At 60.9% G+C, this 56,991-nt stretch carries 54 protein-coding genes and 1 pseudogene; 31 read left to right on the top strand and 24 right to left on the bottom strand.

Annotated elements, in window-relative coordinates:
* Positions 1–4: 4 nt before the first annotated feature.
* From FHS09_RS20210 to FHS09_RS20185, 6 genes are read right to left on the bottom strand one after another with little or no spacing between them, the layout of a single operon-like run.
* On the bottom strand, positions 5–1,378 hold the full coding sequence (locus FHS09_RS20210) for an alkaline phosphatase family protein (RefSeq protein WP_183463309.1): 1,374 nt from the start codon (positions 1,376–1,378) through the stop codon (positions 5–7).
* Positions 1,375–2,622, bottom strand: a complete 1,248-nt coding sequence (gene eboE / locus FHS09_RS20205; protein ID WP_183463307.1) for a metabolite traffic protein EboE — start codon at positions 2,620–2,622, stop codon at positions 1,375–1,377. Before eboE ends, FHS09_RS20210 begins: the two co-directional genes overlap by 4 nt.
* Positions 2,612–3,775, bottom strand: coding sequence for a 3-dehydroquinate synthase (locus tag FHS09_RS20200; RefSeq protein WP_183463305.1), 1,164 nt, complete (start codon positions 3,773–3,775; stop codon positions 2,612–2,614). Before FHS09_RS20200 ends, eboE begins: the two co-directional genes overlap by 11 nt.
* A 60-nt stretch (positions 3,776–3,835) precedes the next feature.
* The gene (eboC, locus tag FHS09_RS20195) at positions 3,836–4,792 is read right to left on the bottom strand and encodes a UbiA-like protein EboC (protein ID WP_221192158.1); all 957 of its coding nucleotides are present in this window, start codon (positions 4,790–4,792) and stop codon (positions 3,836–3,838) included.
* 1 nt (position 4,793) lies between these two features.
* The gene (locus FHS09_RS20190; RefSeq protein WP_183463303.1) at positions 4,794–5,717 is read right to left on the bottom strand and encodes a TatD family hydrolase; all 924 of its coding nucleotides are present in this window, start codon (positions 5,715–5,717) and stop codon (positions 4,794–4,796) included.
* 57 nt (positions 5,718–5,774) lie between these two features.
* Positions 5,775–6,662, bottom strand: coding sequence for an EboA domain-containing protein (locus FHS09_RS20185; RefSeq protein ID WP_183463302.1), 888 nt, complete (start codon positions 6,660–6,662; stop codon positions 5,775–5,777).
* Between the two features lie 625 nt (positions 6,663–7,287).
* Between FHS09_RS20185 and FHS09_RS20180 the strand changes: the two genes are divergently transcribed.
* Positions 7,288–7,896, top strand: a complete 609-nt coding sequence (locus FHS09_RS20180) for a GyrI-like domain-containing protein (RefSeq protein WP_183463300.1) — start codon at positions 7,288–7,290, stop codon at positions 7,894–7,896.
* Between the two features lie 54 nt (positions 7,897–7,950).
* Here FHS09_RS20180 and FHS09_RS20175 read toward each other — a convergent pair whose 3' ends face one another.
* The 5 genes from FHS09_RS20175 to FHS09_RS20155 all read right to left on the bottom strand — a co-directional run bounded on the left by FHS09_RS20175 (position 7,951) and on the right by FHS09_RS20155 (position 11,435).
* Positions 7,951–8,505 (bottom strand): L,D-transpeptidase, encoded by a 555-nt coding sequence (locus FHS09_RS20175; RefSeq protein WP_183463298.1) that lies wholly within the window; start codon positions 8,503–8,505, stop codon positions 7,951–7,953.
* Between the two features lie 534 nt (positions 8,506–9,039).
* Positions 9,040–9,498 (bottom strand): DoxX family protein, encoded by a 459-nt coding sequence (locus FHS09_RS20170; RefSeq protein ID WP_183463297.1) that lies wholly within the window; start codon positions 9,496–9,498, stop codon positions 9,040–9,042.
* A gap of 6 nt (positions 9,499–9,504) precedes the next feature.
* A complete protein-coding gene (locus FHS09_RS20165) occupies positions 9,505–10,260 on the bottom strand; it encodes an HvfC/BufC family peptide modification chaperone (RefSeq protein WP_183463296.1) in 756 nt (251 codons plus the stop codon).
* 2 nt (positions 10,261–10,262) lie between these two features.
* On the bottom strand, positions 10,263–11,123 hold the full coding sequence (gene bufB / locus FHS09_RS20160) for an MNIO family bufferin maturase (RefSeq protein ID WP_183463295.1): 861 nt from the start codon (positions 11,121–11,123) through the stop codon (positions 10,263–10,265).
* Between the two features lie 6 nt (positions 11,124–11,129).
* Complete coding sequence (locus FHS09_RS20155) at positions 11,130–11,435, bottom strand: BufA1 family periplasmic bufferin-type metallophore (protein WP_183463294.1); 306 nt, start codon at positions 11,433–11,435, stop codon at positions 11,130–11,132.
* A gap of 808 nt (positions 11,436–12,243) precedes the next feature.
* Here FHS09_RS20155 and FHS09_RS20150 point away from each other — a divergent pair.
* The 11 genes from FHS09_RS20150 to FHS09_RS20100 all read left to right on the top strand — a co-directional run bounded on the left by FHS09_RS20150 (position 12,244) and on the right by FHS09_RS20100 (position 22,938).
* A complete protein-coding gene (locus tag FHS09_RS20150; RefSeq protein WP_183463293.1) occupies positions 12,244–12,948 on the top strand; it encodes a hypothetical protein in 705 nt (234 codons plus the stop codon).
* Between the two features lie 14 nt (positions 12,949–12,962).
* Entirely contained in the window at positions 12,963–14,804 is a 1,842-nt protein-coding gene (nqrF, locus tag FHS09_RS20145) for an NADH:ubiquinone reductase (Na(+)-transporting) subunit F (protein ID WP_183463292.1), read from the top strand.
* A 49-nt stretch (positions 14,805–14,853) separates the two neighbouring features.
* On the top strand, positions 14,854–16,383 hold the full coding sequence (locus FHS09_RS20140; protein WP_183463290.1) for a TolC family protein: 1,530 nt from the start codon (positions 14,854–14,856) through the stop codon (positions 16,381–16,383).
* Between the two features lie 24 nt (positions 16,384–16,407).
* Positions 16,408–17,712 (top strand): copper oxidase, encoded by a 1,305-nt coding sequence (locus tag FHS09_RS20135; RefSeq protein WP_183463288.1) that lies wholly within the window; start codon positions 16,408–16,410, stop codon positions 17,710–17,712.
* A 69-nt stretch (positions 17,713–17,781) separates the two neighbouring features.
* A complete protein-coding gene (locus FHS09_RS20130; protein ID WP_183463286.1) occupies positions 17,782–18,162 on the top strand; it encodes a hypothetical protein in 381 nt (126 codons plus the stop codon).
* 103 nt (positions 18,163–18,265) lie between these two features.
* Entirely contained in the window at positions 18,266–18,757 is a 492-nt protein-coding gene (locus tag FHS09_RS20125; protein WP_183463284.1) for a DUF411 domain-containing protein, read from the top strand.
* Between the two features lie 15 nt (positions 18,758–18,772).
* Positions 18,773–20,791: a copper resistance system multicopper oxidase gene (locus FHS09_RS20120; protein WP_183463281.1), complete on the top strand. Its 2,019-nt coding sequence runs from the start codon at positions 18,773–18,775 to the stop codon at positions 20,789–20,791.
* Between the two features lie 13 nt (positions 20,792–20,804).
* Complete coding sequence (locus FHS09_RS20115; protein WP_183463279.1) at positions 20,805–21,545, top strand: copper resistance protein B; 741 nt, start codon at positions 20,805–20,807, stop codon at positions 21,543–21,545.
* 126 nt (positions 21,546–21,671) lie between these two features.
* Complete coding sequence (locus FHS09_RS20110) at positions 21,672–21,896, top strand: hypothetical protein (protein ID WP_183463276.1); 225 nt, start codon at positions 21,672–21,674, stop codon at positions 21,894–21,896.
* A gap of 11 nt (positions 21,897–21,907) precedes the next feature.
* Positions 21,908–22,429 (top strand): c-type cytochrome, encoded by a 522-nt coding sequence (locus tag FHS09_RS20105; protein ID WP_183463275.1) that lies wholly within the window; start codon positions 21,908–21,910, stop codon positions 22,427–22,429.
* Between the two features lie 14 nt (positions 22,430–22,443).
* A complete protein-coding gene (locus FHS09_RS20100) occupies positions 22,444–22,938 on the top strand; it encodes a YybH family protein (RefSeq protein ID WP_183463273.1) in 495 nt (164 codons plus the stop codon).
* Here the strand turns inward: FHS09_RS20100 and FHS09_RS20095 are convergent.
* On the bottom strand, positions 22,914–23,387 hold the full coding sequence (locus FHS09_RS20095; protein ID WP_281383191.1) for a site-specific integrase: 474 nt from the start codon (positions 23,385–23,387) through the stop codon (positions 22,914–22,916). The genes FHS09_RS20100 and FHS09_RS20095 overlap by 25 nt on opposite strands.
* 226 nt (positions 23,388–23,613) lie before the next feature.
* On the opposite strand from FHS09_RS20095, the gene FHS09_RS20090 reads away from it, so the two are divergent.
* Together FHS09_RS20090 and FHS09_RS23450 are read left to right on the top strand one after the other, a co-directional pair.
* Complete coding sequence (locus FHS09_RS20090; RefSeq protein ID WP_183463327.1) at positions 23,614–23,880, top strand: hypothetical protein; 267 nt, start codon at positions 23,614–23,616, stop codon at positions 23,878–23,880.
* Positions 23,798–24,130, top strand: a complete 333-nt coding sequence (locus tag FHS09_RS23450) for a YceK/YidQ family lipoprotein (protein ID WP_183463269.1) — start codon at positions 23,798–23,800, stop codon at positions 24,128–24,130. Before FHS09_RS20090 ends, FHS09_RS23450 begins: the two co-directional genes overlap by 83 nt.
* Before the next feature lie 37 nt (positions 24,131–24,167).
* Here the strand turns inward: FHS09_RS23450 and FHS09_RS22965 are convergent.
* Positions 24,168–24,352, bottom strand: a pseudogene (locus FHS09_RS22965) (transposase); the annotation flags it as partial.
* Between FHS09_RS22965 and FHS09_RS22960 the strand changes: the two are divergent.
* Positions 24,340–24,699 carry a hypothetical protein gene (locus FHS09_RS22960; protein WP_246395166.1) on the top strand — a complete coding sequence of 120 codons (360 nt, stop codon included), beginning with the start codon at positions 24,340–24,342 and terminating at the stop codon, positions 24,697–24,699. The pseudogene FHS09_RS22965 and the gene FHS09_RS22960 sit on opposite strands and share 13 nt — an antisense overlap.
* 1,283 nt (positions 24,700–25,982) lie before the next feature.
* Here FHS09_RS22960 and FHS09_RS20075 read toward each other — a convergent pair.
* From FHS09_RS20075 to FHS09_RS20065, 3 genes are read right to left on the bottom strand one after another with little or no spacing between them, the layout of a single operon-like run.
* Positions 25,983–26,480, bottom strand: a complete 498-nt coding sequence (locus tag FHS09_RS20075; protein ID WP_183463267.1) for a YHS domain-containing protein — start codon at positions 26,478–26,480, stop codon at positions 25,983–25,985.
* Between the two features lie 23 nt (positions 26,481–26,503).
* Positions 26,504–26,758, bottom strand: a complete 255-nt coding sequence (locus FHS09_RS20070; RefSeq protein ID WP_183463265.1) for a DUF5676 family membrane protein — start codon at positions 26,756–26,758, stop codon at positions 26,504–26,506.
* 46 nt (positions 26,759–26,804) lie between these two features.
* The gene (locus FHS09_RS20065; RefSeq protein ID WP_183463263.1) at positions 26,805–27,263 is read right to left on the bottom strand and encodes an ATPase; all 459 of its coding nucleotides are present in this window, start codon (positions 27,261–27,263) and stop codon (positions 26,805–26,807) included.
* A 148-nt stretch (positions 27,264–27,411) separates the two neighbouring features.
* Between FHS09_RS20065 and FHS09_RS20060 the strand changes: the two genes are divergently transcribed.
* The 7 genes from FHS09_RS20060 (at position 27,412) to FHS09_RS20030 (ending at position 36,708) form a co-directional block, all read left to right on the top strand.
* Positions 27,412–29,691, top strand: a complete 2,280-nt coding sequence (locus FHS09_RS20060; RefSeq protein WP_221192157.1) for a copper-transporting P-type ATPase — start codon at positions 27,412–27,414, stop codon at positions 29,689–29,691.
* A gap of 18 nt (positions 29,692–29,709) precedes the next feature.
* Positions 29,710–30,834: an acetate/propionate family kinase gene (locus FHS09_RS20055; RefSeq protein ID WP_183463261.1), complete on the top strand. Its 1,125-nt coding sequence runs from the start codon at positions 29,710–29,712 to the stop codon at positions 30,832–30,834.
* Complete coding sequence (locus tag FHS09_RS20050) at positions 30,831–33,287, top strand: phosphoketolase family protein (protein WP_343057530.1); 2,457 nt, start codon at positions 30,831–30,833, stop codon at positions 33,285–33,287. The genes FHS09_RS20055 and FHS09_RS20050 overlap by 4 nt, the downstream gene beginning before the upstream one ends.
* 166 nt (positions 33,288–33,453) lie before the next feature.
* Positions 33,454–34,752, top strand: coding sequence for a DnaT-like ssDNA-binding domain-containing protein (locus tag FHS09_RS20045; protein WP_183463259.1), 1,299 nt, complete (start codon positions 33,454–33,456; stop codon positions 34,750–34,752).
* A 22-nt stretch (positions 34,753–34,774) separates the two neighbouring features.
* The gene (locus FHS09_RS20040; RefSeq protein WP_343057529.1) at positions 34,775–35,314 is read left to right on the top strand and encodes a replication protein P; all 540 of its coding nucleotides are present in this window, start codon (positions 34,775–34,777) and stop codon (positions 35,312–35,314) included.
* 132 nt (positions 35,315–35,446) lie between these two features.
* Positions 35,447–36,157 carry an outer membrane beta-barrel protein gene (locus FHS09_RS20035; RefSeq protein WP_183463255.1) on the top strand — a complete coding sequence of 237 codons (711 nt, stop codon included), beginning with the start codon at positions 35,447–35,449 and terminating at the stop codon, positions 36,155–36,157.
* 83 nt (positions 36,158–36,240) lie between these two features.
* Positions 36,241–36,708, top strand: coding sequence for an REP-associated tyrosine transposase (locus FHS09_RS20030; RefSeq protein ID WP_183463253.1), 468 nt, complete (start codon positions 36,241–36,243; stop codon positions 36,706–36,708).
* A 66-nt stretch (positions 36,709–36,774) separates the two neighbouring features.
* On the opposite strand, the gene FHS09_RS20025 is transcribed toward FHS09_RS20030, so the two are convergent.
* Both FHS09_RS20025 and FHS09_RS20020 read right to left on the bottom strand, forming a co-directional pair.
* Positions 36,775–38,709, bottom strand: a complete 1,935-nt coding sequence (locus FHS09_RS20025) for a phytase (protein ID WP_183463250.1) — start codon at positions 38,707–38,709, stop codon at positions 36,775–36,777.
* A 124-nt stretch (positions 38,710–38,833) separates the two neighbouring features.
* A complete protein-coding gene (locus FHS09_RS20020; RefSeq protein WP_183463247.1) occupies positions 38,834–41,014 on the bottom strand; it encodes a TonB-dependent receptor plug domain-containing protein in 2,181 nt (726 codons plus the stop codon).
* Between the two features lie 143 nt (positions 41,015–41,157).
* Here FHS09_RS20020 and FHS09_RS20015 point away from each other — a divergent pair, with 143 nt between their 5' ends.
* Positions 41,158–43,074 (top strand): alkaline phosphatase PhoX, encoded by a 1,917-nt coding sequence (locus FHS09_RS20015; protein WP_183463245.1) that lies wholly within the window; start codon positions 41,158–41,160, stop codon positions 43,072–43,074.
* A 95-nt stretch (positions 43,075–43,169) separates the two neighbouring features.
* Here the strand turns inward: FHS09_RS20015 and FHS09_RS20010 are convergent, their stop codons facing one another.
* Positions 43,170–43,844 (bottom strand): helix-turn-helix domain-containing protein, encoded by a 675-nt coding sequence (locus FHS09_RS20010; protein ID WP_221192156.1) that lies wholly within the window; start codon positions 43,842–43,844, stop codon positions 43,170–43,172.
* A gap of 77 nt (positions 43,845–43,921) precedes the next feature.
* Here FHS09_RS20010 and FHS09_RS20005 point away from each other — a divergent pair, with 77 nt between their 5' ends.
* Positions 43,922–44,266 carry an NIPSNAP family protein gene (locus FHS09_RS20005; RefSeq protein WP_183463244.1) on the top strand — a complete coding sequence of 115 codons (345 nt, stop codon included), beginning with the start codon at positions 43,922–43,924 and terminating at the stop codon, positions 44,264–44,266.
* Complete coding sequence (locus tag FHS09_RS20000) at positions 44,263–44,607, top strand: antibiotic biosynthesis monooxygenase (RefSeq protein WP_183463242.1); 345 nt, start codon at positions 44,263–44,265, stop codon at positions 44,605–44,607. The genes FHS09_RS20005 and FHS09_RS20000 overlap by 4 nt, the downstream gene beginning before the upstream one ends.
* Positions 44,608–44,612: 5 nt before the next feature.
* On the opposite strand, the gene FHS09_RS19995 is transcribed toward FHS09_RS20000, so the two are convergent.
* On the bottom strand, positions 44,613–45,221 hold the full coding sequence (locus FHS09_RS19995; RefSeq protein WP_183463239.1) for a MarC family protein: 609 nt from the start codon (positions 45,219–45,221) through the stop codon (positions 44,613–44,615).
* A 163-nt stretch (positions 45,222–45,384) separates the two neighbouring features.
* Here FHS09_RS19995 and aceK point away from each other — a divergent pair, with 163 nt between their 5' ends.
* The 5 genes from aceK (at position 45,385) to FHS09_RS19970 (ending at position 51,457) form a co-directional block, all read left to right on the top strand.
* On the top strand, positions 45,385–47,139 hold the full coding sequence (gene aceK / locus FHS09_RS19990) for a bifunctional isocitrate dehydrogenase kinase/phosphatase (RefSeq protein WP_183463237.1): 1,755 nt from the start codon (positions 45,385–45,387) through the stop codon (positions 47,137–47,139).
* 62 nt (positions 47,140–47,201) lie between these two features.
* Complete coding sequence (locus FHS09_RS19985) at positions 47,202–47,738, top strand: hypothetical protein (RefSeq protein WP_183463235.1); 537 nt, start codon at positions 47,202–47,204, stop codon at positions 47,736–47,738.
* Between the two features lie 111 nt (positions 47,739–47,849).
* On the top strand, positions 47,850–49,313 hold the full coding sequence (locus FHS09_RS19980) for a Ppx/GppA phosphatase family protein (protein WP_246395165.1): 1,464 nt from the start codon (positions 47,850–47,852) through the stop codon (positions 49,311–49,313).
* A gap of 67 nt (positions 49,314–49,380) precedes the next feature.
* Complete coding sequence (locus tag FHS09_RS19975) at positions 49,381–50,856, top strand: protein adenylyltransferase SelO (RefSeq protein WP_246395164.1); 1,476 nt, start codon at positions 49,381–49,383, stop codon at positions 50,854–50,856.
* Positions 50,857–51,037: 181 nt separating this feature from the next.
* Positions 51,038–51,457, top strand: a complete 420-nt coding sequence (locus FHS09_RS19970) for a DUF2147 domain-containing protein (RefSeq protein WP_183463231.1) — start codon at positions 51,038–51,040, stop codon at positions 51,455–51,457.
* A gap of 38 nt (positions 51,458–51,495) precedes the next feature.
* Here the strand turns inward: FHS09_RS19970 and FHS09_RS19965 are convergent, their stop codons facing one another.
* From FHS09_RS19965 to FHS09_RS19950, 4 genes are all read right to left on the bottom strand, one after another.
* On the bottom strand, positions 51,496–52,569 hold the full coding sequence (locus FHS09_RS19965) for an HlyD family secretion protein (RefSeq protein WP_183463229.1): 1,074 nt from the start codon (positions 52,567–52,569) through the stop codon (positions 51,496–51,498).
* Positions 52,570–52,868: 299 nt separating this feature from the next.
* Positions 52,869–55,118, bottom strand: coding sequence for a DNA topoisomerase IV subunit A (gene parC / locus FHS09_RS19960; RefSeq protein WP_183463227.1), 2,250 nt, complete (start codon positions 55,116–55,118; stop codon positions 52,869–52,871).
* A 182-nt stretch (positions 55,119–55,300) separates the two neighbouring features.
* A complete protein-coding gene (locus FHS09_RS19955; RefSeq protein ID WP_183463225.1) occupies positions 55,301–55,627 on the bottom strand; it encodes a type II toxin-antitoxin system RelE/ParE family toxin in 327 nt (108 codons plus the stop codon).
* Positions 55,615–55,872 (bottom strand): type II toxin-antitoxin system Phd/YefM family antitoxin, encoded by a 258-nt coding sequence (locus FHS09_RS19950; RefSeq protein ID WP_183463223.1) that lies wholly within the window; start codon positions 55,870–55,872, stop codon positions 55,615–55,617. The genes FHS09_RS19955 and FHS09_RS19950 overlap by 13 nt, the downstream gene beginning before the upstream one ends.
* A 522-nt stretch (positions 55,873–56,394) precedes the next feature.
* Between FHS09_RS19950 and FHS09_RS19945 the strand changes: the two genes are divergently transcribed.
* The gene (locus tag FHS09_RS19945) at positions 56,395–56,847 is read left to right on the top strand and encodes a DUF2214 family protein (protein WP_183463221.1); all 453 of its coding nucleotides are present in this window, start codon (positions 56,395–56,397) and stop codon (positions 56,845–56,847) included.
* Positions 56,848–56,991: the final 144 nt, after the last annotated feature.

Below are 56,991 nucleotides of genomic sequence, written 5' to 3'. Positions count from 1 at the left end.
GGATCTATGATTCCAGATGTTTCAAAATCAACCCGAATACATCGGTGGGCTCCAATACGTCCGATTCAAGGAGTTGCTTTTCCTGCGTGACCAACAAGGGGCGGTCCAGGCGGTCTTTACTGATCCGCCCATGTGAGCCTTTCACCAGTGTCGCATCCAGCGGAATGACGTCCATCAAGTAGCGAAAGCCGAGTTTTTTCTTCAACAGCTTGCCCGCCACTTTTAACGGCAGTAACGGGATGTTCGGATCGGCGAATGTTTCCACCGGGTCATAGCCGGGCTTGCGATGGATATCGACGCAACGAGCATAGTCCGGTGCCTTGGCGTCATCCAGCCAGAAGTAGTAGGTGAACCAGGATTGGCTGTCGGCCACGGCCACAAGCTCACCGGCACGTGAATGGTCCAGGTGATATTGCTTTTTACCTTTATCATCGAGTACGTGTTCGATGCCAGGTGTGTGCTCCAATATTTCTTTTACTGCCGGAATATCGCCGGGATTTTGCACATACACATGGGCCAGTTGGTGATCGGCGGTGGCGAAAGCCCGGCTGTCGCCGGCGTCAAGGGTTTCCAGGCCCAACTCGTTTTTCACCTGAATGTAGCCGTTTTCCCGCAGCACGCGGTTGATGTGAACCGGCTGACTGACGTCGGTAATGCCGTATTCAGACAGCAGAATGACATGGGCGCTCTGGTTTTCGTAGTAAGTGATCAGGTCGCGGCAGACATCATCTATTTCGCGCAGTTCATTGCTGATTTTGTCGAAGTTGATACCGCAGCGTTGCAGGTTGTAATCCAGGTGCGGCAGGTAAATCAGGGTCAGGGTTGGATTTTTCCATTGGTCGACTTTTTTGCTGGCATCGGCAATCCAGCGCGTGGAAGTAATGTCGGCCTTGGGCCCCCAGAAGGAAAAAAGCGGGAATTGGCCTAATTCCTTTTGCAATTCATCGCGCAGTTCCATCGGCTGGGTGTGAATGTCCGGCAGTTTTCTGCCGTCGGCCGGGTAAAGAGGGCGCGGCGTAACGGCATAGTCCACCGAGGAATACATGTTGTACCACCAGAACATATTGGCGCAGGTGAAATTCGGGTCGCGTTTGCGTGCTTCCTCCCACACCTTTTCCGCCTGCACCAGTTTGTTGGACTGCTGCCAGAATCTGACTTCGCTCGTGTCGCGAAAATACCAGCCATTGCCGACGATGCCGTGTTCGCTCGGCCATTTGCCGGTGAGATAGGTGGATTGCGCGGAACAGGTGACAGCGGGCAGCACAGGGTTGATGGAGGCTTGTTGGCCCCGCGCGATCCATTCCCGCAGAAAGGGCGTATGTTCGCCGATAAGACGGGGGGATAAAGCGACGACGTTGAGTACGACGGTTTTTTTCATTGGTCACTTTTCAGGTTTTTTTCATGCTTTGGCAGCCGCTGCCGGACCCAATTCAGCTCCCGCACGATGGCGTCTTTTACATTCATCTGCAGGTCTTGCGGCAGTACATTCCAGGTATAAGTTTCCACCTCCAGGTGCCGGCACAGCCGTTTTTCACGGAGGTAATCGAGCGTGTCGATAATATCCTGCTGAGTGGACGCCAGCGATCCATACTCCGCGAGAAACACCGGCACATGGAAATGGGTGCGCCATTCCTCTTCCCGGGCCGGGCCACCGGATTGAAGGGATTCAAGAGCATCGGCCAAATCGGGCCAGGCGGTTTTCGCTCCGGCGGTATCGCGGGCCACCACCTGATGAAGGTAGACGGATTCGGCAAACGGCTGCAGCAGGGTTTTCATCCGTTGGTTCTGTTCGACATCGTTTTCCAGTCGGGCTTTCAACGCGGCGCTGATCTGCACTTTGCCGATGCGAATGCCCGCCTCCTCCAAGCAGCTCAGGGTTTCGCGGGGGGCTTCGTGCACCACGGCGAAATGACAGATGTCATAGCAAAGCCGGATGCGGTCTCGCAGGCATCGCTCAGCCGTCTCCGGTGTCATTTGATACTGAGACTGCAGGTGCCGCCCGCCCACCGGGATAAGCCAATTCCGATAGTAATCAATCACGTCGTAGGTGTTTTCCAGCAAGCCATCCGGTTCGGGCTCGATGTCCAGGTGCAGGTCTTTGCCGCTCTCCCGCCCGAGTTCGTGCAGGTATGCAGCCACTTCCGCCAGTTGCAAGCTTGCCTGCTGCTTGAGTTCGTTCGCCTGGCTTTCGTTATGCCAGTATTTGTAGGAAAGCGGTGAAGTGGAAATACCGCCTTCGGCGCCGTCCGGAAGCAAAGCCGCCAGCAGGGCAAACAGCCTGCGGGTATAGTCGAGCCGTTCTGCGCTGCCCCAGTCAGGCACGTGGACCCGATCTTTTACCGCCTGGTCGTGGAATTCGCCGTAGGGGAAGCCGTTCAACGTGAACACGTAGCAGTCCCGCGCTTGCAGCCAGCGTTGCAGTTCGGCCAGCGCCCCTTCTGTTTCGGCCAGTTCGATGCTTGCCTGGTTTGACAGGCGCAGACCGATGCCGAAGGGTGCCGCCGGTGAAACTTCCTGTTTGATGGCGGGGAGGTAACGCTGGAGGTTGGCGAATACCGCCAGCCAGGTTTCGCCGGGGTGAATATTGGAACAGTAAGTCAGTTCGTAGCCGTTAACTCGCATAGCAGCTGAGCCTCTCGCTGCCAGTTGAGGTTCTCAGCCGGTCTATCGCCTCGGTCACCAGGGCGGTATCCATCTCATGAACTTCGAAGCCGCGGCCGATCTCTTCCTGCAGGGTGATGGTCAGCTTGCCGCCCAGGTGCTCGTGAAATTCCTGCAGGCCGTTGAGTAAGTCAGGCTGTTCCAGCGCCGGCACGTAGGTATCAAAGCCCAGCGCGGTGAGCAAGTTGAGGACCCGGGTTACTCCCTCCGGATGTAAATGGCCCTTGAGGGCGGAGTAAGTGGTATCCAGGGCGATGCCGACGGCTACCGCCTCACCGTGCCGCATTTCGTAGCGGGTCAGGTGCTCCAACTTGTGCGCGGCCCAGTGACCAAAGTCCAGCGGCCGGGACGAGCCCATTTCAAACGGGTCTCCGCCGGCGATGTGTTGCATATGCAGTTCGGCGCAACGGTAAATCAATTCCACCATCGGCTCGAGTTCGCGTGCCGCGAGTCTTTTGGCATTGACCTCCATCCACTGAAAGAAGGCCGCATCCTTGACCAGCGCCACTTTGACGGCTTCGGCCATGCCGGCCCGCCAGTCTCGGTCATCCAGGGTTTGCAGGAAGGTGGTGTCGTTGATCACTGCGTACGGCGGGGCGAAGGTGCCCAGGTAGTTCTTCTTGCCGAAGGCATTTATGCCGTTCTTGACCCCCACGCCTGAATCGTTTTGTGCCAGCACCGTGGTGGGCACCCGGATATGCCGAACGCCGCGGTGGGCGATGGCGGCGGCGTAGCCGGTCATGTCCAGCACCGCCCCTCCGCCGATGCCAATCACATACGAATGCCGGTCAATACCATGAATGTGGGTGGCCTCCAGAATGGCATCGACCCAGGTTTGCTGATTCTTGACCTGTTCGCCGCCCGGAACGAGCAGTGGCGCACAGGGAAGCTTGAACTGGTCGGCGTGCGCCTCGGCATAGGAACGGATTTGCCGAGTGAGTTCGGGGTGGGCGGTCGCGACCCCTTGATCCAGCACGAACAAGGTTTTCGGTTGGGTGGCGCCGCCGCCCAACAAGGAGGCGAACAGGGGGTTGTTCTGGTCGAAGACCTTCTCGGTAAAATGTACTTGGTAACGAAAAGGGACGGAAAAATTCTGCTCTATCGGCTTTTTCATGCTGCGTCGCTTTTTACAGGTATCGTTCTTCGCCCCGAAACCAGGTTCGGAGAAAGCAGGCTATGTTACCGCAAACATTTTGGCAAGCCAGAGTGACAGGGGAAGCAGGGCCAGCACCATAATTCCGTACTGCCAGCCGGCGAAAATACCAGCCAGGGTTGAGTTGAGCACGATCAGCGAGAGAACGCCGGCTTTTACGGCTTTGCCCACCAGGCGCGGCTCCAGGGTATTCCAGGCTCTGGCCAGGGGAGGAAAAATCATCGCGGCCAGCAGCAGCACGAATGGCGCGGCCTGCCAGCCGGTCGGTATTACCACGGCGAGTGTGACAAGCGTGGCCAGAACTGCCAGGTAAAGCGCGGCACCGCTCGCCAGCGCTCGCCGGTTACCGCCGTGCACTTCGCCGCGGCTGACGGTGGTCACTGCCGCGATATAGACAACGGGTACCAGGCCCAGCGGCCAGACATCGGCCAATGCTGCCGGTACGGCACTGGCGCCCAACAATAAATTGCCACCCCGGCACAGGCCCATGTTGACGGGGCCGAACCAGCTCCGGTGCTTGCCCCAGGCATCATAGGTAACGGCCAGTAAAGCCACGGCGGCGGCGATAATGCCGCTGAGCGGCGAGACGATGAACGCGGCTCCGATTCCGGCGGCCAGCAGGAGAATCGCCAGGGTTCCGGCGCTGGCGACCGATGCCAGCCCACTGGGAATAGGCCGCTCCGGCCGTTCACGCGAATCCAGGTCGGCATCGAACACGTCATTGAAAACAATACCGCCGCCGTACAGTCCCACAGTGGACAGGCAGAGCCAGAGCAAGGCGCTGAACGACGGGAAGTTACCGCCCTGCGCGCCCAGTACTACCTGGCCGGCGGCGCCACAAATAGCGAACCCGGCTAAAATATCCGCTACCGCGGTTACGATGTTGGCGGGCCGCATCAGGCGCAGGTGAGCGACGATGCGCGCCTTGCCGTTATCCTCCGGTTCCGTTCGGGTTTTCCGCATGGAGTCGGTGGTCACGCTAGTTCTCCACGATGTCTGATGATTTGTAACCCACTTTGGGAGACTGGCTGCGCAAGACCGAATTGCCCTCGAACAGCTGGCGTTGGTCGACGGGGTCCGCCTCCAGCCAGTCGGCTTCCTTCATTTTTCCGCTCTGGCCGTAGGCCGTGAGGGCGTTCTGGTAGGTGACCAGTTGGATATGCTTGTCCGGAATGCTTTGCTTCTCCATCAATGCGGCGGTTTTGGGTACCGACAGGGGATCGCTGACACCCCAGTCCGCCGAGCTGTCGACAATGAGGCGTTCCGGGCCGTAGCTGCGCACAATTTCCACCATGCGCTCACTGCCCATTTTGGTATGGGGGTAGATGGTGAAAGCAGCCCAGAATCCCCGATCGAGCACTTCTTGCACGGTTTCTTCATTGTTGTGGTCGATCACCACCAGGTTGGGGTCGATACCGTGCTCTTCGCACACATCCATGCTGCGGCTGGTGCCTTTTTTCTTATCGCGGTGGGGGGTGTGGATCATGACCGGCAGTTGGACGGTTTTTGCCAGTTCGAGCTGCGCCCGGAAATATTTATCCTCCGCAGCTGTCTGGTCGTCGTAGCCAATTTCGCCGATGGCCACCACGTTTTCCTTGCCCACGTACAGGGGCAGCAGCTCCATCACCTGTTCTGCAAGGGCTTCGTTGTTGGCTTCCTTGGAGTTGAGGCCCATTGCGCAGTAATGGCGAATGCCGAATTGGCTGGCACGGAACCGTTCCCAGCCCACCAGACTGCTGAAATAGTCCTGGAAGGCACCCACCTGGGTGCGGGGCTGGCCGAGCCAGAAGGCCGGCTCGATAATGGCTACAATACCCGCCTCGCGCATGGCCTGGTAATCGTCAGTAGTGCGCGAAGTGACGTGGATGTGAGGGTCGATAAAACGCTTTTTATTCTCTGTCATGGTACGTCTCAGCTTGATAGTTTCGGATCTGTTTGGCAGCTGCGGTTATAGTACGGCTCAGAACGCAGTGCTGTGACTTTGTTTGCCCACCTTTTCCCAGTTCAGTTCTCCCGATTCGATTTTCGCTTGAATTTCCGGATAGTCTTGCAATAGCTGTCTTGCGGTTGACAAGGAGCTCATATTGCATGCCAAGAGAATCGCCTCCCGTTCGAGCGGGGTTCCCTCTATCAGCACACGCTGTATATCGCCCGAGTGCTTTTCCTGTAAAAACGGACCGACGAAGCGCCACAGCTCGGGAGTGATGGTCCTGCCGGCAGCCCAGCGTTCATGGGTATATTCCACCAGTGCTTGCGCCAGTGTCGGGTTGGCCCGGTGATCCGCCCCCTGGATTTGATACAGAGGACGTTGCAGGAATATGGCTTTGAGCAACAGTTGGTTCCAGGCAGGCTCGTCGAGGTGTTCGGCGGGATAGGAATTATGCAGCGCTACGGCATCGAACACGGTCGTCATATTGGTCCGCAGTCCTTCCGCAGCCCGCAGTTTCAATAAGTCCGGGTTGGGCAGCAGGGGAAGCGCCGCATAGAGCGCTTCCTGCTCGTGCAAGTCGGCAGTTTCGAAAAGTTTGTCGAGAGTGGCGAGCCATTTGTCCGGATTGTCATGCGGATAAAGTAGCAACAGATACGTCCGCGCTGCCTGCAAGTGGTTCCAATGTCCGGGGCTGAAGCCGGGATGCAGTTCACATGCACGTGCCGCGTCTTGCCGGTTGACGTTTAGCGGCGCCTTGTCAAAAAACCGGGATGCGGTACTGAACGCGAGATAGAACCCTGACGGTGAATCGCTGCTGATGCCGGACTGCTGTTGTTCCAGCCATGCGATAGAATCCGCCTTTGATTGCCTGCCAAGCATGGCGTGGAGGTAATTTGCGATTTCGGCTAATTTATCCATATCAAGTAACTTCCGTTACGGTCCTGGTGCCGCTTGACCTGGCAAGATCAGCGGATTGGTAGCAACCCTTTGCGGTCACGGGGCCGATCGTCAGCAAAACCGGTCCTACCCGGAGCAGCTCCCGGGCCATTCTGACTTTGCAATAGCGGCGAGCTTCTGCCGACTGTTTGCTCTGCTCCTGCCACCTTTATGCAAGCGCACAAACTTGCTCAGGGATGCGCTGGAACAGGCTACTGGGAGACTCAGATGCTATAAGGTAACTACTTGAAAATAAAGGAAAAGGTTGACACGAGTGATAGATGTTTGGTGTAAAACGTCCACCCCCACCCTACGCTGCCAACCTTCAGCGGGAATTTTAACCGTCCGGGTGCTCAACAACAACGCTACCTTGGCTCGGGTGTTCATTGGCTGGTTATTTTCTCAGGGCTTGACTGCATGCCCTTGACACACAGCAAGAGCCCGTGCTGAAAATGTTGGTGTCAGCCAAGGCTGTGTGTAAGTCTAAATAAACTGTCTACGTTTTGGCTACTGCTTTGAGGTTAATCCCGTTGTCCCCAGGCTTTATTTACTGGTGGGACGACACCAAAAGACAGCATGCTTACTGTTAATCAGGAGAGTGGGGCAAATGAAGAAGGTCGATCTGAAGAAAGATCTGAAGCAGTTCTACAAAGCGTCCGCTAAGAATGTTGTGCAGGTTGATATCCCTACGTTCAGATTTCTTATGATTGACGGAAAAGGAGATCCGAACACTTCCCAGGAGTATGCGCAGGCTGTAGAGGCATTGTTTTCTGTGTCCTACACGGCCAAGTTTATGGTCAAGAAAGGTCCACAAAATCTCGACTATTCAGTCATGCCACTCGAAGGGCTATGGTGGGCGGACGACATGTCGGCCTTCGTCGCCAACGACAGAGAAGACTGGAAGTGGACGATGATGATTATGCAGCCCGATTTCGTTGCAGATGAAGTTCTCGAAGCGGCTATTACTGCGGTCCGCATTAAAAAACAGCTTCCCGCCATCGACCAGCTGCGTCTGGAGGAATTTTCTGAAGGCCGTTGTGCTCAAGTGCTGCACGTTGGCCCATTCTCAGAAGAGGGGCCAACGATTGAGAACCTGCATGCGTTCATCGATTCCCGATCAGGCCTCACCGGAAAACACCATGAGATTTACTTGAGTGATATACGGCGTGCAGATCCGAGTAAGTGGAAAACGATCATTCGCCAGCCGATGCAATGACAGTTAACCAGCCGCTGAACTGGCGACAGCGACGTGCCCACCTTCGGGCCTCTTTCATTGCGTGACAATCACCGGCGTCCCCACCGGCGCATATCGGAAAAACTTGGTCGCCATCCCCGGAGGCATGCGCACGCAGCCGTGGGAAGCGGGATGGCCGGGCACATCCCCGGAAGCGTGGAAGCCGATGCCGCCGTTGAAGCGAATAAAGTAGTTCATCTTGGCGCCTCTGTAGTAGGTGCCCGGCGGGCGGCGGTGTCGCCTGGTGTCCACGTCGGAGCGCACCACCTGGTGGGTGTTCCTGTCCACATAGCTGCCGTAAAGGGTGGACCGGTGACGAAGCTTCTTTCCCAGCACCCGGAAGTGGCCAGTCGGTGTTCGATAGCCTGGTCTGCCAGAAGAGACACGCGATACCCCCACCAACTCGTTTCCCTTGTAGAAATAGGCCCGCTGCTCGCCCAAGTCGACCCGGATCGTCGGCGCCCCTGGCGCGCTGGCGGCCGCCTGTTCGTCGAACCAACTGGCCGTGGCATCGGCAGGGAGCGGTGTCAGGCTGAAAAAACACAGGACCAAGCCGGACAGAAACAGGGCGTATCCTCTTTTCTCGCGCATAGTTCCACCTCTGCCATCGAGCGTAAGATGGTGTCGCGCGTATGATTAGATGAAATGCTTCTTTCCGCGGCAGGTTTTATGGGGAATCGGCCTTGGAATCATTTTTCCCAACGCAACCGGTGGAAATCGAATTCCCTGCTCAGGGCTAGGCTTGATCATGGAAAAGTAGGGTGAGACATCGAAATCCCGCGGCGCGAACAGGCTGTGGTGGCGCAGTCGCAGGAGTTCCTCCGGCAGATCCGCGTGTGCAGCCCGTTGAAAGCCTGCAGGCCAATGCTGCGCACACCGTCCACGGTGTCCGCCTCCACGAAACAACTCTCTTCCGGCCCGCCAACAAACAGTACGGCCAGGTGGACTGGGTCAAATATTTGATCGCAGTGCTGATACGCGAATTGCCCTCAACCAGCACCACGTCCGCCGGTTGCAGGCAGCCGCGCAGCAGGTCCAGCGGCATGGCGCCGGCCACGCTGTGCATATGGCGCGGCTGACTGAGGTAGCGCGCCAGGCCCGTGCCCAGCCGCTGCAACAGCGCATTCATTTACGCCTGAAAAGCCAGTGATCCAGTGAGACCACGCCAGCCCCGCGGGCCATCAGGTAGATTAGTACCGTGGCCCAGACACCATGGGTGGGATAGGCGTCCGGAAAAACGAAAATCTCGATAACCGCGGTCATTACCAGCAGCGCCAGCGCGGCGAAGCGCGTACCCAGGCCGAGCAGCAACATCACGGGGAAGATATGCTCTGCGGTGGCAGCCATCACCGCGGCGGTCTCCGGGGGAATCAGCGGTAGTTGGTATTCGTTGCGGAACAGGTCCACCGCCGAATCGGAGAGTTTCGGCCAGCCCAGCTTGAACACGCCGTGCACGATATCGATGTCGAGTCCCGTCACCTTGGTCTGCCCGGACAGCCAGAAGACCGCGGAGATGGAGAAGCGCCCCAGCAGGGCGATAAAACTGTGCGGAATCCGCTCGCACCACTCAATCAGTTTTTTCATTGCTGTTCACTTTATGCCGTTCACTGAAGTCACCATCCCCCACCGCAACAGCGTCGCCAGGCAGCGGCCCAGATCGAATTCGCGGTCTCCCGCGGCGGCTTCCGCCGCCTCGCCAAAGCTGTTGCCGCGGGCAAGTGCCTCGACAAAATCGCAGTCCCCCGCGCACATGGGCAGCAGCCGCACTTCCAGACCGCTGCGCAGTATCCAACCGCACTCGGCGGCAAGAGGGTTCACCTGAGAGATCTCCAGTTCGCCCCGGTGCGCGTCCCACAGGGAAAAAACCGCGAATTCCGAGCGCAGACAGCGCAGCGAGGGGTGCAGCCGCAGGCGCAGCGCGGGCAGGCACTCCGGTTCCCGCAATGCCGCCTCCAGCACCTGCGGCGCCGCCGGGTCGGCATCGGCGGCGTGCAGCGCGGCCAGGCAGTGCATTTCCAGGCGCGCCATATCCGCCAAGTAGGGGACGCTCGCGGCGGGCGGAAAACCGTCCACGAATTCCGCAAATCCCTCCCCGTAGCGCGCCAGCAGTGTCGAGCGCGGCGGCCGCGCACGCACGAACTCGCGGCCCATGGCGCGGAAGAACTCCTCGCCCACCAGTTCACATGTGACCGGGAAGGTCTGCGCCAGGGATTCCACCAGCGACACCACGACGTTGTTGCGGTAGACGGCGAAGCGCTGCCCCGGGTCGGAGCCGTTCCAACTGGTCAGGTCCGGGGGCGTCGGCGCTTCCGGGTCCAGCAGTGCGACTGCCCAGCGCTCCTCCACGGTCAGGCCTCCCGCACCGCGCAGGCGCTCAGATAACCCTGCGCCCGCGCCGCCTCCGCGCACAGGGTCTCGAATGGCGGAATATCGTTGTCCCACTCGATCAGCGTGGACAGCGGGCCGGTCCGCTCCAGCACCGATTCGTAGGCTTGCCACACCGCCCGGTCCACGGCGCTGCCGTGGCTGTCGATCAGCAGCGGCGCACCCAGGCTGTCGCGGTCACGGTGAAATCCCGCCAGGTGAATCTCGCCCACCGCATGCAGTGGCAGCGCGGCGATAAATTCATCCAGGTCGCGGCCGTGATTGATGCAGGAGATATAGGCATTGTTCACGTCCAGCAGCAGGCCGCAGCCGCTGCGCTTTACCAGTTCGCCGATAAACTCCGCCTCGCTGTAGCTGGACCCGGAGAACTCCACATAAGTGGAGGGGTTCTCCAGCAAAATCCGCCGGCCGAGCGCATCCTGCACCTGTTCGATATGCTCGCACAGGCGCTCCAGGGTGCGCCGGGTGTAAGGCAGCGGCAGCAGGTCGTTGAAAAAGATTCCGCCGTGGGAGGACCAGGCCAGGTGCTCGGAAAAAACCGCGGGCTGGTAGCGGTCGAGCAACCCGCGCAGGGCCTGCAGGTGCCCGCGGTCCAGGGGCTCCTCGCCGCCAATGGACAGGCCCACGCCGTGCACCGACAGCGGGTAGCGCGCGCACACCCGCTCCAGGTAGTGGTGCATGGGGCCGCCCGCCACCAGGTAGTTTTCCGCGTGGATTTCAACGAACCCCAGCGCCGGCGCTTTCCCGATCACCTGCTCGAAGTGCTCCGGCTTGAGACCGACACCGGCCGCCACTGGCAGGCCGGTCTCTCCGCTCGCAACCATCAGTGGTCAACCCTTCTCCTGGAACGGCTGCAACTGGCCCTTACCGGTGGGGGAGGTGGGCGACGGGATTTCCTTGCAGGTACCCTTGGGCACATACTTCCAGGCATTGCCCTGGTAGTCCCTATTGGAGCTGCCCGAGCAGGTGGTACCGGGACCGGCCTTGCAATCATTCTTGCCGGCCAGGGCCACGCCGTAGCACTTCTCCTTGTCGCCTTTGTCCTTGTCACCGGCCGCCAGCGCCGGGGAAGCCGCCAGGGTTACCGCGGTACTGAAGGCAAGCGCCAGTGCGGCCGGGGTCACTTTGCGATTCATATTCGTCTCCAGTGTCGGGAGTAAAGTCGATCGGTGCCTTAGCGAGTGGCCTTTCCCTCTATCGCCGCCACTGCGGTGATTTCACCCATGCGGCTCCCTGCAGAACAACCCGCCCCAAGAAGTATAGCCAGCCACTTTTGTAATACTGGACATTTATAGGGCAAGTCATAGGAACTGTATTGCGAAGGCGAACACCGGCTTATACACTGGGCCATTCGTCCCAATTATCAGAATAATTCCATGTGCCGAGGACTCGCCCGGACACTACTATGGCTCTCGTTGTTGGCCGCCACCGGGCAGGCAGCGGCTGCTCCCTGTGCTTCGGAAATATTCCTTGACCTGCCCACCCAAGGCGAAACGGACAGCGGCCATCCAGACCACTGCTCCGCCCAGGCAGACACACACCACTGCAATAAAGGGCAACTGCGAACAGGACTGCAATTGCTGCCTCGGTCACTGCACCGGTGCCATACCCGCCAGCGACGACAAAGTCTCTTTTCCGGCACAGAATGCGCAAACCAGCAATCACTCCGAAATCAATTCCTCCCCCCTGCCCAAAACGACCCTGCGCCCACCCATTTCCCGCTGACACGGGATCAGTGCGCCCGCAATCAATCGCCCTGCTTCCTTAGCAAGACCAGAAAAGCTTTTTTTTGTGGCTGAATGCGGCTGGGGTTCTAAACCGCTCAAATAACGCATGTAAATATAAAAGGAAATCCTCATGAAGGTTTCTCCAGAGCTGTTCATCTCCGCACAGGGAACCAGCTCCTTGAACCAAGCCGATAGAATGGCAATCGAGGGAAAATAAATGAAAGTGGCATCCCTCGCTCGAAAAATCCACAAGTGGATATTCCTGTTTATCGGCATACAAGCACTGCTATGGGTAATGAGCGGCTTTTATATGGTGGTGGTCAATCTCGACTTTATTCATGGGGACCACTTGGTCAAAAACCAGAATGAGCCGATCTCCATCCTGCCCGCACAACTGTACCCGACCGAAAAGCTGTTGCAGCGCTTCGGCACGGTGGAATCCATCGCCCTGAAATCCATCCAGCAACGACCCCATTATGTGGTTCACGAGGCCAATGGTGCACACCTTGTCGACGCCATCAGCGGCACGGAAATACCGCCGGTCGACAGGGCCACGGCCATCTCCCTGGCCGAGTACTACTTTTCCGGAAACCAACCCGCCGCGTCCGCACAGCTGATAGAGGAAAACCCACCTTCAGAAATTCAGTCCCGCCCACTGCCTCTGTGGCGCATCGACTTTGACGACCGCTTTGGCACCAGCTTTTATATCGATCCTCAAACCGCACAACTGGTGACGCGCCGGCACGATTATTGGCGGGCGTTCGATTTCTTCTGGATGCTGCACATCATGGATTACGAAGCGCGCGAGGATGTGAACAACTGGCTGCTGCGCAGCGTCACCCTGTTCAGCCTGACCAGTGTTCTGGCCGGATTTCTGTTGCTGTTTTACAGCTTCGGCAGGCGCGCCGGGCAGAAAATTTGAGAGGTAACGGGCTAATGCTCTTTATCAAGACCGCACACAAATGGCTCAGCCTGATCATCGGTATCCAGCTTGCACTGTGGCTCGCCAGTGGACTGGTGTTCAACCTGCTGGACCCGCGCGAGGTCAGCGGCAGAAACCTCGCCGCCAGCCAACAAAAGCAGTATCTGTCGCCGGGTGAAAACCTACTGAGCCACGGGCAGATCGCCGAGCTCTACGATTCCGGCACGATTGGGGAAATCACACTGATCCATCGCTTCGGCCGCAATCTCTACCGAGTGGCAACAGGTGATGACATCGAGCTGAGGGACGCCGCGAGCGGACAACCTTTCGTTATCGACCGGGCACTGGCGCGACAGATCGCCGAAGCGGATTACACCGGTGACGACCGGAAGATTTCCGGCATCGAGAAAATCCGCGCGCCTGCCATGGAAGTGCGCAGGCACAGGGGTGAGGTTTGGAAAATTTCCATCGCCGACGACGCCGATACCACCCTGTACATCTCCGCCAGCGACGGCCGCGTTCTGGAGCGCCGCAACGATACCTGGCGGCTGTTCGACTTCTTCTGGATGCTGCACATCATGGATTACGGGGCGCGGGAGAATTTCAACAACCCAATCATCATCTCAGTGGCTTTCGGCACGCTCTGGCTGGCGATCTCCGGCTGTATCCTGCTGTTCGGCAGCTTTTCCCGGCGGGACTTCAACCTGCTGGCCAAGCTGCGCGGAAGCCGGGTGCCGGTGCGCCTGTACAACAGCGCCGCGACATTGATTGACGAATTCAGGCTCAAAGCCGGCGTCAATCTGTACGACGGTCTGGCCAGCGAGGGAATCAATCTGCCGTCCAACTGTGGCGGCGGCGGCAGTTGCGGCCTGTGTGAGGTGCGCCTTGATCCCGGGGCGCCAGCCAGCACCAGCGAAAAGGCCCTTATCCCGGCCGGTCGGCTCGCCGAGGGCTACCGCCTGGCCTGCCAGCAGCGCGTCGACGAAACCACCACCCTGGTGCTGGACGACACTGCGCTGCACGCCGGGCGATTTGAAGCCGAAGTCACCGGGAGTTATTTCCTGACCCCGTTTATCAAGGAAATACACCTGCGCCCGGTGAACGGCGGGACCTTCGAATTTGCTGCCGGCAGCTTTGTGCAGGTGGAAGTGCCGGTGCACCGGCTGCACCTGGCGGAAATCCCGATCGACCCGGCCTACCACGCCGACTGGGAGAAATGGCAGACCGCCGCCAACGCGGATCACCGCGAGTCCTGCAGCCGTTCCTATTCAATGGCCAACGGCCCGCATGAGCAGGGTTCGCCGCTGGTGCTCAACGTGCGTATCCAGCCACCACCGGAACATTCCCTGCCGGCGGGGCGGGGCTCCAGTTATATGTTCAACCTCAAAGCCGGGGACCGGGTCAAAGTGTCCGGGCCTTTCGGCAACTTCCGCGTCAAGGAGTCCCGGCGGGAAATGGTGTTTATCGGCGGCGGCGCCGGCATGGCGCCGCTGCGCTCGATGATTGTCGATCAATTGCAGGCCTGTAATACCGACCGCAAAATCAGCTTCTGGTACGGCGCCAGAAGTCTGCGCGAGGTCTTTTACCGGGAACTGTTCGATCGCCTCCAAACCGAGCACAATAATTTCACCTGGCACCTGGGCCTGTCCGAACCGCTGCCCGAAGACAATTGGCAGGACCCGCGCGGATTTATCAGCGATATAGCGCTGAAGAATTACTTGTGCGGCCACTGCGAGCTCGGCAACTGCGAGTTCTACCTGTGCGGACCTCCGGCCATGCTGAAGGCGACGATCTCGATGCTGACGGCTCTGGGTGTGGGTCGGGGCATGATCGCGTTTGACGACTTCGGCAGCTGAGCGGCGTCTACTACACTAACTGCCGGGAAATGAATTCAGGGAAGAAACAGTGGCCCATCGGCGAAAGGGAACTCGCGCGCCGCACCTGTTCCTGGCCGTAGCGCTCGGGGTGGCGGCCTGCACGCCGCTGCCCGCAGACCTGGGACGGAGCCAGGTGATCGATCAGGTGCGGGCGCGGGGCCGGCCGGCAGAGGCTGTGGATCCAGAGCTGGTCCCCACGCTGGTATCCGAACTCAGCGCCGCGCCGCTCACCGCAGACCGCGCCATGCAAATCGCGCTGATCAATAACCCGGAAATTCGCGCCCACTACGCCAAACTGGGCATCGCCGCAGCCGACGTGTATCGCGCCGGGCGCATCCGCAATCCGGTCTTTTCCGCCGCGGTGCTGGATTCCAATCGCGCCGGCGACGTGAGCCAAAACACCTACAGCCTGGTCGTCTCCCTTTCCGATCTGATTACCCTCCCCGCCCGCAGACGCCTGGCAGAGGCGGAATTCGCCATAGTGCAGCGGGAAATCGGCGCCGAGCTTCTGCAACTGGCGGCGAAGGCGGAGGAAGCCTTCTACCATTTTGTCACCGCGAAACAAGTGGCCGCCATGCGCGGACAAGTAGCCAGGGCCGCTGACCTTTCTCGGCAGCTGGCGGAGCGCTATTTCCAAGCCGGCAACCTGACCCAGCGCCAGCTGGCGCTGGAAAATGCAGCGGCCGCGGAGGCGCAGATAAACTCACTAGAGGCGGAGAACGCCGCCTTCGCCGCGCGCACCAAACTGGCGGCAATTCTCGGACTTTCCGTTGCTGGCGACTGGGATGCGCCGGCGCAGCTGGCACTGCCGGTGGCGCGGGAGGACGAACTGCGGCAGCTGTTGCTGTTGGCGCGGGAAAACCGCCTGGACTTGGCCGCCGCCATCGCGCGGACCGATCGGCTGGCGGACAAGCTCTGCTATAACAACTGGCGACGCTGGCTGGGCGAACTGGATATCGGCGTAGAGTACGAACGCGAGACCGACGGCGCGCGTCTGCTGGGTCCCACCCTCGAGTGGGAGATCCCCATTTTTAACCAGCGCGGCGACCGACTGCTGGAGGTGGATGCCGAACTGCAGAAGGCCATCAGCGAAGTCGCGCGGCTGATGCTGAACACCGATAACGGCGTGCGCCTAGCCTACGTCGGCACACAGAATGCCCGCGCGCGGGTGGAGGTGTACAGGACCCGTCTGGTTCCTGCGCGTATGGAGGCTGTGGCCCAGGCGCAGTTGGAGGAGAACTTTATGCTGATCGGCACCTTTGAACTGCTGCTCAGCAAGCAGCGGGAATACGACGCCTTCCAGGGATACCTGCAGGCGCTGGGTGATTACTGGGTGGCTCGCGCTGCGCTGGCGGAAGCCGTGGGCCGGCGCCTGCCCAGTAGCGACAGCATCGCCCTCGGAGCCGTGGATCCCCACGAATACCTGCACCCGGCGGCCGGCGGAATGCGCGGGATGGACAGCGCCATGCCCGGCGCGCGGAAAGAGGCGGGAAAGCTCCCGCCCCACCATGCAGAGGATGCACAGGAGGCGCCGGAAGATGCACATCGTCACCACTGAGCGGCGCAGCAGCGGAGGCTCAATATGATTTCGCGGCGGAGATTTTTGCAGGCCGGCGGCCTGGGTTCACTGGGGGCGGCGCTCGCCGCACAGGCAATAGAAGATGGCACCTATCCGCCGGCCGCGGCGCAACCGAAAGCCGCAAGAGTGCCCGTTCATGCGCCGGTGCGCACCCTCAACGGCTGGACTCTGCCCTATGTAATGAAGGACGGGGTCAAGGAATTCCATCTGGTGGCGGAGGAGTTCGAACACGAGTTCGCCCCCGGCACCGTGGCCAAATGCTGGGGCTACAACGGCACCACCCCCGGGCCCACTATCGAGGCGGTGGAGGGCGACCGGGTGCGCATACTGGTGACCAACCGCCTCGGGGAGCACACCACCATCCACTGGCACGGCATCATCCTTCCCAGCGGCATGGACGGTGTGGGCGGCGTGTCGCAGCCACATATCCAACCCGGCGAGACCTTCGCCTACGAGTTCACCCTCAAACAGCACGGTACCCATATGTACCACCCCCACGCGGATGAGATGGTGCAGATGGCGGCGGGCATGATGGGAATGTTCATCATCCACCCGCGGGAACCGGAACCGGTACCGGTGGACCGCGACTACTGCCTGCTCCTGCACAACTGGATGGTTCACCCCGGCACCTACCGGCCCGACCCATCGGTGATGGTGGAATTCGACCTGTGGACCTTCAACAGCAAGGTGTTCCCGGCCATCGATCCCATAGTGGCGCGCACCGGCGAGCGGGTGCGGGTACGCATGGCCAATCTGTCCATGTGGAACCATCCCATCCACCTGCACGGGGCCCAGTTCTATGTCACCGGCTCCGACGGCGGCCGCTGGCCCCGTTCCCAGTGGCGCAGCGAGGCCACCGAAATCGTCGCCGTGGGCCAGACCCGCGATATCGAGTTCACCGCTGTCCCCGGCGACTGGGCCTTCCACTGCCATATGGCCCACCACACCATGAACGCCATGGGCCATGAGATCCCCAACCCCTTGGGCGTGGATCAGAGCGGCGTTGCGGACGAAATAAAAAAGATGTTGCCGGGCTTTATGCCCATGGGCCGCTACGGCATGGCGGAACACCAGGAGCACACAGAGATGGGCCTCCCGGGACCGGAAAACACCCTGCCGATGTTGGTGGGGGTGGGCCCCTACGGCAATATCGAGATGGGCGGCATGTTCACCCTGGTCAAAGTGCGCGATGACCTGGAGCCGGGGGACTACCGCGACCCCGGCTGGTACAAAGCGCCTCCCGGCACCGTGGCCTGGCGCGTGAGTCGCGATCCCGATTTCGGCGAGCCGCCGCGCCGGTCCGGATGAGAACCCCGCCTTGCCAAGACGGTTGCGGGCATCTAGGATAACGCAGGCTTCGACCTATCGGTTTTCCCTATGCGCACGCCGGCTGCCATGACACTGCTGCTGTTGCTGCTCCTGGCCATCGCTGGCCGGGCGCTGGCGGCGCCCTGTGCCGAAATGGATAGTCACGACGAGGCAGTACAGGCCCCCGCCGAGTCTATGCTCGGGATGGACCACAAGATGCACTGCGACGAAGCAACGGCGACCAGTCACTGCAGTGAGACCACTGCGGCCAGTGAGAACCCGGACTGCGACCAGACCTGCGGCTGCTGCCCCGGCCACTGCGCCGGCGCCCTGCCCGCCGGCGACTTCCAGGCCGCCGCGCCGCTGCGCACCACCCAGGCCACCGCCTACGCGGAAATCAATTCCTCCCCCGAGCCCGAAACGGCCATTCGCCCACCCATCCACCCCTGACACGGGGTTGGTGCGCCCATCGCTGGCACCTTTCTTTATTCCCTGATTCCCGCGCGCCCGGAAAGCGGTGCGCCTGTCCAATGACCTGAAATGAGGCCATTCCATGAACCGTAAACTGTTCGCCGCCTGCCTGGGCGGCCTTACTCTGCTGGCACTCTCCGCCTGCGCTAAAGACAACTCCGCCGACAACACTGCCGCTGTCGAATTGACCACCTACAAAAGCGCCACCTGCGGCTGCTGCAAGCTCTGGGTAAAGCACGCCGAAGACCTCGGCTTTGCCGTCACCGCCCGCGATGTCGACGACCTGGGCGCAGTGAAAAACCGTCACGGTATAGATCCCCAATTCCAATCCTGCCATACCAGCGTGACCGGCGACGGCTACGTTTTCGAGGGGCATATCCCGGCAAAACTGATCCGCCGCTTCCTGCAGAACCCACCCGTCGGCGCTCGCGGCCTCGCGGTGCCGGCCATGCCCCTGGGCAGCCCGGGCATGGAGTACAAAGACAAATTCACCCCTTACCAGGTATGGCAGCTCAACCGGGACGGCAGCCGGGAGGTCTACACCGAAATCACCACCGCCGCGGAACAGTTCTGAGGTCAATAAATAAAAATGAAAAAACCGAATAACGGCAGAATCCAATTGCCACAACTGTCCCGGCGTACTTTTGTTACCGGCCTCGCCGCAGGCGCTGTTACTGGCGCCGCCGCCAGCGCCCTGGCCCTGCCGAGCGGCCTGCGCGCCGCTTCCCCGCGACCGGAACCCCGCCAGGTGGTGCAGACACTGCGCGGCAATCACTTCGACCTGGGCATCGACTACACCAGGGTAAACTTCACCGGCCGCGAGCGGCAGGCCACCACGGTCAACGGCAGCTTGCCGGCGCCGATCCTGCGCTGGAAAGAGGGGCAGAAGGTCACCCTGAACGTCACCAACAACCTGGCCCACGACAGCTCCATCCACTGGCACGGCCTTATCCTACCAACCAATATGGACGGCGTACCCGGGCTCAGCTTCAACGGTATCCCGCCGGGGGAAACCTATCGCTACGAGTTCGAAGTCCAGCAGAGCGGCACCTACTGGTACCACAGCCACTCCGGCTTCCAGGAACAGACCGGCCTCTACGGCGCCATCGTAATCGACCCGGCAGAGCCGGACCCGGTGGCCTACGACCGCGAATATGTCGTACTGCTATCCGACTGGAGCGACGAGTCGCCGCTGGAGATCTACGGCCATCTGAAAAAGGAAAGCCACTACTACAACTTCCGCCGGCGCACCGTGGGCGACCTGTGGAGCGATATCCGCGAAAAGGGCGTGGCTCGCACTTTCCGCGAGCGCGGAATGTGGAACCGGATGCGCATGTCCGATACCGACATCTCCGACGTGACTGGCTACACCTACACCTACCTGATGAACGGCCAGACCCCGGACGATAACTGGACTGCGCTGTTCAAACGCGGGGAGAAAGTGCGCCTGCGCTTTATCAACGCCGCCGCCATGACCATCTTCGATGTGCGCATCCCGGGCCTGAAGATGACCGTGGTGGCCAGCGACGGCCAGAATGTCGAGCCGGTTACCGTGGACGAATTCCGCATCGGCGTGGCCGAAACCTACGATGTGATCGTCGAGCCCGCGGACGACCGCGCCTACACGCTGTTCACCCAGGGCATCGATCGCACCGGCTTCGCCCGCGGCACCCTCACCCCGGACTTGGGCCTGTCTGCGGAGGTGCCCGCGATGGACTACGCACCGGTGTTGACGCACCGCGACATGGGGATGGGACACGGGGACCACGGTTCCCCCCGGGATCGCGGAGCTCCAGCTCCGCATACGGGCCACAGGCCCGCCGCGAGCTCCGGGGAAATGCACGGCGGCATGGATCACAGCCAACACGGCGGCATGGGCAGCATGGATCACAGCCAGCACGGCGACATGGGCAACATGGATCACAGCCAGCATGGCAGCATGAATTCGATGGATCACAGCCAACATAGCCCGGGTTCCGATACCAACTACAGCCCGTACGGCGGCCGCGGCAATCTGGGCGGTATGCAGGGCGTGTGGTTCACGGAAGACCTGGGCCGCGCCGGCCATGGCAGCAACAAACCCATAGTGCACCTGCCCAGCGAGTTCGCCTACACGGTGGACATGCGCGCGGAACAGCCCATGGACGGCCTGAACGATCCGGGCATCGGGCTTCGCGATCACCAACAGCGCCACGGCCGCCGCGTCCTCACCTACGGAGATCTGCGCAACCTCACTCCGACCATCGACAGGCGCGAACCGGAACGGGAACTGCAACTGCACCTCACCGGCAATATGCACCGCTATGTCTGGTCCATGGACGGCATCCAGTTCAATGATGCCGAACCGCTGATGCTCAAGTACGGCGAGCGGATCCGCATCACCCTGGTCAACGACACCATGATGACCCACCCTATCCACCTGCACGGGATGTGGAGCGAACTGGAAACCGGCGATGGGAATCGTATTCCGCGCAAGCACACGATACTGGTGCAGCCGGCCGCCAAGATCAGCTACTTGGTCACCGCGGACGCCTACGGCCGCTGGGCCTACCACTGCCACCTGCTGTTCCACATGCCCGGTATGTTCCGCGAAGTCCGCGTGGTCTGAGGAGATGAAGGCAATGAAAAAAATTATTTTACTGGCCGTGCTGGTCGCATCTGGTGCCAAGGCGCAAACCGCTTATCACCACGACAAGCACGAAGACGCCGATATCCCGGATCATGTGATGGATCACGAGAAGCTGTTCACCATGGGCAAGCTGGACCAGTTGGAAGTGCGCGAAGAGGACAGCGATGCGCTCAAGGGCGACCTCTGGTTCGGCGGCAACCGGGACAAGCTGTGGCTCAAAGGGGAGTGGGAACGGGAGGACGGAGAAACCGAGAATGCGGAACTGCAGGCGCTCTACAGCCGCGCGGTTGCGCCCTTCTGGGACCTGCAAATGGGTCTGCGCCACGACTTCAGGCTGGAAGACGGGCCGAGCAAGAACTGGGCGGCCATCGGCTTCCAGGGGCTGGCGCCTTACTTCTTTGAAGTGGACGCGGCGCTGTTTGTCGGCGAGGGCGGCGACAGCGCCATGCGCCTGGAGGCCGAGTACGAACTGCTGTTTACCCAGCGATTGATTTTGAGCCCGGAAATTGAACTCGATTTCTACGGCCAGAACGACCCGGCCACCAACACCGGCTCCGGCCTCTCGGACATGGAAGCCGGCCTGCGCCTGCGCTACGAAATCACCCGCCAGTTCGCGCCCTATATTGGCGTACACTACGAGAAGAAATTCGGCGAAGCGGCCAGCTTCGCGCGCGCGGATGCAGAAAGCGTCAGCGACACCACGTGGGTTATCGGCCTGCGCGCCTGGTTTTGACGGACTTGACCAACGCACCCTTGTAGGAGCGGCCGTTGGCCGCGATCAGACTTTCCGACCGGCAAGATTGATCGCGGTCAACGGCCGCTCCTACACCCATAACAAATGCTCAGGAGAATATAAATCATGAAAATTTTTACCCCCCTCTTGATAGTCACTTTATTGCTCACCCTAGCGGCCCAGGCCCACGACCCAAGCCAGCACAAAGACAAAGCAGAAAAACCCCAGTGCGCCGCACTCAAAGACATGGATATCAAAAAAATGGACAAACAGGACCCGGTCACCCAGGCACTGATCAAGAAATGCATGAAACAGCTGCACCCGGAAGAAAAACCTGAAACAGAAAAATAAGGGAGCCTACAATGGCGACGATAAAAACCCTGTTGCTCGCCACCATTGCCCTCTGCATCGGGCTGGCGGCATTCATCTACTCCGGTGCCTATCCCGTGGGTGCCGATGTACCGCACACCGCATTTACCAACTGGGTGCTGGAAACCCTGCGCGACAGATCCATTGAGCGCGCATCGAAGGATATACAGGTACCGGACCTGGACGACCCGGAACTGCTGATCGAAGGCGGCCCAGATTACAACGAGATGTGCGTCGGCTGCCATTTAAAACCTGGTGGAAAGGAGAGCGAACTCAGCCAGGGCCTCTACCCGGCGCCACCCGACCTCACCAAGCGCGCCAGCGATCCCCGCCGCCAGTTCTGGGCAATCAAGCACGGTATCAAAGCCTCCGGCATGCCCGCCTGGGGTCCCACCCACGACGACCAGCGCATCTGGGCCATGGTGGCCTTTCTGCAAAAGCTGCCGGAGTTGACGCCGCAGCAATACCAGATACTCACCGCGCGCGACGAAGAGGCCCCCGACCACCACCACTGACCAGGAAAAACACAATGCAAAAACTATTCAAGGCTCTCTGCGCTTCGGGATTTTCAGTTTTACTGGGCGCAATACCTCTCGCCGCCACCGCCCACGGCGACAAACCCCACGGAGAAAAAGATCCGGCGATGTTTTCCGGACTGGAAACCGGTGCGGGAAAAACCGTACAGAAATTCCACCGCGCGTTGCGCGAAGGCGACGAGGAAGCCGTACTGAGTGTACTGGCAGACACAGTGGTTATTTTTGAAGGGGGATCGGTAGAGCGCTCGGCACAGGAATATGCCGGCCACCACCTGCCAGCGGATATCACCTTCCTGAAACAGATGGACGTCTCCCAGCAGGAACTGCAGGTACGGGAGGGAGAGGACCTGGCCTTCTCCTACGGACGCTCACGCCTGAAAGGTGATTCCAACGGAAAGGCCCTGGACCTGCAAAGCATGGAAACCCTGGTGCTCAAACGCAGCGGCGGTGAGTGGAAGATTGTTCACGTGCACTGGTCGAGCAAATAAGCCCGGGAGCGCGGAGCTCCAGCTCCGCTTGCGAGCCGGAGGCTTGCCCAGCAGGACTGATGGTGGGGCCTGGACCCGCAAGCGGAGCTGGAGTTCCGCGTTCCCAGGGTATAGCAACTGGCCTTTTTGTAAATCCGCGCCTCAGCCAGCGCCCGCGCAACCGAACGGCGAACCACCTGGCTGCGCGGGTCCAGCGCGCGATTGGGCGCAGGGAACACATACTGCCACGCCGGGCTTACCGGCGCATTCAGCGCCGTCTTCTGTGTATTGATTGCAACCGATCGATTATTAGTCAGGAGACTCAGCCATGCCTCCACCTCCGCCGCCCCCATCATCTCCGGATGACGCTTGTCGTGAAAGCGGATGAACTCCCGAATCCACCCGCAATAGCTCTTCTCCGTGCGGTAAGCCATATGCCGCGCCCGCATAAACGCCCGCAGCCGGTCCATTAAACGTACGGGCCGGGCAGGTAAAGGGACTGGAACATCAATCATCGGCGACTCCCTGCCTGATGCATGAAGGGAATACTGGTTATATACACAATATTGGCGGCACAAGTGCCAATGGAAAAATGATCACCGAGGCCGATATCTCAGCGCAGAATTCGCAATTTCCAGAAATCACAATAGAAACAAGCGGTTACACTTCCCCTCTGGAAATGGGATAGGACGCACGGTGATCACTTTGCCAAAAGCGGGAGCCATACAAGAATCTTCTACAACCTTGACCTCGCGGGGCTTTGCGGGCATTCTGTGCGAAATTTCACCAAGAGATATCGGCCTGGGGCAAAGTGGCCTTGGAGGCCACTATATAAATGTTATTTGCGTTTTGATGAATTTTTGTAGTAAGCAGGTAAACAATGAACAAAATATGTATGTCGTTAGTGGTAGTAATTTTAAGCGGATGTGGAACTGTAAAATCTCTGCAATCGGAAAACAATGAGATCTCGATGTACCACAAAGCTGTCGTTACAAATTGCACAGAGTTACCGTACGTTTATAGCGGCGTTCTTTATGATGTATGTCTATTGGATTCCAAAAAACGCAGAAAAAGATCTTTTTCTCTCCACTATAATTTTGCTCAGTTAGCGCCATTCGATATTATTCTATCCGGTGCCGCAGATACGTTAATACTTCCGCTAAGGATTTATCAGCAAAGTAAATATGGAAATATGACGGTGAGAGACTACTAAATCGCTTAGTGTCAACTTTGAACCGCGACAAAAATAATTAGACATAATATAGCTCCTCGGGCGACCGATATTGGTGTCGTTTTCTCGGCCTGGAGTTCAGTTCATCAGCAATACGGTCGCACTGTTGTTAGGTTAGATTTTCCATAGAGTGCCTTTGGGAATATATTGGCGAATCAGGCCGTTGGCATTTTCATTGCTTCCTCGCTTCCATGAGTGGTAGGGATATTAATTCGGGCGAACTAACAAGCGCCTCCACACAGACGCCCAAACCTACGCTCTTTTTGTGGGTTTCACTGCGCTCACTTTACCACAAAAAGCTCTCCGGTTTGGGTGCTGGTGAGCCGGGCGTTCAGGCTGAAGAAAAACTGGAGCATGAGAACAATATGGAAGATAATTTAATACAGGTTGGAGGCCAATATTTTGTTGGCTGGGGAACACTGGCACTCATTAACTGTGTGCTTGCGCAAAGCAAAAATAGAAGCGGACTACTCTGGTTTATAATTTCTCTATTTATTGGTCCAATAGCAACCTTTCTGTTGGCAGTTTTAGAAAAGCCAAAAGAAAAATGAGAGGTAAAGATGCAGCTAATAAGAAAATTATGCCGCTGATTCGCAGTGATGGAAAGCTGGATGGAAAGTTTGATCCATCAGCGGGGAAAATCTGTCCGGATTGCGGCCATCAGATAAAGAGATCCCGACCAAACTGCTTTTGGTGTGGTGCCAGTCTCCAAGGTATCGGCTGATCTCTGTTTGTTTACAAGGCACGCAGCCACGTCTTATTTTCTACACGGTCGCTGCGCTCCCTTTTTTGGTGCAAAAAATACCCAAATCAAGCCGTGTCTGATTGCGGTGTTACAGGTCAAATAATAGCCGCAAATGCGGGCGTTGATAATCACTTACAGTCATGAGAAATCTTCTGTTTTCATTAATATTTATCCCGTTAAGCTCTCTAGCCAATGAAATTCGGCCATTCGAATCTGACGGGTGTAGCTCTTTTCCAAATGGTAGCCTTGAACACAATGAATTATGGCTGTCGTGCTGTGTCGTTCATGACTATGCTTACTGGAAAGGCGGCACATACCAAGATCGCCTGGCTGCAGATAAGGCGTTAGAAGCTTGCGTATCTGCTGTAGGAGAGCCAGAAATTGCTCTTCTTATGCTCGCTGGTGTTAGAGTCGGTGGTACTCCATATCTTCCCAGCAGGTTTCGTTGGGGGTATGGCTGGCCTTTTCCAAGGGGTTATAAGATATTAACTGAAGACGAAACAATGCAAATAAAGGTAATGGAAGGTGATCAATAATAAACGAAAGGAGACTCTGAATCACCGACCTGATCCTTACGACCTTCGATTGGGTTCCGAAACACCGCGGGTTATGTGCGTGACATATGTGTGCGTTATGCAGGATCATGGTGAACAGTACGGCAAGCGCTAGGCCATTCTGCTATTGGTTCATTACTTTGAAGAAAATGGCGGCTGTCAACCATGAACAGGTTACTGATATTGTTATTGTTGTTGGGGATCGCAGCATGCAGTAATAGAGCGATATATGACAATATGCGTATCCATCAGCGGAATGAGTGCATCGAGGAACCGCCATCACGCCATGAGGAGTGCATGGAGCATGCAAATAAATCCTATGAGGAATATGAGCGTGAGCGTAGAGAACTGTTAGAAAAATAGACTCTGACGATAAGAAAAAAAAAGATGGGTGGTTTTGGTAGTTGGCGCCAGCGGATCTGCCGAGGCGAAAAAGAATGGAACTCCGTAGTCGTTCGCCAGAGAACAGGCTACTACAAGAACCGGTTAACTAAACAGTACTGGCTCAAGGAGAGGTTTCCAGCTTCACCACCTTTCAGGCGCGGTAGTGACTGGCCAGATGCGCGAGATTGTCCAGCTCGCACTCCTCGCTGTAATGAATCATCGCCCGAAGAATCCTATCCGCCATTCCATCGCTCAAATCGCCAGTTTCCCCGGCAATTACCGCCTCGATATCGCGCAAGGAAACCTGCATCAGGTCGTAGGCCACGGCTATCTCGTCGCCACTGATTTCCACGGATTCGATACCCATCAGAGACTCTATAGCTTCCCTGACCTCGGGCAGCCGCTGCCGGTCAACCGGCTCAACCAGTTTGATCCTGTGGGATTTCCGCACCACCTTGCCCCTCTGCTTTTCCGAGAGACCGTGGGTCGGATCGCCCACATACAGGTGAGGCCATTTTTTGAAGCGCTCCTGGCAGTGCTCCGAGCAGAACGCATAGCGGATGTGGAGGTGGCTCCAGGGGTGGGAATCCTCCGTCACCACCTGTCCGCATACAGGGTCCTGCCGCAGTCTCAGGTTCAGTTCCGCCATTATTATTATCCCGTCGTAAAAAGTCAGATCAATCGGTTGTAAATCCATGCCAGTAGCCAACCAATGAAGCCGGCGGTAATCACCCAGGCGATCAGGCCGACAAAAACCCCCTTGGCAGTGAGATGCCAATCCATATCCGTGATATCCATATGCAGCATATCGCCGGACACACTCATTGCCATGCCGGGGAGAAGCATCACCAACAGGCTGCACAGCAGCCAGGCGATTCCGAAGCTGAGCCCGGAGGCGATACCGAATTTACAGGCGTGCAGTTTCATTGCTGGGCTCCTTTTTCAACAGGTTGAACAGTTCGATCGTTTCCATTTACATCTCCTGCATCCGGTTGGCACCCTGGCTCATCTGCCTGGCCGCCTGCTCCTCCAGCGATTCCAGCTCTTCCATCAGCTCGCGGGTGGCTTCAATGTCCGCCCTGGCGTGGAGGTAGCGGTAGAGGTCGATCACCTGCTCGTGCTGGTCGGTGATAACACCCATGATTTCATCCGGTTGGAGATCCTGGAAAGGCGCGTCGCAGTGCGCGCTGTGCAGAATCGGATGCTTTTCCATGTAGTCGTAGCACCAGGTATTCAGCGCTCTTGTTTCCGCGGTTTCCACGAACCCGGAAACTATCTGCGAAAGCTCCTGCTCGTGCCGCGCCAGATAGTCGAGCAGCATCTTGGCGCGGGAGTTCTCATTGTTGAGCGCGCAATGGTGCAAACAATCGGATAAATTCCTGTGGAACTCCCGGGTCCACACCAACACATCCTTCAGGGTTTCAACTTGCATCACCGCTCTCCAGTGATGATGTGGAATTTGACGCAGAGTTCGGTCGCACAAATGCCGCGCCTTCAACAAATTGTAGCAACCGCAGCGACTAGTCTATTACTCTTCAAACGACCACCACCGTCGGTAAAACGTGCCGGGGAACCCCCTTATGCCGCAACACTCACACTCTTCCGGACAGAATTCCCGCCACCGCTCCGACAGGGAGGACAGCGCCGGCTACACCTGCCCGATGCACCCGGAGGTCGAATCGGAAGGCCCGGACAGCTGCCCCAAATGTGGCATGGCACTGGAGCCAAGGGCTCCCGCCGTCGGGGCGACCGAATGGGTCTGCCCCATGCACCCGGAAATCGTGCGCAGTGAACCCGGCGACTGCCCCATCTGCGGTATGGCGCTGGAACCGCGCAGCGCAACTGCCGAGGAGGAGAACCCGGAACTGAAGGATATGCGCCGGCGCTTCTGGATCAGCGCCCTGCTAACGGTTCCGGTGGTGCTGCTGGCGATGTCCAAATTCATCCCCTTCCTGCCGCTGCACGAGTGGATTCCGCCCAGGGTCGGCGGCTGGTTGGAGATGATCTTCGCAACGCCGGTAGTGCTATGGGGCGGCTGGCCCTTCTTCGTGCGCGGGGTGCGCTCGGTGATCACCCGCCAGCTGAATATGTTCACGCTGATCGGCCTCGGGGTCAGTGTGGCCTATTTCTACAGTGTGATTGCGCTGCTGTTTCCCAACTACTTTCCGCAGTCCTTTCGTGAAGAGGGCGGCATGGTCGGCGTCTATTTCGAGGCTGCCGCAGTGATCGTCACCCTGGTACTGCTCGGCCAGGTGCTGGAACTCAGGGCGCGCAGCGCAACCAACGCCGCCATCCGCGCGTTGCTGGAGCTGGCACCGAAAACCGCACGGCGGATCAATGACGATGGCAGCGAGGAAGACGTTTCCCTGGATCGGGTAAAAGCCGGCGACAAGCTGCGGGTCCGCCCCGGCGAAAAAATACCGATCGACGGCAAAGTGCTGGAGGGACGCTCCAGCGTGGACGAATCGATGATCACCGGCGAGCCGATTCCGGTGGAGAAGACCGAGGGAGAAAAAGTGATCGGCGCCACAGTTAACAGCACCGGCGGCCTGGTGATCGAGACGGAGCGTGTGGGCACTGAGACCCTGCTCGCGCAAATCGTGCAGATGGTCGCAGAGGCGCAGCGTTCCCGCGCGCCCATCCAGAACCTGGCGGATGTGGTAGCCGCGTATTTTGTACCCGCGGTCGTGATCATCGCGCTGATCAGCTTTGCGGTCTGGATCACCATCGGTCCGGAGCCGCGCAGCGCCTATGCAATGATCAACGCGGTGGCGGTGCTGATCATCGCCTGCCCCTGCGCCCTCGGCCTGGCCACCCCCATGTCGATCATGGTGGCCACCGGCAAGGGCGCCGGGCTCGGTGTGCTGTTCAAAAACGCCGAGGCGATCGAGACCCTGCGCCGGGTGGACACCCTGGTGGTGGACAAGACCGGCACCCTGACCCTGGGCAAGCCGCGGCTGGTCGGCGTCGAGCCCGCCGGGAATTTCGACGAGGAGTCGCTATTGCGCATGGCCGCCTCCCTGGAACGCGGCAGCGAACACCCCCTGGCCGCGGCCATAGTGCGCGGCGCCGAGGAAAAAGATATCGAACTGGCGAAGGCCGAGGATTTCGACTCGATCACCGGCAAGGGCGTGCGCGGGCGCGTGAACGGTAAATCCGTGGCGCTCGGCAACAGAGCGCTGATGGAGGACCTGAGGATAAATATCGACGGCCTGTTGGACACCGCCGAATCCCAGCGCGCCGAGGGCCAGACCGCAATGTTCGTCTCGGTGGACGGCGAGCCAGCCGGACTGGTGGGCGTCGCCGACCCGATCAAGGACTCCACCCCGGAAGCCATTGAACTTCTGCACAGCGAGGGAGTGGAAATCGTGATGATCACCGGCGATAGCCGCACAACCGCCGAGGCGGTGGCGCGCAAGCTGGGTATCGACAAAGTATTCGCGGAGGTGCTGCCGAACGAGAAGGCGGAGTCCATCAAACGCCTGCAGGGAGAGGGCCGTATCGTCGCCATGGCCGGCGACGGCATCAACGACGCGCCGGCGCTGGCCCAGGCGCAGGTGGGCATCGCCATGGGTACAGGCACCGATGTGGCCATGGAGAGCGCCGGAGTCACTCTGGTCAAGGGCGACCTGCGCGGCATAGCCCGGGCCAAACGCCTGTCCCACGCGACCATGCGCAATATCAAACAGAACCTGGTGTTCGCCTTTGTCTACAACGCCACCGGCGTGCCCATCGCCGCCGGTGTGCTCTACCCGGCCTTCGGGCTACTGCTGTCGCCGATGATCGCGGCCGCCGCCATGGCCGCAAGCTCGGTGTCGGTAATCGGCAACGCGCTGCGCCTGAACCGCAGCGATGTGTAACGGGACGGGAGAGCCGATATGGCGCACCCTCTTCGCGAACAACAGGCACTCGCGGTCAACCTCGGCAGTTCATCGCTGAAAGTAACCGGCTTTGCCCGCGAGCCAAGCCACTCCTGGGAGCACCTGCTGTATCGCAACTGGCCGCTGTCGGAGGCGGACCCGGAAAAGATCGCAGAACTGCTCGCCGATTCAGGAATTCGCGAAGACCAATTGCTATGCATCGCCCACCGCTATGTGCACGGCGGCGCACTGCTCTCCCGCAGCGCGGTGCTGGACGGTGACTTCCTCGAGCAACTGGAGTCCACCGCGGCACTGGCGCCGCTGCACAACCCCCCGGCGCTGAAATGGATGCGGAAATTCCTGCGCCTGTTTCCCTCGGCAACACAAATTGCCGTTGCCGACAGCGGTTTCTTCGCGGACCTGCCGGAAGCCGCCCGGCGCTACCCGCTGCCCGCGGAGCTGGTCATCGAACACGCGCTGCGCCGCTACGGCTTCCACGGCCTGGCGCACGGCGCCATGTGGCGCCGCTGGTGCGAAATCACTGGGCGCAGCCGCGGGCGGCTGATCACTTTGCAACTGGGCGCGGGCTGTTCCGCGGCGGCGATCAAAGACGGCAAGCCACTGGCCACCTCCATGGGCTTCACCCCGCTGGAGGGCCTGGTGATGGGCCGGCGCGCCGGCGACCTGGACCCGGGGCTGCTGCTCTACCTTCAACAGACAGCCGGGCTCGAAGCCGCAGCACTCGACGAGATGCTGAACCGCCGCGCGGGGCTGATGGCCCTGGCGGGCAGCGACGATATGCGCACACTGCTCGCGCGCGACGACCGCGAGGCAAAACTGGCGGTGGATATTTTCTGCCGCGGGGTACGCAAATATATCGGCGCCTACCTCGCGGAACTGGGCGGCGCCGACGCGCTGATCTTTTCCGGCGGCATCGGCGAGCACCAACCCCAAGTGCGCGCGCAGATACTGGCACCGATGGAACCGCTCGGCTTTCCCCTCGATGCCGCGGGCAATGCGGCGGCGACCTCGGGGGAGGCGGACATCGGCACCGCGGGCGCGGATATCCGCGTGCTGCCCGCAGACGAAGCGCGGGAACTGCTGCTCAGCGCCGAACAACAACTACAGGGAGGAGGCTCGTGAACCCGACACCATCGCGCGAGAATCATCAACGGCACCGGGACGAGCGCCTGGCGCGCAGCTACCGCGGGCACGACCGGGAATTTGCCGCCTGGGCGGAGGGCATCGAACTGATCCGGCATCGCGCCGACACCCAGGTCAGGGTGTTCCGCCTCGCCTGCGACCTGGAACAGCGCGGCGCGGTGGCCGACAGGGCCGAAGTCTTCCGCCTGCTGGCGGCGGCGGACCGGCTGACCCGCGCGGCCATGTGGCTGGTGGTGCACATGACCTACGCGAAACAGGTTTACGCCGACGGCCGTACCCTGGCCCCCGGTGATTTCAAGGCGGACCCCCAGGGCCATACCGGCGGTTCACTGAACATGGTGCCCGCCTACATCGGCTACCTCGCGGCCAATGCACTCTGCGGCATCACCCGCAGTTGGCTGATGGGACAAGGCCACTGCGTTGCGGCAATCGACGCCTGTAACCTGCTGGTGGGCAATATGGAAGAGGCCCACGCCGCCCGCTACGCCTGGACCGATGCCGGACTCACGCAGTTCGTGCGCGATTTCTACGCCTACGCCATCGACGCCCGCGGCCGGCCCGCCTCGCCCCTGGGCAGCCATGTGAACGTAAACACCGCAGGCGGCATTTCCGAGGGCGGCTACCTGGGCTTCGCCGAATTGCAGTATGTGCATATGCCGCTGCCGGGGGAGCGGCTGGTGGCCTTCCTCAGCGACGGCGCCTTCGAGGAACAGCGCGGCAGCGACTGGGCGCCGCGCTGGTGGCGCGCGGAGGATTGCGGACTGGTCACGCCGATCATGATCGCCAACGGACGGCGCATCGAGCAGCGCTCGACCCTGTTCCAGCAGGGCGGCGTGGAGTGGTTCGCGGCGCACCTGCGCCTGAACGGATTCGACCCGCTGCTGATCGATGGCAGGGACCCGGCCGCCTTCGCCTGGGCCATCCTGGAGGCGGAGGAGCGGCTGCTCGGCTGTGCGGATGCCGTGGCCAACGGCTCCGGCGGTTACCCGGTACCGCTGCACTACGTCATCGCCGAGGCGCCGAAAGGCTACGGCTTTCCCGGCGCCGGCACCAACCGCGCCCACGGGCTGCCGCTTCAGGGAAATCCGGCGGAGGACAGCAGCGCCCGCCGGGAATTTACCGACGCCGCCGCCAAACTGTATGTGGAAACGGAGAGCCTGCATCGCTCACTGCCTTATTTCACCGCGCACGCGGCGCAGGGTCGGGCGCTGGAAAAAGACCACCCGCTGCACAGGCGCAGCGTCACCCTGAAGCACGCCCCTGAACCGGACTGGCGGCCCGCCGGCGGCCGCGAGTCGCCGATGGCGGCGCTGGATGGCTATTTCGTCGCACTCGCCGACGCCAATCCCGAGTGGCGGGTGCGCGTGGGCAACCCCGACGAACTGAGCAGCAACCGCTTTTATCGCACCCTGGAGCACTTCCGCCACCGGGTCTTCCAGCCGGAGGCCGGCAGCGACGAGGCCATCGACGGCGCGGTGATCACTGCCCTCAACGAGGAAGCGGTGGCCTGCGCGGCGCTGGGCAACAAGGGCGGCATCAACCTGGTGGTGAGCTACGAGGCCTTCGCGGTGAAAATGCTCGGGATCATGCGCCAGGAGATCATCTTTGCCCGCCACCAGAAAGAGGCCGGAACGCCGCCGCAGTGGCTGTCGATCCCCTTCCTGCTCAGCTCCCACACCTGGGAAAACGGCAAGAACGAACAGTCCCACCAGGACCCCACCCTCTGCGAGGCGCTGCTCGGCGAGATGTCCGACACCGGCGTGGTGCGTTTCCCCGTGGATGCCAACAGCGCCCTGGCCGCGCTGGCGAACTGCTACCGGCGGCACGGCGAACTGCACGCGATGGTGGTGCCGAAACGGAAATTGCCGGTGCTATTGGACGAAGAGCAGGCCCGGCGCCTGGTCCGCGACGGCGCCCTGCGCCTGCTCGGCAACGCGGACGCGCCGGTGCGCCTGGTGGCCGTGGGCGCCTACCAGCTGCAACAGTGCCAACTGGCCTGGCAGCGGCTGTCGGAGTACGGCGTCGATGCCGCGCTGGTCTGCCTGCTGGAACCCGGTCGATTCCGCCGGCATTTCCGCGACGAACTGGAACGGCAGGCGGGCGCGAACGCCCAGCTCGCGGCGGAGCTGTTTCCGGAAAACGCAACCGCCACCCTGGTCGCCAGCCACACCCGCCCCGAGGCCCTCGCCGGGCTGCTGCCGGGCAACGCGTTACTGCTCGGCTACCGCAACCGCGGCGGCACCCTGGATGCCGAGGGCATGCTGTTCGCCAACGGTTGCAGTTGGCTGCACCTGTTGGTCGCGCTGGCCGGCGCGCTGGACGTTCCACTGTCCGAATGGCTGGGCACGAACGAACTGGCGGCTCTCACCGGCAGTGAAGATCCGCGTCCGCTGCTGCGCGTGCGGGAAGTCGCCGCCGGGGGGCGGCTTTGACGTTGCGGAGTTTCCCTTCGCTCCTACCATCCGCATGCGGAGCTGGAACTCCGCGGTCCCGGGGGCCCCGAGCGACTCGCGCCCATTCCTGGCGCCCGTCCTGCGGGCCCCTTCGGCGTCCAAATTCGTTCCCGGCGGATTTGTCCCCAGTGTTATCATCCCGCGCATGAAACACCCCCTGCTCCCGGAAAGACCCCTGTGCATCTCCCCCACCCTGGCCGCCACCCTCGGCCTGGAGGAGGCGGTATTGCTCACCGCCCTGGGGGACCTGCTGCCGTTCCTGCCGGTGGAGCCCCATCCCGGGCGGGACTGGTACACAGCCGAAGGCGAGCAGTTGCAGCAGTTGCTGCCCTTCTGGGAGCCGGCGGATATCCAGCGGGTGGCCACCAGCCTGCGCAACCAGGGTACCCTGCTGCTGGGCGCGGCGCCCTACGGCAGCAGCCACACCCTGAAATTCTCCCTCGGCGGCGGCGATGGGCGCGCGGCCGAGACTCCCGCCCGCCGCAGCGCCAACACCATCTCCCCCAGTTGGCAGCCGGACCGGGAAACCCTGGCGCGCATCGCCCAGTTGGGGGTGCCGGAACACTTCGTGCGCGAGCAGTTGCCGGAGTTCGTCACCTACTGGCGCGAGCGCGGCGAGTCCCGCCACTCCTTCGGCTCCCTGTTCCTGAAACAGGTAAAGAGCAAGTGGGAGGCCTACCGCGCCACCACCCAGCGCAAGCAGCCGCTGCCCCCGGGCTGGCAGCCGGACGGGGAGACCCTGCGAAAACTGGCGGACGAGGGCGTGCCCAGCACCTTTGTGCAGCGCTGCCTGCAGCGCTTCGTGGACTACCACCGCTCCAGCGGCAAGCACTCCATCTCCTGGGAGTTGGAGTTCAACGACTGGGTGCTGGAGGACTGGGAAAAACAGGACACGCCCTTTATCGAAAAGGCCAAGCCGGTGGCCATGAGCCGCGACTGGCAGCCCAGCGAGCACACCTGGGAGCAGCTGCGTCGCCTGGCCATCAACCCCGCTTTCGCCGCCGAGCTGCTGCCGGAATTTATCTACAAATGGCTCGAGCGCGGCGGCCACAGCGCCCGCTGGGGCGAACTGTTTATCGAATACGCGCGCGAGGAATGGGCCTACTACTGCCAGGGGATCGAAAAGAACCCGGTGGCCAAGCCCATTACACGCAACTGGCAACCGGGGGTGGACTGCTTGAGTCACCTGGTGAACCAGTGTGAAATAGACCGCGACTTCGCCCTCTCCCTGGTACCGGAATTCCGCATCTACTGGCGCGACCAGGGCGCCGCGCGCAAGAGCTGGGACGCCGTCTTCGTGCGTCACGCGCGCCACCAGTGGGCGGAGCGCAACAAGCTGGCAATAGGACACGCATATGGCAAGCCACAAAACACCGCTGACTCGACAAACCAGCGCACCCGCGACAGGTCCATCGGCGACATCCTCACAGACACAAACTGGTAGTGAGCTGAACGAGAAAAAGCGCGTGATCAACGAGGTCTTCGCGCTGTTCAAACTGAATTACCACAACCAGTTCAGCGCTGCCTTTCCCGACACCGACACCCTGCACCACGCCAAGCGCCTGTGGCTGGAGGCGCTCTCCGCCTTTGCCCCGGAGCAGATTATGGCCGGCGCCAAGCGCGCCATACTGCAGAGCGAATACCTGCCCACCGTGCACAAAATGCTCACACTCTGCGCGGCGGGTGAAAACGGCCTGCCGGAATCCCGCGCCGCCTACCGCGAGGCCTGCAACGCTCCCAGCCCCAAGGCCAGCCACAACTGGAGCCACCCGGCGGTGTACCACGCTGGGCGCGAGGCCAACTGGTTCTTCCTGGCCAACAACCCGGAATCCGTGGCCTACCCGGTGTTCGCCGAGCACTACCGTAAGATCTGCGCGCGGGTGCTGGAAGGGGAACAACTGGCGCCGCCACGACAGGAGAAACTGGAACAGAATCCAGGGAAACCCCTATCCAAGGCCGAGAATGCGAAAAAGCTCGCGGAATTGCGCGCGGAATTAAAGCTGTAATGATTTGACCTTGTAGGAGCGGCCGTTGGCCGCGATTGGCCTCAGATATTAATCCAATCCGATCGCGGCCAACGGCCGCTCCTACAGCGGAGAAAACAAAGAATAATTCACAACAACCCAGCAGGTAACGCCATGAACAGGCAACTCTTTCTGCTAGTGGTACCCGCCCTGGCGCTCGCCGCGCCGACACAGGCCGATTTTTATTCCCATCGTTACACCGGCGTCAGTTACAGCGACCTGGACATCGAGGGTTTCTGCGAGGCCGGCAACCAGTTTGTGCAGGGCCTGAACAATCCGGAGCGCGCAGCGACCAACGGCGGCTGTAGCCAGGGCGGCAGCGGCTGGAAAATCTACGGCGGCTGGCGCTGGAAACCCGAAGTAGCGGTGGAGCTCAGCTACCAGCAGCTCTCGGACAACCAACTGGATTTCCGTCTGGATTTCCCCACGGGCGAACACCTGGAAATAGGGGACAAGATCGAAACCCAACTGATCAACGCCTTCGCCGTGGGGCACTGGCCCATCGGCGGGGGCTTCAGCCTGTTCGCCAAAGCCGGGGGCGGATTCTGGGCATCGAAACTGTCCGAAAACCAGTCCGGCGAGCTGCTGTTTATCTTCGAAAATGAAGAGGGCGAGATAGAAGAAGAACTGATAGCCGTCAGCGGCAGGGTAGAGGACAGGGACACCGGCTTCCACTGGGGCTACGGTGCCGGTATCAGCTACCGCTACCGGAACAGCTGGACCATACGCGCCGAGTGGGAGAGTTTTTCCGATGTGGGCAGCGGGGATTTTCGGGGGAGCTTTGATGTGGAGACGGCGTCTTTGGGGTGGAGTATGCATTTTTAAGGAAAGCCGATCGCTCCTACAGGGGTGAGAAATACCATGTAGGAGCGGCCGTTGGCCGCGATCTGAATCGGAAAGGATACAGAATGGCTGAATACAAACCTGGCCATCAAGCGCTGCGCAAAGGTCGTTTTTCAGCTTCCAATCAAATTTACCTGGCGACCGCCACAACATACGAACGAAAACCCATCTTCAAAAGCTGGGATTCCGCACGTTTAGCCTGCGCCTGTTTCGAAAATCGATCGATATTGAAAAACTCCGAAATATTGTCCTGGGTGCTGATGCCAGATCATGCACACTGGCTAATTCAATTGGGAGAAAATGCGGATTTAAGTGAACTGATCAAGAAAATGAAATCTGCCAGTGCATTGTTGGTCAATAAATCCACCTCCGCCTCTGGGCCTTTGTGGGACAAAGGTTTCCACGACCGCGCCCTCCGTAAGGAAGAGGATATAGTGGCGGCAGCACGATACCTTGTTGCCAATCCACTGCGCGCCGGTTTGGTCAAAAGAGTAGAGGATTATCCGTACTGGAATGCCATTTGGTTACGCTGATCGCGGCCAACGGCCGCTCCTACAGAGTTGAAACACACCTTGTGGGAGCGGCCGTTGGCCGCGAACTCACTGCAATTCCAACGTCTCAGCAATATCCCCCCAGGAAACCAGCTTGAAGTTCTGCGACGCGCTGGGCATGCGGTTGCGGCCGTCCTGTACCACCAGCAGGCCGGCGGGGTAGTCCGGGCCCAGGGGGGCGCCGGTGACTTCCAGGCCGTCGGTCTCTGAGCTGCCGTCCAGGGTACGGTCCAGGTTGATATCCACGAGGAAGTTGCCGATAAATTCACTGCCGTCGCGACTGAACAGCGCGTAGCTGTTGTTGCCCTGGCTGGAAACCACCAGGTAGCCGCGGTCGCCGCTGCGATAGAGACCGATACCCTCGACATCCGCCACCAGGTGTTTGCCGTCCGCCGCGGCCACCAGTTGCGGCTCGGCACTGCCGGCCAGGAATCCGGCGATATCCAAGCGCCATACGCCGCGGTCCTCTTCGCCGAAAAACAGCGTGCCGCGCTCGTCGTCCACCACGCAGCCTTCCACCTGGCTGCCCACTTTCAACAGGGCGCGGGGCTGCAGTTTCCAGTCGAGGCCGTTTTCACCGAGGAGGATTTCCGCCAGGTGCAGGTCACCGTCCTTGTCGGATATCCACGCCAGCACCTTGTCTCCCTCCCGATACAGGCACAGGCCGTAGGGGTCATCCAGTTCCATCTCGCGCAGACCCAGGCTGTCCACATTTCCCCCCGCGGTAATGCCGAAAAGGCTGATACCCGGGGTGGTGCGGTTGGACGCGGCGGCCAGGGCGGCGTACTTGCCTCCATTTACCGGTCGCAAATCCACATTGTTGACCCGGCCCACCGGAAACTGCTGGAGCAGCTTGCCGGAGAGGTTGTAGATATTCAGGCCGCTCTTCTTGTCCGTGCCCAGGATCAGACTGGCGGCGGCGTCCCGCGGGTTGACCCAGATGGCCGGGTCGTCTGCGGCGTCACCACCGGAGGCCACCGGTTCCGTCTGCGCCCTGGCGGGCACCCGGGGCATTTTCGCCGGCGCGCCCAGCGCCTGGATTTCCGCGGTCGGCTGCGGCAGTTCGACGTCGTAGCGTTGCAGAATGTCGCTCTCCTCTTCCAGCGCCAAGAGCGCGCCGCCCTGCACCGCCACGGATACCGGCTGAATGTTCGCCAGCAGCTTTGAGAAAACCGGTGTTCTCTCCTGTGTACTCAGGTTGTAGGCCAGCGCTCGCCCGCCGGCGGTAAGCCACAGATTGCCGTCGGCGCCCAGCCAGAAGCCGCCGAATGCCTCGCCCAGTTCCGCGGCTGGGGCGAAGACACGACGCTCTTCGTCCTTTTCCGCATCCGCGTTCAGGCTCCAGATTCCCAGCGGCGGCTGCGCCACCAGCAGCAGGCCGCGGCCGTCGTCCACCGCGCAGCTGTTCACCTGCTCGCCGAAATACAGCGGGCGCACCTCAGTAAACAGCCAGGCGCCGTCCCGCGGGTGCACCACATATTCGCGGCCGAGGCCGGTCTCGTCGATGGCGAACAAATGGGTGCGGCCGGCTTGGCGGGAAAAGCACAGTGCCGCCTGCGGTGCACTGCTCCGCTGGGCGCCCAGGTATTTCAGGCCGGGCCGCTGTGTGCCGGCATCCAATGCCAGCTGGCGCAACTGTATTTCGCCGCTGTGGTCGTCGAAGGCCGCCACCAACCAGCTACCGTCGTCCAGGGCCTGCAGGGCAAAACGCTCGACACTGCCGCCGTCCAGTGCCGCGGCCTCACCGCCGTTGCTGTCGATCAGTACCAGGCCGCGCACTTCGCTGGCCAGCAGGAGGTACTCTTTGCCACCCAGCATCAATGGCGCCAGCTGGCTGGAAATCACGCCGGATAGCGGAATTTCCTGCACCGGCTCCAGTGGGCGGGAAGCAATGCCGGCCGCATCGGGCAGCCGGTCGCAGGCACTCAACAGGGTGCCGAGCGCGCACAGCAATACGGTTTTCTTGAAAATTTTTCGCGCCATTTTTTTAATCTTTACGGAATTTGTGATGACAAATTTACGCCATTTTTATGGCAAACAGATGACTGCTTGAAGATAGCAAAAACCCGGCTCCCTTGTGGGAATCGGCCGATGAGCAACCGAAATATTAGTAAGCCGCGCGCCAGGTCACAGTGTAGGTTGGGGTGCTCTCCTCGTACTGGATTTCATTGACCGGTTCACCGTAGTCGCGGATGTACTCGATCTTTTCCTGGTCCAGCAGATTGGTGCCGCTGAAACGCAGCACGGAGTTTCGGTTGATATTCCACTCGACAAAGAGCTCCAGGTTGCCATCGTATTCGGTTACCACATACTCCTCGAACTCGGTGGCCAGGGACTCGCTGCGTTTTTGGTAGGAGATACCGGCGCCGCCGAAGCCCGGGATATCCTGGGTCAGGCTGACGTTGTAGACGGAATCCGGCTGATTGCGGAAAGTGCGCTCCTCCCCGGTAAACGGGTCCTCAATCTCCGAATCCAGATACGCATAATTGGCGTAGAAACCGGTGTTCTCCAGGCCCATGAAAGCGAGTGGCATGGAAATATCAAATTCGACACCGCGGGAGTTGCCGCTGCCGATATTTATCGGGGTAAAGATGGTGCCGCCGCCGTCCGGGTAAGGCACGCCGGTATCCGTCAGCTCAATCACGTCGTCGATATCGCGGTAGAAAAAGTTGACGCCCAGGGTGCCGCGGCCCGGCAGGCGATGCTCAAAGCCCAGGTCGAACCCCCAGGCCAGTTCGGATTCGAGATCCGGATTGCCTACGGTCAGGTCTTCATCGTCCGGTGTTTCATCCTCTTCGAAGGGGGACACCAGGTCGAACTCCGGGCGGCGCAGGGTGCGGGCCACGGAAGCGATAACGCGGCTGTCCCCGGTCGCGTCCCAGCGCAGGCTCAGGGACGGCAGCAATTCATTGCTGTCGTGGGAGGCGCTGCCGTCTTCGTTGGACACATCCCGCTCGTAGATGTCGTAGCGCAGGCCGCCCTCCAGGCTGATGTTGTCCGCCATCTCCAGGGTCAGCTTGGTGTAGGGCGCGATACGTGTCTCTTCGATCTCCGCGTCAACATCGAAGAATCCGGTCTGCAATCCCGAACGCTCGTTGCGGCTGTAGGCGATACCGGATTTCAGTTCGGAATTGCCCAGCTTCACGGTGTAGCTGCCCTCGAGGGAATAGCTGTCGTCCTCGATATCCAGACGCTCGTCGTCGGTCTCCACTCCCTGGGAAACGCCGTCCTCGAATTCCTCCTCGGTCTCGAAGTTGACGGTGCCCTCCTCGAAGTGGGAAAGAGCCGCAGAGAGTTCGAACTCGCCGCCTCCCAGCATGGTGATGTAGATACCGTCCAGCCCCCAACTGGTTTGGTCGATCTGCTCTTCCTGGGTTTCAATCGCCACCAGGTCGCCATCGGCGCGGCTGACCGCGGTACCCTCGTATTCGTCGACGATTTCATTTTCCTGGCGGTCGGTGTAGACGTAGTAGCCGTTGAAACGCAGCTCGGAACCCTGCGGAAGCTGGAAGCCCAGGGAACCGTTCAGGGAGCTGTCGGTACCGTCGCGGATATCCTGCTCAAAGGCATAGCCTTCCAGGGTCCGCTCGTCGTCGAAGTACTCTTCAACCTTCTGCTTGGGATTGCGGCGCTCCTGGACGTTGGCGCCGAGCCAGAAGTCGTAACCGTCGCCGGACTGGGCAATGGCGGCGGCGCCGGTGTAGCGGGATTCCTTGTCGTCATCCGCGTAATAGGTGGTGCCCAAACGGGTGCTGACGCCGTCCATCTGCGCACCATCCTTGAGGATGATGTTCAGGGAGCCGGCCACCCCCTGGGACGTCATATCGGCGGAAGGCGAGCGGATGATCTCGACACGCTCCACCAGTTCGGAAGGAATGCGGTCGACGAAGAAAGTGCGATCTGCTCCCTGGCCGGGAATGGAGCGGCCGTTGATCAGTACTTCGGTATATTCGGCGTTCATACCGCGCAGCTGGACGGCGTCGTATTCCAGCACGTCGGAGGTAAAGGTGACACCCGGGGTGCGCTTCAGCATTTCACCCACGGTCAGCGGCTCGAAGCGCTGGAAAAAATCCAGGTCGAAAGAGAGGGTCGGGTTGATATCGTTGGTTCTGTCCCGGTAGACATTGGTGCCGGTGACGATAATCTCTTCCACATTGCCAGCGGCCTTTTTGACGCCAGCCTCCGCGGCATCTTCAACCTGAGCGGCGGTATTGACGGAGATAACGGCGGCAGCGAGCGCTGTCAACGGCATGGCCAGCCTGCGCGAATTGATCGCTTTATGTTGCATAGAATTCCCATTCTGGCGGTGGTTTTATCGAATGGGGCGCAGGCTAGTGAATAGATATGACTGTTGCATTACGAATTTTTTAAATTTGTAACAGTGAAGCCCTACTATTCTGGAGAACGGAGAAAATACGACCGGAGAAGACCGTGGATAAGACACTGAAAAATCCTGAGCGCCGCGCGTTGCTAAAAACCCTGGGCGCGGCCACCGCCGCCAGTGCCGGCGTCGGACTGCTACCGGGCTGCGGCCGCGGGAAAAATACCGGGGAGGAAAACCTGGCCTTTGCGGAAATTCCCCACGGCCTCGACGGCCGCCACCACCTGCCGGAAGGTTACAGTGCCGATATCCTGCTGCGCTGGGGCGACCCGCTGGCTGCCGGCGCCGGCCCTTTCGATCCCGCTGTGCTAAATGCCGCCGAACAGGAAAGGCGCTTCGGCTACAACAACGACTTTATTGCTTTTATGCCTCTCGACCATGACGCCGGTCCGGGGGGCGTCGATCGGCACAGCGTCAGCCGCAACAGCGAGCGCGGACTGCTGTGCGTAAACCATGAATACACCCAGCCGCACCTGATGTTCTCCGGTTACAGTGGCGAATACAGCGTCAGCGCGGAGCACGTCGCGGTGGAGCAGGCCGCCTGCGGTCACACGGTAGTGGAAATTGAAAAGACCGCGGGCGGCTGGCGCCCGGTGGTCGGCAGCCCCTACAACCGCCGCATCACTCTGAACACAGAGATGGATATCGTCGGCCCCGCCGCCGGCGACTCGCGCCTGCAGACCGCCGCCGACCCCAGTGGCGCGCGGGTTTTCGGTACCGTTGGCAACTGCGCCGGCGGCAAAACGCCCTGGGGGACGGTGCTGATCGCCGAGGAGGGATTCGGCAGTGCCTTTCAAGGCGACCCGGACAGTATCGCCGACCCGGTGGAAGCTCGTAATCACCACACTTTTGGCATAGCGCCGGACAACCGCAACTGGGGCGAGCACGACCGCCGCTTCGATATCGCCGTGGAGCCCAACGAGCCCAACCGCTTCGGCTGGATGGTGGAATTGGCCCCCTACGATCCGGCGAGCAGACCGCGCAAGCTCACCAACCTGGGGCGGTTCGTGCACGAGGGCTTTACCCTGGTGTGCAAGCCGGGCCAGCCCGTCGCCGCCTACGGCGGCGACGACGGCATCGAGAAGTGCGTATACAAGTACGTATCCCGCCGCCCCTACCGGCCCGGTGACTTCGCCCACAATCGCCAGCTGCTGACCGACGGCACTCTGTACGCGGCACGCTTCGACGAAAACGGCAGCGGTCGCTGGCTACCGCTGGTATTCGGCGAGGGACCACTCACGGCGGAAAACGGCTTTCGCAACCAGGCAGATGTGCTGATCGACGCACGACGTGCGGCAAAACTCGCCGGCGCCACCCCCATGGACCGCCCGGAGGATGTGGAGACCAACCCGGTCAACGACTGCACCTACGTGATGCTGACCAAAAACAAAAAACGCGATGCGGACGAGACGGACGCGGCCAACCCCCGCCCGCGCAACACCGCCGGGCACGTGCTGGAAATCGTCCCGCCGGGGGAAAACGGCCGGCGCGACCACACCAGCGACACTTTCCAATGGAACACCTTCCTGCTCGGCGGCAATCCCAATGCGGAAGACCCGCGGGAGCGCGGCGCCTACGGCGAACAGCGGCCAGGCAGTATTTCCGCCCACGGCTGGTTCGCCTGTCCGGACAATGTGGCCTTCGATAGCCGCGGCAATATGTGGATCGCCACCGACGGCTGCGAGCGCTTCGGCTTCCACGACGGCCTCTGGGCCATGGCCACCGAAGGCGAGCGACGCGCACTGCCCAAACATTTCTTCGGCTGCCCCCGCGGCGCGGAACTCTGCGGCCCGGAGTTCACCCCGGACGGAAAGACCCTGTTCGTCTCGGTGCAGCACCCGGCGAGCGACGGCGACTCCACCTTCGACAACCCCCTGCACCGCTGGCCGGATAACGATCCCGCGCTGCCGCCGCGGCCCGCGGTGCTGGCGATCCGGCGCAAAGACGGAAAACTGATAGGGAGCTGACTTCCCCTCTTGTAGGAGCGGCCGTTGGCCGCGATCGAGTTTGCTCCGTAGCAGATACTGATCGCGGCCAGCGGCGGATGGCCGCCCCGCCGCTCCTACAAAGGGAGGTCAAACCAATGCCCGAGGGCTTTACGGCCTTTTCCGGTAAGCACCACCGCCCTCGAATCGGCCTGGCGGCGAATCCAGTCGCTGTCGAGGAAATGGTGCAGCAGCGCCGCACCGAGGGCTCCGGCCAGGTGGTGCCTGCGCTCGCTCCAGTCCAGGCACAACCTGGCATAGTTGCGCCTGCCGCACTGCAGTCCCCGCCAGTCGATCCCGAGTCGCTCAAACAGGTCCTCCCCGGATGACGACAGGGACAACTGCGCGGTGCGGGTCTCCAGGTGCCCTCTTTCACTCAGGCTTTCCAGCAGTTCCACGCCAAGCCGGCCCGCCAGGTGGTCGTAACAGGTGCGCGCACACCGCTCCGGCGAATGCGGTTCCCGCCCTCCCCGCGGAAGCTGGTGCCCCAGGACCATCAGGCTCTCCAGCACCGAAGCCACCTCTTCGCATCGCAACTGGAAATACCGGTGGCGCCCCTGGCGCTCCAGGGACAGGAGGCCGCCATCCGTCAGTTTCGCCAGATGCGCACTGGCGGTCTGGCGGGTAATACCGGCCCGGTCCGCCAGTTCAGAGGCGGTGCGCGCGCGCCCGTCCATCAGCGCACTGAGCATCAGGGCGCGGGCCGGGTCGCCGATCAGCGCGCTTAGTGAAGCAATGGGTGGTGCATCCACAGTTCGTTCCCCGTCGAATTATCGATCCGGCACCATGGTGTACTGTCGGCGGCGTACAGTAAACCTGGAGAACAGCCATGCCCATTACCTGCTTTATCCGCTACGAAATAGATCCCCAGAAAAAATCCGCCTTCGAGCAGTACGCCCGCAACTGGGGCCAGGCGATTCCCCGCTGCGGCGCCGACCTGGTCGGTTATTTCGCGCCGCACGAGGGATCGACCACCACCGCGTACGGGATCTACAACCTGGACAGCCTCGCCGCCTACGAGGCCTATCGCGCGCGCCTGGCGGAGGACCCGCTCGGCAGGGAAAACTACCGCTTTGCCCAGCGGGAGAAATTCCTGCTCAGGGAGGAGAGAATATTCCTGAAGCTGGCTTCAGCGCCCCACGCGGCTTTAGTGAAACCGGGGGTGAAGCCGTGATCGCGGTAATTTTCGAGGTGTGGCCGAAACCGGAGCGCAGACAGGATTACCTGGATATGGCCACCGAACTCCGCCCGCTGCTGGAATCCGTCGAGGGATTTATTTCCATCGAGCGCTTCGAGAGCCTGAATGAGCCGGGCAAGATTCTGTCCCTGAGCTTTTTCGACAGCGATGAGGCCGTCGCCGAGTGGCGTCGGCGTGAGGAGCACCGGAAGGCGCAGATGCTCGGGCGCGGCGGTTACTTTGCCGATTACCGCCTGCGCGTGGCGGCAGTGATACGGGATTACGGGAAGCAACGGCGGGAACAGGTACCGGGGGACAGCCGTGAGATTCACGGCTAGCGGGCTCAGACAACGAAGAACTGCTGTATACCCACCAGCACATTGGTGGTGGCTACCGAGGCCAGGATCAGCCCCATCACCCGGCTGACGATGCTGGCCCCGGCATTGCCGATCCAGCGGAAGATCCAGTTGGCGGTGAGCAGCAGCAACAGCACGATGCCGAGCACCGCCAGCATGGCGGTGGCAATTCTTATCTGATGGACGGGGTCAAAGCGGTAGTTGTCGGTGAGCACCACCGCGGCGAGCATGGCCCCGGGGGAAGCAATGGACGGCACCGCCAGCGGAAAGATGGCGGTTTCGTGGCCCTCTTTCAGGATATCCATTTCCTGCTCCGGCTTACCCTCACCGAAAATCATGGTAAGCGCGAACAGGAACAGCACCACGCCCCCGGCCACCTGGAAGGCGGACAGGGGTACCCCGATGGCCTCCAACAAATACTGGCCGGCAAACAGGAAGAACAGCAGTATGCCGGCGGCCACTGCCACCGCCAGCATTGCGATCTTGCGCTTCTGCCACTCGCTGTGCAGGCTGGTCACGGCGATAAATATCGGCAGGGTGCCCACCGGGTCGATTACCGCGAAGAAAAAGACAAAGCTATTGATCCATTCGCTCAAGAGGCGCTCCCGGCTGCCGTGCTAATATCGCCCTAACCCCTGTAGGAGCGGCGGGGCGGCCATCCGCCGCTGGCCGCGATCGACTTCTCTACGTAGCAGGGGATGCGAATCGCGGCCAGCGGCCGCTCCTACGAAGCTGAGGTCCCAGCTCCTAAAGTTTAGTATGACCAATCACTCCCCCACTGCCCGGCGTATTGCCAAAACGATTCTCAACGGCTTCGACGCCTACTTCGCCGACTTCCAGAACATCACCCTGGGAGCAAAGGCACGCTTTGAACGGGCCGCCTGGCAGGAGGCACACCGGGCTAATAAGGAACGCATCGACATCTACAAGACCAAGGTCAACCAAGTGGTCAAACTGGTGCACTCGGTGACCAGCAAGGACACCAGTATGCTGGAGCTGTGGCACGAGGCGCGCGCCACTTTTGCCCAGCTGGTGGCCAACCACAGCAACTACGAGATTGCCGAGACCTTCTTCAATTCGGTGTTCTGCAGCCAGTTCCACCATGCCCATATTCACGACAGCAACCTGTTCGTCAAACCCTCCCGCCCGCCGGACGACAAGCCGCTGCGCGACTACAGCATCTATATCAGCTACAGCGGCCACGACGGCCTCGAGTACATGATCGAGGACATCCTCGACGACTACGGTTTTTCCATCCCCTGGGAGAACAAAGAGCGGGATATCGCCAATATCTGCGCATCGCTGCGCGCGGCCCCCCTGGCGCACCTGGAGAATGAAAAGGATCTGCGGGTGGATATGCTGGAGTCGGTGTTCTACCGCAACAAGGCGGCCTACCTGGTGGGGCGCATGATGTTCGGCGGTGAAGTGATCCCGCTGATCCTGCCCTGCCTGAACAACGGCCGCGGCGGGATTTTCGTGGATACGGTGATCTACGACCACGACTCCACCAGTATCATTTTCAGTTTCACCCGCTCCTACTTCATGGTGGACGCGCCCATCCCGTCGCGGGTCGTGCGATTCCTCTCCACCATCATGCCGCAGAAAACCCGCTCGGAGCTGTACAACTCCATCGGCTTTCACAAGCACGGCAAGACGGAGTTCTACCGCCACATCCTCGCGCATATGAAGGTAAGCAGCGATAAGTTCGTAATCGCCCCGGGCATCAAGGGCATGGTGATGTGCGTGTTCACCCTGCCCTCCTATCCGGTGGTGTTCAAGGTGATCAAGGACAAATTCGACCGCCCGAAAACCGTTACCGAAGAAATAGTGCGGGAGAAATACAAGTTCGTCTCCCGTTCCGACCGGGTTGGGCGCATGGCGGACACCCAGGAGTACACCAACTTTATCTTTTACCGGAACCGATTCAGCGAAGAGCTGCTGGAGGAGCTGCAGAAACTGGCGCCGTCCAAACTGGAAATGGACGAGAAGTGGGTGATCATCAAGCATCTGTATGTGGAGCGGCGCATGCAGCCGCTGAATCTCTACCTGCAGGATGCCAGCGACCAGGAGACCCGCGCTGCCATGGAGGAGTATGGCAACGCCATCAAACAGCTGGCGGCGGCGAATATCTTCCCCGGCGACATGCTTCTGAAAAACTTCGGCGTCACCCGCCACGGCCGCGTGGTCTTCTACGATTACGACGAGCTCTGTCCGCTCACCGAGTGCAACTTCCGCAAACTCCCCGAGGCCCACACCGTGGAGGATGAATTGTCGGACCAGCCCTGGTACACGGTGGGTGAGGCGGATGTTTTTCCGGAGGAATTCCCTCTGTTTTTCTCCGGTAACCCCATCGCGCGCAAGGCGTTCGAGGACCAGCACAGCGATCTCTACGACTGCCGTTACTGGCAGCGGTTGCAGGACCGGATTCGCGCCGGGCATATCGAGAGTGCCTTTCCCTACCGGCGCAAATGGCGGTTCAAACGACGCCGTGCCGGGGCGCCGCAGAATCCGTGATTTCAGGTTTGCGGCTATAGTGGATAGAGGACTAATGGCGCCCAAAGGGAGAGGAGTAAACGGTGCGATTTGACGGCCTGGCGGCAATACTCGGCGTACTGGCACTGCTTTCAGCCAGCGGCTGCGGCCACCTGCCCAGCGAGCTGGCGCCGCCGAAAAAAAAAGAATCGGAAACGCAAAAAGAAACCGTAACGCAAAAAGCCGCCGCCCACGCAAATCATGCACGCGTAGCCGCCCAGCGCCACACCGTCAGCTGCGACACCCCCGCGAGAGATTTCCGCAAGATCCGCTTCGACGATCTCTACATCACCACCGGAGACCCGGACAAACCCTTTCGCGTTTCCGAGAAAGCTCCGGCTCAGTACGATATCGCCGCTTATGTATGGGGTTACGACAACTGCGTTCAAGCGGGGACCTGCAAGGGCGGCGACCACTACTGGCTGATAGGACGCGGCCCCGGAAACGACTTCCGCACCTGGGTGACCACCCCCCAATACCCGCGCATCACCGTGCAATCGGAATGCCGACAGAGGCTGAAGGTGGGGGAGAAATACCGCTTTTCGTTTAGCCGCGGGAAGCTCGTAGGTTTCAGCCGCTGAATCCAGCGCGGGGCGCCCATCACGTTTCCCGGGGGATGATGGGCACGCTGCGCTTTGCCCATCCTGCGAATCGTAATTCCCCGGGTCCTGCTTTTATTGACAGGAATGTCCATGCCGGAACGCTATGCCGCCCTGGACCTGGGCTCCAACAGTTTCCACCTGCTGCTTGCGGAGTTTCGCGACCAGCGTATGGTGCGCCTGCACACCGATCGCGCCATGGTGCGCCTGGCAGAGGGGTTGGACGAGGAGCGCAACCTGGACCCGGCGGTGGCGGAGCGGGCGCTTGAGGCGCTGCGCCGCTTTCGCCCGGTGCTGGCGAAGCTGCCGTCGGACCATATCCGCTGTGTGGGCACCAACACGTTGCGCGCGGCCGTCAACGCCGACGGCTTTATGGAGGCAGCGGAGGCCATACTCGGCGCGCCCATCGAAATTATCAGTGGCGTCGAGGAGGCGCGGCTCATCTACAGCGGAGTAATCGCCGCCGCCAGTGGGCCGCCGCGGCTGCGCTTTGCCGTCGATATCGGCGGCGGCTCCACCGAGCTGGTGCGCGGGCGCGAGGTACCGCAGCAGTTGCAAAGCCTGTATATGGGCTGTGTGTCCTTCAACCGGCGCTTTTTCCCCGGCGGTGTTATTTCCGATAAAAACACCAACCACTTCGAGCGCGCGTTCCGCGCGGCGCGCGCGGAACTCCAGGAACTGCAACATATGGCGGAAGGCGCCGAAGTGATGGGCGCCTCCGGCACGGTGAAGGCGGTGGCCCGGGTGCTGAACGACGGCGAACTGGGGGATATCGAGCGGGAACCGCTGGAACGCCTGGCGGCGCAGGTGGCGGCGACCGCGCACAGCGACCAGATGCAGCTGCCCGGCCTGGAGGCAGAGCGGCGGCCGGTATTCGCCGCCGGCCTGGCGATTCTGCACGCCATCTTCCGCGAACTGGATATCCAGCGCATGCGGGTGTCTCCCTATGCGATCCGCGAGGGCATGGTGTACGACCTGGCCGGACGCCTGCACGGCGGCGACCGCCGTGCGGATACCGTGGCTGCACTGATGCGCCGCTGGCAGATAGACGACGCCCAGGCCCGACGGGTAGGCGACAGCGCCGGGGAGCTGCTTCGGCAACTGCGCCCGCAAAGTGGCGTCGGACAGCGGCAGCGCCTGCAGTGGGCGGCCCAGTTGCACGAGATTGGCTTGGCCCTGTCCCACAACGATTTCTGCAAACTCGGCGCCTATATGATCGAGCACGCGGACCTGGCGGGTTTCTCCCACAGCGAACAGGAATACCTGGCCCACCTGCTGCGCAACCAGCGCGGACGCATCAAACCGCCGCGGAAACACTACGGCTTCCACCCCAACCCGGATCTGCTGCTGTGCCTGCGCCTGGCCTGCATCCTGCACCGGGACCGCACCGACCGCAGCGCGGACGGCCTGCGGCTCAGCGCGGGACTGGACCGCTACCGCCTGCAGACCACCCGCGACTGGCTCGACGACCACCCGGCAATCGAAGAACTGCTGTACCAGGAAGTGGAACACTGGCAGGATCAACCGCTCACCCTAGAATTATCAGTAAATAGTTAGCAGTAACCCATTAACAACTGCTCGCCAATTTACCCATCACCGCTAACTGCAAACCGATCACGGATAATTGACTATTTTGAAACTCAGCGAAGTCACCCTCAGCCACCACTACGCCGACCTGGGCGACGCCTTCGGCACCCGGATCGCCCCCACGCCACTCGAGAATCCGCACCTGGTGCACGTGAATCCCGCAGTGCTGCAACTGCTGGGTGTCGACGAATCCGAGGCGGACAACCCGGAGTGGACGCAGCTCGGCTGTGGAAAAAAACTCTTTCCCGGCAGCCGCCCCTTCGCGATGAAATACACCGGGCACCAATTTGGCGTCTACAACCCGGACCTGGGCGACGGCCGCGCGCTACTACTGGGAGAGATCGACAACAACGGCGAACCCTGGGAACTGCATTTAAAAGGCGCCGGCAAAACCCCCTACTCCCGTTTCGGCGACGGGCGCGCGGTGCTGCGTTCCACCATCCGCGAATACCTCGCCGGCGAGGCGCTCACCGGCCTGGGCATCGCCAGCACCCGCGCCCTCTGCCTGGTGGGCAGCGGCGAGCCGGTGGTGCGGGAAAAAATCGAGAGCGGCGCCATGCTGATCCGCGTGGCCAGGAGCCATATCCGCTTCGGCCACTTCGAGCACTTTTTCTACACCCACCAGTTGCAGGCGCTACAGCAGTTAATCGAATTCACCTGCGCGCGCTTTTTGCCGGAAGCGCAATCGCTGCCCGCCAGTGAACAGGCGGAGGCGCTGCTGCGCTATACAGTGCGGCAAACCGCAAAACTGGTCGCCGGCTGGCAGTCGGTGGGCTTCGCCCACGGTGTGCTGAACACCGACAATATGTCGATCATCGGCGACACCTTCGATTACGGCCCCTACGGCTTCCTCGACGACTACGAACCCGGCTTTATCTGCAACCATTCCGATTACACCGGCCGCTACGCCTTCGACAAGCAGCCGGGGGTGGCGCTGTGGAACCTGAACGCCCTGGCCCACGCGCTGTCGGCCTTTGTGAGCACCGAGAAGCTGCGCGACTGCCTGGAGGCATTCCAGCCGCGCCTGACCGAAGACTACGCCGCACTGATGCGCGCCAAACTGGGACTGCAACAGGAAGAGGAAAGTGATCAGCAGCTCTGTGCCGACCTGCTGCAGCTCCTGGAGAATTCCGCCGCCGACTACACGCTGTTTTTCCGCGCCCTCAGCCACTACCGCGGCGAGCGCCCCGCGGAGGCTTTGCGCGAACTGACCCCGGTGGGCCAGCACGAGGCCCTGGACCAGTGGCTCGACCACTACGACCATCGCCTGGAGAGAGAGAACAGCGACTGCCAGCAGCGCAACAGCGCCATGCTCACCGCCAATCCCAAGTTCGTGCTGCGCAACTACCTGGCACAAAAGGTTATCGACACCGCCGAGAGCGGCGACTACCGGCCCCTGCGCACCCTGCTGGATCTGCTGCAGAGCCCCTTCGACGAGCACCCGCACTGCGAAACCTGGGCCGCGGCGCCGCCGGAATCCGGCAAGCATATGCCGATCAGTTGCTCTTCTTGATTCGAGTGGCCAGCGCGGGCCAGGGGCCCGCGGGCGGAGCTGGAGCTCCGCGGTCCCGGCGTCGCCACAGATCACTGATCATCAATCACCAGGCTCTTCCACGGCTAAACTGAGAATGGTTTCCGCCCCATCCACATGACTTGGTATAACATTCTGGTCACAACCAGATGAGGGTAACGAGATGCTAAGAAATTTCCTGATTGCCGCCTGCTGCCTGACGTTTGCCCTACAGGCCAGCGCCCAGGACGCCCTGGGCAAATGGCGCACCATCGACGACGAAACCGGCCAGGCGAAATCCATCGTGGAGATCTACCAGATGGGCGGCAAATACTACGGCCGCGTGGTGGACCTGCTGAGGAAGCCGGACGACACCCTGTGCGACAAGTGCCCCGGAGACCTCAAGGGCAAGCCCATCGTGGGCATGGACGTGATCACCGACATGGTGAAAACGGGCAACGAGTACGAGGGTGGCAAGATCCTCGACCCCAATACCGGCAAGATCTACGACTGCAAATTCTGGGTTGAGGGGGAAGACCAGCTGAAAGTGCGCGGCTACCTGGGTTTCTTCTATCGCACCCAGACCTGGTACCGGGTCGAATAAGCCGGGGCCCGGGCCCGCCACTTAAACCGGGGCCTCGCTCATTCCGCCAGTACGACCCGGCCGCCACTGGCGCCGCTGGCCCGTGCGGCCACCAGCTTGCCGTCCTCGGTGGTGTCGATGCTGATCCGGGCGCTCATGCCCGCGCGCAGTGTCGGCGCCTCTTTGGCCGGGTATAGGCGCAGGCGCACCGGTATCCGCTGCACCATCTTTGCCCGGTTGCCGCTGGCATTCTGCGGCGGGATCAGCGTGGACTCGCTGCCACTGGCCGGGCTCAAACTGTCCACCTGCGCCTGCCAGCGGAAATCCGGGTAGGCGTCCAGGATCACCTCAGCCTGCTGGCCGGCGCGCACCCGGGCCAGTTCGGTTTCCTTCAGGTTCGCCTCCACCCACACGGACTCATCGCTCAGCATACTGATCATGCCGATGCCCGCCGGGGCCATCTCGCCCGCCTGGGGGACTTCGTTGGCGATCACGCCGTCCACCGGTGCAACGATTCTGGTTCGGGACAGCCGGTAGCGCGCCTTGTCCAGCTGCGCCTGGGCCACTCTCAAGCCGGCCTGCTCCTCCAGCGGGAGCAGCGGGTCACCACCCAGTTCTGCGCGCAGGCTGGCGAGTTTTTCCGTATTGATCACAATCTGCGCCTGCGCCCGCGCCAACTGCTGGCGCGATTCGTCCAGATGCGCCTCCGACATCGCCACCCGCCCGAGCTTTTCGTTGCGCGCCAGCCGGCGGCCGTAATAATCGGCGTCCTGTTGCGCCTGGCGCAGGGCCGCCTCGGCTTGCGCATAGTCGGCGCGGCGGGCCAGCAGCTGGTTTCTCACCTGCGCCAGGTGCGCCTCCGCCTCATCCACCGCCAGTCGAAGCGACGTGTCGTTCAGGCGCACCAGCAGGTCCCCGCGCCGCACTTCCTGGTTGGCCCCAACCGCCACCTCGGCGATGATGCCACTCACCTCGGGAGCCAGGGAGAGCTTGTCCGCCTTCACGTAAGCATTTTCCGTTTGCACCCTGCCCCAGCCGTCGAACAGGCACCAAACGGTTACCGCGACCGCCGCGGCGATGCCGACAACAAACCCCAGGCGACGCGCGGGCACTTTTCCCAGTTTTTTTACCACCTCAAATGCTCCTCACGAGTTCGCCAGGCTGATGGACGCCACCTCCTTGAGCTCCGCCTGCTTCCGGTCCCTCCCTATGAGGGGCGCTGATTATAAGCATGCCTATACTGTCGCAATGTGAAGCCGCCAGCATTTGTAGGAGCGGCCCATGGCCGCGATCAGGGCTGGAGAAACCCCTGGCGGGCCTGCGTCCGAGCTGGGGCTCGGCGCTCCCGGGGGCCCGGCTCAACATTCCCACCCACAAAAAAAGGGGCGAACACAAAGTTCGCCCCTCCGGATAAGTGCAGTGAGCCTTGCGTTTATTTTTCCACCACTTCCACCTTATCCACCTTCTGGAACCCCCGCGGCAGCTTGTTGCCGCGGCGGCCGCGTTCGCCGAGGTAGTGATCCAGCTCGGAGATTTTGATTTTGGTGTGGCGCTTGCCGGCGTGGATCACCAGTTGGTCATTGCCCTCCAGCACGGCAACACCCACCACGGTTTCCTCGCGGCTGGCGGCGCGCGCCGAGGGGATATTGATGATCTTGTTGCCCTTGCCTTTGACCAATTCCGGCAGTTCGGAGACGGGGAATACCAGCATCCGCCCCTCGCTGGTCACCGCCGCAAGCAGCGCCTCTTCCGGGTTTTCCACCACACGGGGAGGCAGCACCCGGGCGTTTTTCGGCAGGGTGAGCATGGCCTTGCCGGCCTTGTTGCGCGATTGCAGGTCGGCGAACCTGGCCACAAAGCCGTAGCCGGCGTCCGAGGCGAGCAGTACCCGCTGATCGTCCGCGCCCATCAACAGCCCCTCGAAGGTGGCACCGGAGGGCGGGTTGATACGCCCGCTCAGGGGCTCGCCCTGGCCCCGCGCCGAAGGCAGTGTGTGGGTGGCGATGGCATAGCTGCGCCCGGTGCTGTCCAGCAGCAGCGCCGGCTGGTTGCTCTTGCCACGGGCGGCGAACTTGAAACTGTCGCCGGCCTTGTAATTGAGGGAGGTGGGGTCGATATCGTGGCCCTTGGCGGCGCGAATCCAGCCCTTGTCCGAGAGCACCACGGTGATGGGGTCGGAACTGAGCAGTTCCGCCTCGCTGAAGGCTTTGGCCTCCTCGCGGGCGACGATGGGGGAGCGGCGCTCATCGCCGAACTCGTCCGCCGCCTCCAGCAGTTCCTTCTTGATCAGGCTCTTCAGGCGGCGCGCGGAGCCCAGGGTTTTCTCCAGTGTATCGCGCTCCTTTTCCAGCTCCGCCTGCTCGCCGCGGATCTTCATTTCCTCAAGGCGCGCCAGTTGGCGCAGCTTGGTGTCGAGGATGTATTCCGCCTGCACATCGGTGAGTTCGAAGCGGTCCATCAGGGCTCTCTTCGGCTCGTCGTGGGTACGGATAATCTCGATCACCTCGTCGATATTGAGGAAGGCGATCAACAGGCCGGCCAGCAGGTGCAGGCGTTTCTCCACCTTGTCCAGGCGGAACTGCAAGCGCCGGCGGGTGGTGACGGTGCGGAAGCTCAGCCACTCGCCCAGGATCTTGTCCAGGGACTTCACCTGCGGGCGCCCGTCGATACCGATCATATTCATATTGATGCGGTAGCTGCGCTCCAGGTCGGTGGTGGCGAACAGGTGGTTCATTACCGCATCCGCGTCCACACGGTTGGACTTGGGCACTACCACCAGGCGGGTGGGGTTTTCGTGGTCGGATTCGTCGCGCAGGTCCGCCACCATCGGCAGTTTCTTGGCCTGCATCTGCGCGGCGATCTGCTCCAGTACCTTGGCGCCACTGGCCTGGTAGGGCAGCGCGGTGATGACGATATCGCCCTCCTCCCGGCTCCAGAGTGCGCGCATCTTCACCGAGCCGCGACCGGTCTCGTAGACCTTCCGGATATCCTCTCGCGGGGTGATGATCTCCGCTTCGGTGGGCATATCCGGGCCCTGGATGTACTCGCAGAGCTCCGCCACCGTGGCCTTGGGGTTCTCCAGCAGCGCCACGGTGGCATCCACCACCTCGCGCAGGTTGTGCGGGGGAATGTCCGTGGCCATACCCACGGCGATGCCGGTGGTGCCGTTCAGCAGGATATTCGGCACCCGCGCCGGCAGCACCGCCGGTTCGTCCATGGTGCCGTCGAAGTTGGGCTGCCAGTCCACGGTGCCCTGGCCCAGTTCCGACAGCAGCACCTCGGCGTATTTGCCCATACGCGACTCGGTATAGCGCATGGCGGCGAAGGATTTGGGATCGTCCGGCGAACCCCAGTTGCCCTGGCCGTCCACCAGCGGGTAGCGGTAGGAAAAGGGCTGCGCCATCAGCACCATGGCCTCGTACACGGCGCTGTCGCCGTGGGGATGGTACTTGCCGATCACGTCGCCCACGGTGCGCGCGGACTTCTTGTGCTTGGCGCTGGCCTTCAGCCCCAGTTCGCTCATGGCGTAGACGATACGCCGCTGCACCGGCTTGAGGCCGTCGCCGATATTGGGCAGGGCGCGGTCGAGAATCACGTACATGGAGTAGTCCAGGTACGCCTTTTCTGTGTATTCCTTGAGCGGCAGGCGCTCGCTGGCCTCGAAAACGGAGGTGTCGGTCATACAGCGTCAGTCTCGTTATTCTGCTCGGAAGGAGCGGATTATGGCGGTATCAGGCCCGCGGTTCAAAGGTCGCGCCGAAGCGCCAGCAGGCGGATTACTGATAAAAAATCGCCTTTCACCAGCGAGAGCGTTGATGGCAAGGGGAATCGGATATTTCGACTAATGAGCGCAACCTGCGTCATTTATTCAAGAAGATACTTTCGCAACTGCATTTCATCCCGCATTACATGGATAATCAAAACCCGGGATTCCTCATTACGGTGCTCTTCATTTCGGTGCTCTTCATTTCGGTACAACACCCGACACGGGCTACAGACCACTTCCCGGTAGATGGAATCCGGTAATTCCGGAGGCCGACGCCTGGAGTGGGGGAATTGCTCCAGGCGGTCTACGGCCGCAAACACCCTCTCGACGAGCCCGCTCGCCGCGGAGGGCTTGTCGAGGGCGATGTACCCTGCAATTTCATCCAACTGCTCAAGCGCCGGCTCAGTCCAGATCACTTGAGCCATTTCTGCATGCGCTCCCTCGCCTCGGCATGGGTGAGTGTTTTCTGCTCCAACACCGCGCGCTCGCCCCTGGCCAGGGCCTCCAGCAGCGACAGGCGGCGCTGCATAAACTCGTAGTCATCAACGTCTACGAGGTAGGCCGAAGGTTCGCCGTGCTCCGTGATCAACACCGCCTCTTTCGTCTCATGTAATTCCGCCAGGATCCGGGTCGCCTGCCTCTTCAGATTTGTAACCAACTCGGCTTTCATCCCGCTCTCCCGCAAAAATTTCAAAGTGATACTATAGTAGCACTCACTGCGACACACCCGCTAGGCTCAAGCTTGGCTCGATAAGAGGGCAGGATCGAGCAAGACCTGAATGGCACCGACTTAAGCCAGGATTCGCTATTTTTGTAGGATGAGCAAAGCGCAGCGTACCCATCAAAGCCGCGGATGATGGGCACGTCGCTACGCTCCGTTGACTCGCGCCATCCATGGCGCTCGCCCGCTTCGCGGGCGCCTGCGGCGTCCAAATCGGCAATCCTGCCGATTTGTGCCCATCCTACGGAGGTTGCAACGCTTAAGTCAGTGCCATACGAGCAAGACCTTATTCTCCTTCACCTTGGCCCACATCCGCACCTGGACCACTAGCTGGGAGTGGAGGAGTTTCCACAATCCGAATCGGAGATCACTGGAAGTATTTAGCGGTTATCCGCCGCTATGGTTTCCAACAGATTATGGTACCTTCCGCCTCCTGAAAACAAAAACTCCCATCGGATAAGGAAACCGTCTATGCCCGTCCTGTTCGCCTTTCTGCATCACCTCACAGCCTTCGCCCTGGTTGCCGCGATCGCGATCCAGCTGGTTCTGCTGAAGCAGAAGTTCACCTTGGAGAGCGCGCGCAAACTGCAGGTGGTGGACCGGGTGCTGGGCATCTCCGCGGGAACGCTGTTGGTAGTGGGCCTGCTGCGGGTGTTCTACTTCGAGAAGGGAGCCAGCTACTATTTCGCCAACGGCGCCTTCCACGCCAAGCTGACCTTCTTCCTGCTCGCTGCTTTCCTGTCCATCTATCCGACCATCCGCTTTATCTCCTGGAACAAGGCACTGAAACAGGGGCAGCTGCCGGAAGTCAGCGACGGGCAGCTGCGCACCATGCGCCGGGTGGTTCACCTGGAACTGGCAGCGATCGCGGCGATACTCCTGGCCGCGGCTATGATGGCGAGGGGGATCGGCTATTTTGGCTAACGCCCCTCCCCGATGCGCCAACTAGTGTGGTGTAAGGTACTAATTGTATATATCAGCGGGCCGCTAAGCGGCCAGATGCAAGGCGCATTTGCGCCGGCATAGTCATCTATGTCAAGCAAATGCAACGCCGCAGATGGCTGCTTA

Origin of the sequence: Microbulbifer rhizosphaerae (assembly GCF_014191725.1) — a bacterium.
Classification (GTDB): domain Bacteria; phylum Pseudomonadota; class Gammaproteobacteria; order Pseudomonadales; family Cellvibrionaceae; genus Microbulbifer; species Microbulbifer rhizosphaerae.
The sequence above is the reverse complement of the archived record's forward strand: the minus strand, read 5'-3'. Positions and strand labels throughout refer to the sequence as shown.

Excerpts from the sequence above, each read along its gene's own strand:
- FHS09_RS20210 (WP_183463309.1), bottom strand. The coding sequence starts at position 1,378 with ATGAAAAAAACCGTCGTACTCAACGTCGTCGCTTTATCCCCCCGTCTT.
- eboE (WP_183463307.1), bottom strand. The coding sequence starts at position 2,622 with ATGCGAGTTAACGGCTACGAACTGACTTACTGTTCCAATATTCACCCC.
- FHS09_RS20200 (WP_183463305.1), bottom strand. The coding sequence starts at position 3,775 with ATGAAAAAGCCGATAGAGCAGAATTTTTCCGTCCCTTTTCGTTACCAA.
- FHS09_RS20190 (WP_183463303.1), bottom strand. The coding sequence starts at position 5,717 with ATGACAGAGAATAAAAAGCGTTTTATCGACCCTCACATCCACGTCACT.
- FHS09_RS20185 (WP_183463302.1), bottom strand. The coding sequence starts at position 6,662 with ATGGATAAATTAGCCGAAATCGCAAATTACCTCCACGCCATGCTTGGC.
- FHS09_RS20180 (WP_183463300.1), top strand. The coding sequence starts at position 7,288 with ATGAAGAAGGTCGATCTGAAGAAAGATCTGAAGCAGTTCTACAAAGCG.
- FHS09_RS20175 (WP_183463298.1), bottom strand. The coding sequence starts at position 8,505 with ATGCGCGAGAAAAGAGGATACGCCCTGTTTCTGTCCGGCTTGGTCCTG.
- FHS09_RS20170 (WP_183463297.1), bottom strand. The coding sequence starts at position 9,498 with ATGAAAAAACTGATTGAGTGGTGCGAGCGGATTCCGCACAGTTTTATC.
- bufB (WP_183463295.1), bottom strand. The coding sequence starts at position 11,123 with ATGGTTGCGAGCGGAGAGACCGGCCTGCCAGTGGCGGCCGGTGTCGGT.
- FHS09_RS20155 (WP_183463294.1), bottom strand. The coding sequence starts at position 11,435 with ATGAATCGCAAAGTGACCCCGGCCGCACTGGCGCTTGCCTTCAGTACC.
- FHS09_RS20150 (WP_183463293.1), top strand. The coding sequence starts at position 12,244 with ATGAAAGTGGCATCCCTCGCTCGAAAAATCCACAAGTGGATATTCCTG.
- nqrF (WP_183463292.1), top strand. The coding sequence starts at position 12,963 with ATGCTCTTTATCAAGACCGCACACAAATGGCTCAGCCTGATCATCGGT.
- FHS09_RS20135 (WP_183463288.1), top strand. The coding sequence starts at position 16,408 with ATGATTTCGCGGCGGAGATTTTTGCAGGCCGGCGGCCTGGGTTCACTG.
- FHS09_RS20130 (WP_183463286.1), top strand. The coding sequence starts at position 17,782 with ATGCGCACGCCGGCTGCCATGACACTGCTGCTGTTGCTGCTCCTGGCC.
- FHS09_RS20125 (WP_183463284.1), top strand. The coding sequence starts at position 18,266 with ATGAACCGTAAACTGTTCGCCGCCTGCCTGGGCGGCCTTACTCTGCTG.
- FHS09_RS20120 (WP_183463281.1), top strand. The coding sequence starts at position 18,773 with ATGAAAAAACCGAATAACGGCAGAATCCAATTGCCACAACTGTCCCGG.
- FHS09_RS20115 (WP_183463279.1), top strand. The coding sequence starts at position 20,805 with ATGAAAAAAATTATTTTACTGGCCGTGCTGGTCGCATCTGGTGCCAAG.
- FHS09_RS20110 (WP_183463276.1), top strand. The coding sequence starts at position 21,672 with ATGAAAATTTTTACCCCCCTCTTGATAGTCACTTTATTGCTCACCCTA.
- FHS09_RS20105 (WP_183463275.1), top strand. The coding sequence starts at position 21,908 with ATGGCGACGATAAAAACCCTGTTGCTCGCCACCATTGCCCTCTGCATC.
- FHS09_RS20100 (WP_183463273.1), top strand. The coding sequence starts at position 22,444 with ATGCAAAAACTATTCAAGGCTCTCTGCGCTTCGGGATTTTCAGTTTTA.
- FHS09_RS20095 (WP_281383191.1), bottom strand. The coding sequence starts at position 23,387 with ATGGACCGGCTGCGGGCGTTTATGCGGGCGCGGCATATGGCTTACCGC.
- FHS09_RS23450 (WP_183463269.1), top strand. The coding sequence starts at position 23,798 with ATGAACAAAATATGTATGTCGTTAGTGGTAGTAATTTTAAGCGGATGT.
- FHS09_RS22960 (WP_246395166.1), top strand. The coding sequence starts at position 24,340 with ATGAGTGGTAGGGATATTAATTCGGGCGAACTAACAAGCGCCTCCACA.
- FHS09_RS20075 (WP_183463267.1), bottom strand. The coding sequence starts at position 26,480 with ATGGCGGAACTGAACCTGAGACTGCGGCAGGACCCTGTATGCGGACAG.
- FHS09_RS20070 (WP_183463265.1), bottom strand. The coding sequence starts at position 26,758 with ATGAAACTGCACGCCTGTAAATTCGGTATCGCCTCCGGGCTCAGCTTC.
- FHS09_RS20065 (WP_183463263.1), bottom strand. The coding sequence starts at position 27,263 with ATGCAAGTTGAAACCCTGAAGGATGTGTTGGTGTGGACCCGGGAGTTC.
- FHS09_RS20060 (WP_221192157.1), top strand. The coding sequence starts at position 27,412 with ATGCCGCAACACTCACACTCTTCCGGACAGAATTCCCGCCACCGCTCC.
- FHS09_RS20055 (WP_183463261.1), top strand. The coding sequence starts at position 29,710 with ATGGCGCACCCTCTTCGCGAACAACAGGCACTCGCGGTCAACCTCGGC.
- FHS09_RS20045 (WP_183463259.1), top strand. The coding sequence starts at position 33,454 with ATGAAACACCCCCTGCTCCCGGAAAGACCCCTGTGCATCTCCCCCACC.
- FHS09_RS20035 (WP_183463255.1), top strand. The coding sequence starts at position 35,447 with ATGAACAGGCAACTCTTTCTGCTAGTGGTACCCGCCCTGGCGCTCGCC.
- FHS09_RS20030 (WP_183463253.1), top strand. The coding sequence starts at position 36,241 with ATGGCTGAATACAAACCTGGCCATCAAGCGCTGCGCAAAGGTCGTTTT.
- FHS09_RS20025 (WP_183463250.1), bottom strand. The coding sequence starts at position 38,709 with ATGGCGCGAAAAATTTTCAAGAAAACCGTATTGCTGTGCGCGCTCGGC.
- FHS09_RS20020 (WP_183463247.1), bottom strand. The coding sequence starts at position 41,014 with ATGCAACATAAAGCGATCAATTCGCGCAGGCTGGCCATGCCGTTGACA.
- FHS09_RS20005 (WP_183463244.1), top strand. The coding sequence starts at position 43,922 with ATGCCCATTACCTGCTTTATCCGCTACGAAATAGATCCCCAGAAAAAA.
- aceK (WP_183463237.1), top strand. The coding sequence starts at position 45,385 with ATGACCAATCACTCCCCCACTGCCCGGCGTATTGCCAAAACGATTCTC.
- FHS09_RS19980 (WP_246395165.1), top strand. The coding sequence starts at position 47,850 with ATGCCGGAACGCTATGCCGCCCTGGACCTGGGCTCCAACAGTTTCCAC.
- FHS09_RS19970 (WP_183463231.1), top strand. The coding sequence starts at position 51,038 with ATGCTAAGAAATTTCCTGATTGCCGCCTGCTGCCTGACGTTTGCCCTA.
- parC (WP_183463227.1), bottom strand. The coding sequence starts at position 55,118 with ATGACCGACACCTCCGTTTTCGAGGCCAGCGAGCGCCTGCCGCTCAAG.
- FHS09_RS19955 (WP_183463225.1), bottom strand. The coding sequence starts at position 55,627 with ATGGCTCAAGTGATCTGGACTGAGCCGGCGCTTGAGCAGTTGGATGAA.
- FHS09_RS19950 (WP_183463223.1), bottom strand. The coding sequence starts at position 55,872 with ATGAAAGCCGAGTTGGTTACAAATCTGAAGAGGCAGGCGACCCGGATC.
- FHS09_RS19945 (WP_183463221.1), top strand. The coding sequence starts at position 56,395 with ATGCCCGTCCTGTTCGCCTTTCTGCATCACCTCACAGCCTTCGCCCTG.